At 72.9% G+C, this 57,671-nt stretch carries 43 protein-coding genes and 1 pseudogene (2 of these 44 cut by a window edge); 29 read left to right on the top strand and 15 right to left on the bottom strand.

Annotated elements, in window-relative coordinates; all coding sequences use genetic code 11:
* Both ACF07S_RS20155 and ACF07S_RS20150 read left to right on the top strand, forming a co-directional pair.
* A protein-coding gene (locus tag ACF07S_RS20155) for an ABC transporter permease (protein ID WP_391974715.1) crosses the window boundary here: on the top strand, positions 1–1,029 show its 3' portion. Its footprint begins 573 nt before the window's first position; 1,029 of the gene's 1,602 nt are visible here — the last part of the coding sequence; the start codon falls outside the window, past its left edge; the stop codon is at positions 1,027–1,029.
* Entirely contained in the window at positions 1,030–2,049 is a 1,020-nt protein-coding gene (locus ACF07S_RS20150) for an ABC transporter ATP-binding protein (RefSeq protein WP_391965485.1), read from the top strand. It begins immediately after the preceding gene.
* A 139-nt stretch (positions 2,050–2,188) separates the two neighbouring features.
* Here ACF07S_RS20150 and ACF07S_RS20145 read toward each other — a convergent pair whose 3' ends face one another.
* The 7 genes from ACF07S_RS20145 to ACF07S_RS20115 form a co-directional block, all read right to left on the bottom strand.
* Positions 2,189–2,890 carry an LAETG motif-containing sortase-dependent surface protein gene (locus ACF07S_RS20145; protein ID WP_391974714.1) on the bottom strand — a complete coding sequence of 234 codons (702 nt, stop codon included), beginning with the start codon at positions 2,888–2,890 and terminating at the stop codon, positions 2,189–2,191.
* 148 nt (positions 2,891–3,038) lie between these two features.
* Positions 3,039–4,160, bottom strand: a complete 1,122-nt coding sequence (locus tag ACF07S_RS20140; protein WP_391974713.1) for an LOG family protein — start codon at positions 4,158–4,160, stop codon at positions 3,039–3,041.
* A 45-nt stretch (positions 4,161–4,205) separates the two neighbouring features.
* The gene (locus ACF07S_RS20135; RefSeq protein ID WP_391974712.1) at positions 4,206–4,613 is read right to left on the bottom strand and encodes a VOC family protein; all 408 of its coding nucleotides are present in this window, start codon (positions 4,611–4,613) and stop codon (positions 4,206–4,208) included.
* 110 nt (positions 4,614–4,723) lie between these two features.
* Positions 4,724–6,052: a hypothetical protein gene (locus ACF07S_RS20130; protein WP_391974711.1), complete on the bottom strand. Its 1,329-nt coding sequence runs from the start codon at positions 6,050–6,052 to the stop codon at positions 4,724–4,726.
* Positions 6,034–6,783, bottom strand: a complete 750-nt coding sequence (locus ACF07S_RS20125; protein ID WP_391974710.1) for an ABC transporter ATP-binding protein — start codon at positions 6,781–6,783, stop codon at positions 6,034–6,036. The genes ACF07S_RS20130 and ACF07S_RS20125 overlap by 19 nt, the downstream gene beginning before the upstream one ends.
* 216 nt (positions 6,784–6,999) lie before the next feature.
* Entirely contained in the window at positions 7,000–8,373 is a 1,374-nt protein-coding gene (locus ACF07S_RS20120; protein WP_391965491.1) for an aspartate aminotransferase family protein, read from the bottom strand.
* A gap of 2 nt (positions 8,374–8,375) precedes the next feature.
* Positions 8,376–8,894 carry an Lrp/AsnC family transcriptional regulator gene (locus ACF07S_RS20115; protein ID WP_391965492.1) on the bottom strand — a complete coding sequence of 173 codons (519 nt, stop codon included), beginning with the start codon at positions 8,892–8,894 and terminating at the stop codon, positions 8,376–8,378.
* Positions 8,895–9,144: 250 nt separating this feature from the next.
* Here ACF07S_RS20115 and ACF07S_RS20110 point away from each other — a divergent pair, with 250 nt between their 5' ends.
* The 3 genes and pseudogenes from ACF07S_RS20110 (at position 9,145) to ACF07S_RS20100 (ending at position 11,967) form a co-directional block, all read left to right on the top strand.
* Complete coding sequence (locus ACF07S_RS20110; RefSeq protein ID WP_391974709.1) at positions 9,145–10,584, top strand: gamma-aminobutyraldehyde dehydrogenase; 1,440 nt, start codon at positions 9,145–9,147, stop codon at positions 10,582–10,584.
* A 109-nt stretch (positions 10,585–10,693) separates the two neighbouring features.
* A pseudogene (locus ACF07S_RS20105) lies at positions 10,694–11,200 on the top strand (hypothetical protein); the annotation flags it as partial.
* Between the two features lie 146 nt (positions 11,201–11,346).
* Positions 11,347–11,967 (top strand): hypothetical protein, encoded by a 621-nt coding sequence (locus ACF07S_RS20100; protein WP_391974708.1) that lies wholly within the window; start codon positions 11,347–11,349, stop codon positions 11,965–11,967.
* A gap of 125 nt (positions 11,968–12,092) precedes the next feature.
* On the opposite strand, the gene ACF07S_RS20095 is transcribed toward ACF07S_RS20100, so the two are convergent.
* Positions 12,093–14,096, bottom strand: a complete 2,004-nt coding sequence (locus ACF07S_RS20095) for a BTAD domain-containing putative transcriptional regulator (RefSeq protein WP_391974773.1) — start codon at positions 14,094–14,096, stop codon at positions 12,093–12,095.
* Between the two features lie 140 nt (positions 14,097–14,236).
* Between ACF07S_RS20095 and ACF07S_RS20090 the strand changes: the two genes are divergently transcribed.
* Positions 14,237–15,121, top strand: a complete 885-nt coding sequence (locus tag ACF07S_RS20090) for an alpha/beta fold hydrolase (protein WP_391965495.1) — start codon at positions 14,237–14,239, stop codon at positions 15,119–15,121.
* On the opposite strand, the gene ACF07S_RS20085 is transcribed toward ACF07S_RS20090, so the two are convergent.
* Complete coding sequence (locus tag ACF07S_RS20085) at positions 15,112–15,816, bottom strand: glycerophosphodiester phosphodiesterase (protein ID WP_391965496.1); 705 nt, start codon at positions 15,814–15,816, stop codon at positions 15,112–15,114. The genes ACF07S_RS20090 and ACF07S_RS20085 overlap by 10 nt on opposite strands.
* A gap of 20 nt (positions 15,817–15,836) precedes the next feature.
* The gene (locus tag ACF07S_RS20080; protein ID WP_391965497.1) at positions 15,837–17,000 is read right to left on the bottom strand and encodes an adenosine deaminase; all 1,164 of its coding nucleotides are present in this window, start codon (positions 16,998–17,000) and stop codon (positions 15,837–15,839) included.
* A gap of 23 nt (positions 17,001–17,023) precedes the next feature.
* Between ACF07S_RS20080 and ACF07S_RS20075 the strand changes: the two genes are divergently transcribed.
* Positions 17,024–17,884: a hypothetical protein gene (locus ACF07S_RS20075; RefSeq protein WP_391974707.1), complete on the top strand. Its 861-nt coding sequence runs from the start codon at positions 17,024–17,026 to the stop codon at positions 17,882–17,884.
* Between the two features lie 161 nt (positions 17,885–18,045).
* On the opposite strand, the gene ACF07S_RS20070 is transcribed toward ACF07S_RS20075, so the two are convergent.
* Positions 18,046–18,693 (bottom strand): NADAR family protein, encoded by a 648-nt coding sequence (locus ACF07S_RS20070; RefSeq protein WP_391974706.1) that lies wholly within the window; start codon positions 18,691–18,693, stop codon positions 18,046–18,048.
* A 223-nt stretch (positions 18,694–18,916) separates the two neighbouring features.
* On the opposite strand from ACF07S_RS20070, the gene ACF07S_RS20065 reads away from it, so the two are divergent.
* From ACF07S_RS20065 to ACF07S_RS20040, 6 genes are read left to right on the top strand one after another with little or no spacing between them, the layout of a single operon-like run.
* A complete protein-coding gene (locus ACF07S_RS20065) occupies positions 18,917–20,452 on the top strand; it encodes a gamma-aminobutyraldehyde dehydrogenase (protein ID WP_391974705.1) in 1,536 nt (511 codons plus the stop codon).
* Positions 20,453–20,502: 50 nt separating this feature from the next.
* Complete coding sequence (locus ACF07S_RS20060; protein WP_391965501.1) at positions 20,503–21,750, top strand: spermidine/putrescine ABC transporter substrate-binding protein; 1,248 nt, start codon at positions 20,503–20,505, stop codon at positions 21,748–21,750.
* Positions 21,751–21,754: 4 nt separating this feature from the next.
* A complete protein-coding gene (locus ACF07S_RS20055; protein WP_391965502.1) occupies positions 21,755–22,921 on the top strand; it encodes an ABC transporter ATP-binding protein in 1,167 nt (388 codons plus the stop codon).
* Positions 22,921–23,847 carry an ABC transporter permease gene (locus ACF07S_RS20050; protein WP_391965503.1) on the top strand — a complete coding sequence of 309 codons (927 nt, stop codon included), beginning with the start codon at positions 22,921–22,923 and terminating at the stop codon, positions 23,845–23,847. The genes ACF07S_RS20055 and ACF07S_RS20050 overlap by 1 nt, the downstream gene beginning before the upstream one ends.
* The gene (locus ACF07S_RS20045; RefSeq protein ID WP_391965504.1) at positions 23,848–24,648 is read left to right on the top strand and encodes an ABC transporter permease; all 801 of its coding nucleotides are present in this window, start codon (positions 23,848–23,850) and stop codon (positions 24,646–24,648) included.
* A gap of 36 nt (positions 24,649–24,684) precedes the next feature.
* Positions 24,685–26,103, top strand: coding sequence for an NAD(P)/FAD-dependent oxidoreductase (locus ACF07S_RS20040; RefSeq protein ID WP_391974704.1), 1,419 nt, complete (start codon positions 24,685–24,687; stop codon positions 26,101–26,103).
* Between the two features lie 4 nt (positions 26,104–26,107).
* Here the strand turns inward: ACF07S_RS20040 and ACF07S_RS20035 are convergent, their stop codons facing one another.
* Complete coding sequence (locus ACF07S_RS20035) at positions 26,108–26,734, bottom strand: phosphatase PAP2 family protein (protein ID WP_391974703.1); 627 nt, start codon at positions 26,732–26,734, stop codon at positions 26,108–26,110.
* Between the two features lie 429 nt (positions 26,735–27,163).
* Entirely contained in the window at positions 27,164–28,498 is a 1,335-nt protein-coding gene (gabT, locus tag ACF07S_RS20030) for a 4-aminobutyrate--2-oxoglutarate transaminase (RefSeq protein WP_391974702.1), read from the bottom strand.
* Positions 28,499–28,761: 263 nt separating this feature from the next.
* Between gabT and ACF07S_RS20025 the strand changes: the two genes are divergently transcribed.
* The 3 genes from ACF07S_RS20025 to ACF07S_RS20015 all read left to right on the top strand — a co-directional run bounded on the left by ACF07S_RS20025 (position 28,762) and on the right by ACF07S_RS20015 (position 34,763).
* A complete protein-coding gene (locus tag ACF07S_RS20025; RefSeq protein WP_391974701.1) occupies positions 28,762–31,179 on the top strand; it encodes an ATP/GTP-binding protein in 2,418 nt (805 codons plus the stop codon).
* A gap of 148 nt (positions 31,180–31,327) precedes the next feature.
* The gene (locus tag ACF07S_RS20020) at positions 31,328–32,911 is read left to right on the top strand and encodes a PucR family transcriptional regulator (RefSeq protein ID WP_391974700.1); all 1,584 of its coding nucleotides are present in this window, start codon (positions 31,328–31,330) and stop codon (positions 32,909–32,911) included.
* A gap of 406 nt (positions 32,912–33,317) precedes the next feature.
* Positions 33,318–34,763: an aldehyde dehydrogenase family protein gene (locus ACF07S_RS20015; protein WP_391974699.1), complete on the top strand. Its 1,446-nt coding sequence runs from the start codon at positions 33,318–33,320 to the stop codon at positions 34,761–34,763.
* 95 nt (positions 34,764–34,858) lie between these two features.
* Here ACF07S_RS20015 and ACF07S_RS20010 read toward each other — a convergent pair whose 3' ends face one another.
* Positions 34,859–37,702 carry a glycoside hydrolase family 3 C-terminal domain-containing protein gene (locus tag ACF07S_RS20010; protein WP_391974698.1) on the bottom strand — a complete coding sequence of 948 codons (2,844 nt, stop codon included), beginning with the start codon at positions 37,700–37,702 and terminating at the stop codon, positions 34,859–34,861.
* A gap of 357 nt (positions 37,703–38,059) precedes the next feature.
* Here ACF07S_RS20010 and ACF07S_RS20005 point away from each other — a divergent pair, with 357 nt between their 5' ends.
* The 7 genes from ACF07S_RS20005 (at position 38,060) to ACF07S_RS19975 (ending at position 48,977) form a co-directional block, all read left to right on the top strand.
* On the top strand, positions 38,060–39,754 hold the full coding sequence (locus ACF07S_RS20005) for an extracellular solute-binding protein (protein ID WP_391965512.1): 1,695 nt from the start codon (positions 38,060–38,062) through the stop codon (positions 39,752–39,754).
* Positions 39,755–39,781: 27 nt separating this feature from the next.
* Positions 39,782–40,816, top strand: a complete 1,035-nt coding sequence (locus tag ACF07S_RS20000; RefSeq protein ID WP_391965513.1) for an ABC transporter permease — start codon at positions 39,782–39,784, stop codon at positions 40,814–40,816.
* The gene (locus tag ACF07S_RS19995) at positions 40,813–41,748 is read left to right on the top strand and encodes a carbohydrate ABC transporter permease (protein WP_391965514.1); all 936 of its coding nucleotides are present in this window, start codon (positions 40,813–40,815) and stop codon (positions 41,746–41,748) included. Before ACF07S_RS20000 ends, ACF07S_RS19995 begins: the two co-directional genes overlap by 4 nt.
* A gap of 119 nt (positions 41,749–41,867) precedes the next feature.
* Positions 41,868–44,051, top strand: a complete 2,184-nt coding sequence (locus tag ACF07S_RS19990; protein ID WP_391965515.1) for a 1,4-beta-glucanase — start codon at positions 41,868–41,870, stop codon at positions 44,049–44,051.
* Positions 44,051–46,021 (top strand): beta-galactosidase, encoded by a 1,971-nt coding sequence (locus ACF07S_RS19985; RefSeq protein ID WP_391974697.1) that lies wholly within the window; start codon positions 44,051–44,053, stop codon positions 46,019–46,021. Before ACF07S_RS19990 ends, ACF07S_RS19985 begins: the two co-directional genes overlap by 1 nt.
* Entirely contained in the window at positions 46,018–48,228 is a 2,211-nt protein-coding gene (locus tag ACF07S_RS19980) for a glycoside hydrolase N-terminal domain-containing protein (protein ID WP_391974696.1), read from the top strand. The genes ACF07S_RS19985 and ACF07S_RS19980 overlap by 4 nt, the downstream gene beginning before the upstream one ends.
* A gap of 35 nt (positions 48,229–48,263) precedes the next feature.
* A complete protein-coding gene (locus ACF07S_RS19975; RefSeq protein WP_391965518.1) occupies positions 48,264–48,977 on the top strand; it encodes a hypothetical protein in 714 nt (237 codons plus the stop codon).
* Positions 48,978–49,113: 136 nt separating this feature from the next.
* Here ACF07S_RS19975 and ACF07S_RS19970 read toward each other — a convergent pair whose 3' ends face one another.
* Entirely contained in the window at positions 49,114–50,124 is a 1,011-nt protein-coding gene (locus ACF07S_RS19970; protein ID WP_391965519.1) for a LacI family DNA-binding transcriptional regulator, read from the bottom strand.
* Positions 50,125–50,463: 339 nt separating this feature from the next.
* Here ACF07S_RS19970 and ACF07S_RS19965 point away from each other — a divergent pair, with 339 nt between their 5' ends.
* The 6 genes from ACF07S_RS19965 to ACF07S_RS19940 form a co-directional block, all read left to right on the top strand.
* Positions 50,464–52,404 carry an acyl-CoA dehydrogenase family protein gene (locus ACF07S_RS19965; RefSeq protein ID WP_391974695.1) on the top strand — a complete coding sequence of 647 codons (1,941 nt, stop codon included), beginning with the start codon at positions 50,464–50,466 and terminating at the stop codon, positions 52,402–52,404.
* A 113-nt stretch (positions 52,405–52,517) separates the two neighbouring features.
* The gene (gene dxr, locus ACF07S_RS19960) at positions 52,518–53,780 is read left to right on the top strand and encodes a 1-deoxy-D-xylulose-5-phosphate reductoisomerase (RefSeq protein ID WP_391974694.1); all 1,263 of its coding nucleotides are present in this window, start codon (positions 52,518–52,520) and stop codon (positions 53,778–53,780) included.
* Positions 53,781–53,788: 8 nt separating this feature from the next.
* Positions 53,789–55,081, top strand: a complete 1,293-nt coding sequence (locus tag ACF07S_RS19955; RefSeq protein ID WP_391965577.1) for a M50 family metallopeptidase — start codon at positions 53,789–53,791, stop codon at positions 55,079–55,081.
* Between the two features lie 348 nt (positions 55,082–55,429).
* Entirely contained in the window at positions 55,430–56,587 is a 1,158-nt protein-coding gene (gene ispG, locus ACF07S_RS19950) for a flavodoxin-dependent (E)-4-hydroxy-3-methylbut-2-enyl-diphosphate synthase (RefSeq protein WP_391965522.1), read from the top strand.
* A gap of 143 nt (positions 56,588–56,730) precedes the next feature.
* Entirely contained in the window at positions 56,731–57,579 is an 849-nt protein-coding gene (locus tag ACF07S_RS19945; RefSeq protein WP_391965523.1) for a GNAT family N-acetyltransferase, read from the top strand.
* A 26-nt stretch (positions 57,580–57,605) separates the two neighbouring features.
* Positions 57,606–57,671 carry the beginning of a GNAT family N-acetyltransferase gene (locus tag ACF07S_RS19940; RefSeq protein ID WP_391974693.1) on the top strand. 501 nt of this gene lie beyond the right edge of the window, so the window shows 66 of its 567 coding nt (coding positions 1–66); the start codon lies at positions 57,606–57,608; the stop codon falls past the right edge of the window.

Genomic DNA, 57,671 nt, shown 5'->3' with positions numbered 1-57,671 from the left:
TTCACCTTCACCAGCTTCGGAGTGGTGCAGATCCTGGGCGGGCCCACCTTCTCCACCCTCGAGGTGGAGATCTACCGGCAGACCGCCGAGATCTTCGACCTGTCCACGGCCGCCGTCCTGACGATGATCCAGTTCGTCGCCGTGGCCGCGGTCCTCGCCCTGCACGCCTGGACCGTACGGCGGCGGGAGACCGCGCTGCGGCTGGTGGACGCCTCGGTGACCGCGCGCAGGCCGCGCGGCGCCGGGCAGTGGGCGCTGCTGGCCGGCGTCGTGGCCACCGTCGCCGTCCTGCTCCTGCTGCCGCTCGCGGTGCTGGTGGAACGGTCCTTCGCCGACGCCGGCCTCGGCTACTACCGGGCGCTGACCCGGGACGACGGGGGAGTGTTCCTGGTCGCGCCGGTCGAGGCGGTCGGCAACTCGCTGCGGTACGCCCTCGCCGCCACCGCCATCGCCGTGCTGGTCGGTTCCCTCGCCTCCGTCGCGCTGACCCGGCGGGACGCGGGCCGGCTGGTGCGCGGCTTCGACGCGCTGCTGATGCTGCCGCTCGGGGTGTCCGCGGTGACGGTCGGCTTCGGCTTCCTGATCGCCCTCGACGAGCCGCCGCTGGACCTCAGGGCCTCCTGGATCCTGGTCCCGCTCGCGCAGGCGCTGGTCGGCGTGCCCTTCGTCGTGCGGATCATGCTGCCGGTGCTGCGGGCCGTGGACGTACGGCTGCGGGAGGCGGCGGCGGTGCTCGGGGCGTCGCCGTGGCGGGCGTGGCGGGAGGTGGACCTGCCGATGGTGCGGCGGGCGCTGCTGATCGCGGCGGGGTTCGCCTTCGCGGTGTCGCTGGGGGAGTTCGGGGCGACCGTGTTCATCGCGCGGCCGGACAACCCGACGCTGCCGGTGGCCGTGGCACGGCTGCTGGGCCGGCCCGGGGACCTCAACTACGGCCAGGCGATGGCCTTGTCGACGATTCTGATGATCGTGTGCGCGGTGGCGCTGCTCGTGCTGGAGCGGCTGCGGACCGACCGGACCGGGGAGTTCTAGATGCTGCTGAGCCTGGAGGACGCGACCGTCCGCTTCGGGGGACGGGCGGTGCTGGACGCCGTCGGTCTGCAGGTCGCCGAGCACGAGATCGTGTGCGTGCTGGGGCCCAGCGGCAGCGGGAAGTCCACGCTGCTGCGGGCGGTGGCCGGGCTGCAGCCCCTCGACTCCGGGCGGATCCGGATCGACGGACACGACCGGACGGATGCGCCCGCGCACCGGCGCGGGGTGGGACTGATGTTCCAGGACCACCAGCTCTTCCCCCAGCGGGACGTGGGCGGGAACGTCGCCTTCGGGCTGCGCATGCACGGGGCAACGCGCACGGAACAGGCGGCTCGTGTACGGGAGTTGCTGGAGCTGGTGGGACTGCCGGGGGCGGCCGGGCGGGCCGTCGCCGCGCTGTCCGGCGGTGAGCAGCAGCGGGTGGCGCTGGCCCGTGCGCTCGCCCCGAGCCCCCGGCTGCTGATGCTCGACGAGCCGCTCGGCCAGCTCGACCGCTCGCTCCGGGAACGCCTCGTCGTCGAACTACGGGAGCTGTTCGGCCGGCTGGGCACCACCGTGCTCGCCGTGACCCATGACCAGGGGGAGGCGTTCGCGCTGGCCGACCGGGTGGTGGTGATGCGGGACGGGCGGATCGCCCAGTCCGGAACGCCCCTGGAGGTGTGGCAGCGGCCGGCCGACGCCTTCGTGGCGCGCTTCCTCGGCTTCGAGAACGTGGTCGAGGCCACGGTGGGCGACGCGCTCGCCGTGACCCCCTGGGGCAAGGTCCCCGTGCCGGAGGACGCCCCGCACGGCGGTCGGACGCTGCTGATACGTCCCGCCGGAGTGCGTCTGGTCCCGGCCGGCGAGGGCCTGCGCTGCACGGTCGCCGCACGCACCTTCCGCGGCACCCATGTCGCCGTCCGCCTCCGGCCCGAGGACGCGCCCCACCTGGAGGCGGCCTGCGCGCTCAGGACCGCGCCGGAGGTCGGGGACGAGGTCGGGGTGGAGTTCGACGCGGCGGAGATCGTCGTACTGGGCTGACGCCCCGCGTGGGGCGGCGCCCCGTGTGGGCCGGTGTCTCCACGTGTGCCGGTGCCCCCGCCGGACGCGGTCCGCAACGCAGGTGGCCCGCCCCCGGACGGGGACGGGCCACCGGAGTCACCGCGGTGTCCGCGAGACGTCAGCTTCCGCTGTTGTTCGCCCCACGGCGGCGCATGCCGAAGAAGACCGCGCCACCGCCGACCACGACCAGCGCGCCCGCGACACCGGCGATGAGACCGGTGTTGGAGTTGGCGCCGGTCTCGGCGAGGTTCGACTCACCGGCCGGGGACGGCGCGTTGCTCGCCGTGTCCGCCGGAGGGGTGCTCTCGCTCTCGGACGCCGACGGGGTCGGCGTGCCGGGCTCCTCGGCGGGGGCGGAGGGCGTCTCCTCCTCCGGGGTGCTGGGCGTCGGAGCCGGGGTCTCCTCCTCCGCCTTCTTGCAGGCCGTCGCCGGCGTGACCAGGTTCGGCTTGATGTCCTCGTCGACGTAGGGCTTCGCCTCGACGTGGATGCGGTACTCGGCGTTCGGCTTCCAGTCCTCCTCGAAGGTGATGGTGGTGCCCTCGCGGGTGCCCTTGACCACCTGCTCGCCGATCTTTGTCTCACCGGCACCGCTGTTCTGGAACACGGTGACGGTGGCGGGAACCCCGGCCGGGTCCACGTCGGTGACGGTGATGACGCCCTTGTCACCGGCACACTTGGCCTCGGCCGAGAACTCGTTGATGTTGCAGGCCACGGCGTTGCCGACGACACCGAGCGCGAGCGCGGCGGAGGCGGAGACGACACCGAGGGCACGCAACGTGCGCGAGGCCGTGCGGCGGGATACGGACAGAACTGCCACGTTTGTCCTTTACATGGGTACGCAAATGCGGGGGGTTGAGGGAGTGTTGACGAAGCATCAGCACTCCCATGTGAAACCCAGGTCTATAAGCGTTGCATAAGTAGTGTCAACGCATATGCTTACTACGGGGGCGAGTTTTGCCTTTTTATTAACCACCCAGACGTTTCAACGCCTCGGGTGCCTCCTCGATCCGGTCCACCAGGGCGATCCGCGCCTCCATCGAGCGCTCCCGGGCGAGCGAGCGGAGCAGCGGCCAGGCAGGCAGCCTCTCCGTCCAGTGGGCCCGGTTCACCAGCACCATGGGTGTGGGCTCACCGCGCGACTCGTAGTAGTTCGGCGTCGCGTTGTCGAAGACCTCCTGCACGGTACCGGCGGCACCCGGCAGGAACACCACGCCCGCGTTGCAGCGGGCCAGCAGGCCGTCCTCGCGGGTGGCGTTGGCGAAGTACTTCGCGATGCGGGAGGCGAAGGCGTTGGGCGGCTCGTGGCCGTAGAACCAGGTGGGGATGCCGATCGAGTGGTTGCCCTCCGGCCAGCGGGTGCGCACCTCGAAGGAGGCGCGCGCCCAGTCGGTGACCGACGGCGTGAACGAGGGCGCGGCGGCGAGGAGCCGGCAGGCCTCGTCCAGCATGGCGTCGTCGTACGGGGCCGCGTAGGCGCCGAGGTTCGCGGCCTCCATCGCGCCCGGACCGCCACCGGTCGCCACCGTGAAACCGGCGTGGGTCAGCGCCCGTCCGAGCCGGGCGGCCCCCCGGAACCCCTCGGTGCCGCGGGCCGTCGCATGACCGCCCATCACGCCCACGACCCGCGCCCCGCGCAGGAGTTCGTCGAGGGCGTCGGACATGGAGTCGTCGTGGACCGCGCGCAGCATGGAGGCGAAGACGTCGCCGTCCGCCCTGGTCCGCTGGAACCAGGCGTAGGACAGCGCGTCCGGGGTCGCCTCGTAGCCCTCGTCGAGCGAGGCGAACAGCTCACCGGGCGTGTAGAGATGCCCCCGGTAGGGGTCGAAGGGGAGACCGGGGACGGGCGGGAGGAGCAGAGCGCCGTCGGCGCGCAGCTTGTCCGCCGCGTCCGGACGCATCCGGCAGCCGAGGAAGACGGCCCCGGCGGTGTCGGTGGTGAGCAACTCCCGTGTCCGGTCCGTCAGATCGACGGCCTGGACACGGAATCCGGAGAGGGCTCCGCGGGCGGAGACGATCGCGTCGAACTTCTGGAGCGTCTCTATCTCGCGGTCCCCGTGATCGAGGGCATGGGCGGGGCTCGTCTGCACCCGCCCATGCTAGGGCTTGTCGGGTCCCGGGCCCCCGGCGGTCCCTCAGCCCTCCACCGCGGCCGGGTCCATCCACACGACCTCCCAGGTGTGGCCGTCGAGGTCGTCGAAGGCGCGGCCGTACATGAAACCGTGGTCCTGGGTCTCGCCGGTGACCGAACCGCCCGCCGCGACGGCCTTCTCCACCAGCTCGTCGACCTTCTCGCGGCTCTCGGCGCTCAGCGCGAGCAGCACCTCGCTGCTCCTGGTGGCGTCCACGATCTCCTTCTTGGTGAACTCCGCGTACTTCGGCCGGGTGAGCAGCATCGCGACGATCGTGTCACTGATCTCGACCGACGCGGCGGTCTCGTCGCTGAACTGCGCGTTGATCGAGTAGCCGAGCTCCGTGAAGAACTTCTTCGAGGCGTCGAGGTCGTTGACGGGCAGGTTCACGAAAATCATCTGCTGGTACATGGCGGGGCCTCTCCCGTTCGGTTCCGTGGCGTTCGTGGGGTAGACCGCAGCCCCGCGCGGAACTCATCGGCCCGTGCGGCTTTTTCACGGACCGGTTCTCCGTGGGGGCCTCAGCGGGCCAGCGGCCATGCCGACAGCTCGGCCACGGCCAGGGTCAGCGGCCCGAACAGGGCGAGCAGCGCACCCGCACGGAGCGCGGCCGCCCCGCGGAGCGTCGCCGCGGGCGCCCCCAGGCGCCGCAGCGCGGCGGTGGTGCCGGCGCGGGCCTGCCTGGCCTCGACCGCGGCCGTCAGCAGGGTCGCCACCGTGCAGCCGGTCACCAGCAGCACCCCGAGCGTGACGAGCGGGCCGGGGGACGCCTCCGGCCCGTCCTGCACCGAGGCCATCGCGTACGCGGCCGACAGCACCGCGCAGACCACGCCCAGCGGACGGCCGATACGCGTGGCCTCCGTCATGAGGATCCGCCCGCCGAGCAGCCGCAGGGCACCGGGGCGGACCGTCTGGAGCAGCCGTCCGCACAGATGGGTGAGACCGGGACCGGCCAGGGCGAGACCGGCCGCGGTCAGGGCCAGCCCGAGCAGCGCGGCCGGCCGGCCGCCCGGCGCACCGCCGCCGGTACGGCTCGTGAGGGCCTCCACGGCCAGCCCCACCGCCAGCACCGCGATGCCCCAGGGGAGCCCGGAGGGCGGTGTGTGCGCGGTGGCGGGCGGATCGCCGGCGACGCTCCCGGGACCGTTTCCGGGACCGTCCTGAGGACCGCCCGCCGCACCCTCCTGCTGCGGCGTCGTGACAGCCGTACGCCGGCCGCGCGCCGCCCCCAGTTGCCTGCCGAATCGTCCGTACGCCCCGAAGGACTCCCGGACCGCCGTGCGCCGGTACGCGCCGAACCGGCCGTAGGACCGTGCCGCGCGGCCCGTGCCCGCCCCCGGCTCGCGCGGCCGCAGCGCGACCGCCACCGTCGCCGACGCGCTCAGCGGCACCAGGGCCAGCAGGGTCGGCGTCGCCGGGAGCGGCAGCGGCCGGCCGGCGGCGAGGAAGTCCGTCGCGGCACCGTCGAAGGGCATGCCGGTCAGGTCGCCGCGCAGATGGAGGAAGACGAGCAGGGCCAGCACCGAGCCCAGGGCGCAGGACAGGGCGGTGGTGGCCGCGGAGATCGCCATGAGGCGGGCGGGCCCGAGACCGACCGCCGACAGACCGGGCCGGGGCCGGGCGCCCGGATCGGTGCGGGCGACCGCGACCGCGAAGTGGACCGTGGCCACCAGCGGGGCCGCGCACCAGGCCAGCCGGGACACCGAGGAGGACGACGGGTCCGGGTCGGCCAGTGCGTGGCCGAGGGCGCACAGCAGCAGGAAGCCCGTGCCGGCCGAGGCCGCCGTGACCAGGAGGCGGCGCAGCTGGACGGCGGGCCGGGCGGCTCGGGTCAGGCGGAGAGCGAGCACGCCGCCCGGCCTTCCGTCTCGGCCGCCCCGGAGGCCGGGGGCAGGTGCACGGTGCGGACCCGCCGCCCGTCGAGCAGCGGCACCGTGCGGTCGGCGAGGGCCGCGGTCCCCGCGTCGTGGGTCGCGAGGACCACGGTGATGCCGTGCGAGCGGGCCGCGGTGGTGAGCGTGCGCAGGACGTGTGCGCGCTCGACGCGGTGCAGCGGGGCGGTCGGCTCGTCGGCGAACAGCACCGTGGGCGCCGGGGCGAGGGCGCGGGCGATGCACACCCGCTGCCGCTCCGCCTGCACCAGTTCCCCGGGGCGCCTGCGGGCCTTGTCCCCGATGTCGAGACGCTCCAGCCACTCCAGGGCCGCCGTCTTGGCGCGGCGCCGGCCGGTGCCGCGCAGCATCAGCGGCAGGGCGGCGTTCTCCCAGGCGTTCAGCTCGGGGACGAGCACCGGGGCCGGGTCGATCCAGCCGAAGCGGTCCTGGCGCAGCCGCTCGCGGGCCACGGGGCTCATGGTGTGCACGGGCAGGCTGTTGAACCAGACCTCGCCGCTGCGGGCGGGCAGCAGACCGGCCAGGCAGCGCAGCAGTGTCGTTTTGCCACTGCCGCGCGGGCCGCCGACGGCGAGGATCTCGCCCTCCCGGACGCCGAGCGAGACCCCGCTCAGCCCGGGTGAGCCGTCGTCGTACCGGAAGTGCAGGGCTCGTGCCCAGAGCACGTCGTTGTCCGGTGGGGCCACCATGGCGTACACCTCGGTTCGGATCGGAAATGCCGTGCGCTATTCGTGAATTCCCCCGTCCGGGGGAACGAAGGCAGGGCCGATCGGTCACTGGCACGCTAGGCAGGCGGCGGCGCCGTGCCGGACAGCACGCGGCCCCGGGCCGCCGTTTCTCACTCGAACGGGCGGCACGGGGGCCGGTGTTGATCATCCAGAAGGAAGATCTGAACCTCGGACGGCCTACAGCCTGGTCCAGGCCTCCGACAGCGTCGCGCGCAGGATCTGCTCGATCTCGTCGAAGGTCTCCTGGTGGGAGATCAGCGGCGGGGCGAGCTGGACGACCGGGTCGCCGCGGTCGTCGGCACGGCAGTACAGGCCGTTCTCGAAGAGCTTCTTCGACAGGAAGCCGTACAGGACCCGCTCGGTCTCGTCGGCGTCGAAGGACTCCTTGGTGGTCTTGTCCTTGACCAGCTCGATGCCGTAGAAGAAGCCGTTGCCGCGGACGTCGCCGACGATCGGCAGGTCGTGCAGCTTCTCCAGGGTCGCGCGGAAGGCGTCCTCGTTGTCCAGCACGTGCTGGTTCAGGCCCTCGCGCTCGAACAGGTCGAGGTTGGCGAGGCCCACCGCGGCCGACACCGGGTGACCGCCGAAGGTGTAGCCGTGCAGGAAGGTGTTGTCGCCCTCGTAGAACGGCTCGGCGAGGCGGTCGGAGACGATGCACGCGCCTATCGGGGAGTAGCCCGAGGTCATGCCCTTGGCGCAGGTGATCATGTCCGGGACGTAGCCGAACCTGTCGCAGGCGAACGTGGTGCCGAGCCGGCCGAAGGCGCAGATGACCTCGTCGGAGACGAGCAGCACGTCGTGCCGGTCGCAGATCTCGCGGACCCGCTGGAAGTAGCCGGGCGGGGGCGGGAAGCAGCCGCCGGCGTTCTGCACCGGCTCCAGGAAGACGGCCGCGACCGTGTCCGGGCCCTCGAAGAGGATCTGCTGCTCGATCTGGTCGGCGGCCCAGCGGCCGAACGCCTCCGGGTCGTCGCCGTGGATCGGCGCCCGGTAGAAGTTCGTGTTCGGCACCTTGCGCGCGCCCGGCACCAGCGGCTCGAACGGGGCCTTCAGGGCCGGCAGCCCGGTGATGGAGAGGGCGCCCTGCGGGGTGCCGTGGTAGGCGACCGCGCGGGAGATGACCTTGTACTTGGTCGGCTTGCCGGTCAGCTTGAAGTACTGCTTGGCGAGCTTCCAGGCGGTCTCGACCGCCTCGCCGCCGCCGGTGGTGAAGAAGACCTTGTTCAGGTCGCCCGGAGCCTCGTGGGCCAGCCGCTCGGCCAGCTCCACGGCCTTGGGGTGGGCGTAGGACCACACCGGGAAGAAGGCCAGCTCCTGCGCCTGCCTGGCGGCGGCCTCCGCGAGTTCCGTACGGCCGTGCCCCGCCTGCACCACGAACAGGCCGGCGAGACCGTCGAGGTAGCGCTTGCCCTTGTCGTCGAAGATGTGGGTGCCCTCGCCCCGGACGATGGTGGGGACGGGGGAGTTCTCGTACGAGGACATGCGGGTGAAGTGCATCCACAGGTGGTCGTACGCGGACTTGCTGAGGTCCTTGGGGCGGTCGGTGCTCACGATTATCGGGTTCCCCACATGTAGGTCTGCTTCTTGAGCTTGAGGTAGACGAAGCTCTCGGTGGAGCGCACGCCCGGTACGGCCCGGATGCGTTTGCTGATGACCTCCAGAAGGTGGTCGTCGTCCTCGCAGACGATCTCGACCATCAGGTCGAAGGAGCCCGCGGTCATCACCACGTACTCGCACTCGGCCATGGCGGTCAGCGCGTCGGCCACGGACTCGACGTCGCCCTCGACGTTGACGCCGACCATCGCCTGGCGGCGGAAGCCCACGGTGAGCGGATCCGTGACGGCGACGATCTGCATCACGCCCTGGTCGAGCAGTTTCTGGACGCGCTGGCGCACGGCCGCCTCGGACAGGCCGACGGCCTTGCCGATGGCGGCGTACGGCCGGCGGCCGTCCTCCTGGAGCTGCTCGATGATGGCGAGGGAGACGGCGTCCACCTGGGGACCGCCGCCGTTCTTGGACTCGCGGGAGTCCCTCGGGTCTGCGCTTCGACTGGCCACGGGGTCACTGTGCACGACGTATCGACGGTTTCGCAAGGATCGATTGATGAAATTCGTTGTCTGCAGTGCTTGTGCTTGCGGATTTCGCAGGAGTGAGCCGGGTGGGGGTGTTGAAAACGTCAGCCGTCGGTTTAGGGTGGGTGTCTCAGAGGATGGACACCCGACGCCCGTCGCCACCACTCGTCACCACTCGTCACCACTCGACACCTGGCGACACCTCTGGACATCTCGGACACACCCACAAGGAACACCAGGAGGGCCTGCAGTGAGCACCGAGCTGCGTCGTCTGCGCAACTACATCGGCGGGGAGTTCCGGGACGCCGCCGACGGACGGACCACCGAGGTGGTCAACCCCGCGACCGGTGAGGCGTACGCCACCGCTCCGCTGTCCGGGCAGGCGGACGTGGACGCCGCGATGGCGGCCGCCGCCGAGGCGTTCCCCGGCTGGCGCGACACCACCCCGGCAGAGCGGCAGAAGGCCCTGCTGAAGATCGCGGACGCCTTCGAGGAGCGCGCCGAGGAACTCATCGCGGCCGAGGTGGAGAACACGGGCAAGCCCACCGGGCTGACCCGCACCGAGGAGATCCCGCCCATGGTGGACCAGATCCGCTTCTTCGCGGGCGCGGCGCGGATGCTCGAGGGCCGCTCGGCCGGCGAGTACATGGAGGGCCTGACCTCCATCGTGCGCCGCGAGCCGGTCGGCGTCTGCGCGCAGGTCGCGCCCTGGAACTACCCGATGATGATGGCCGTGTGGAAGTTCGCCCCGGCGATCGCCGCGGGCAACACGGTCGTCCTGAAGCCCTCGGACACCACCCCGGCCTCCACCGTGCTGCTCGCCGAGATCCTCGGCTCGATCCTGCCCAAGGGCGTGTTCAACGTCATCTGCGGGGACCGCGACACCGGCCGCCTGATGGTCGAGCACCCCACCCCGGCGATGGCGTCCATCACCGGTTCGGTCCGCGCCGGCATGTCGGTCGCCGAGTCCGCGTCCAGGGACCTCAAGCGCGTCCACCTGGAACTGGGCGGCAAGGCCCCGGTCGTGGTCTTCGAGGACACCGACATCGCCAAGGCCGTCGAGGACATCTCCGTCGCGGGCTTCTTCAACGCCGGCCAGGACTGCACGGCCGCCACGCGCGTCCTCGTCCACGAGTCCATCCACGACGAGTTCGTCTCCGCGCTCGCCCGGGCCGCCGCCGGCACCAGGACCGGCATGCCCGACGACGAGGACGTCCTCTTCGGCCCGCTCAACAACCCCAACCAGCTGGCGCAGGTCGAGGGCTTCATCGAGCGGCTGCCGGCGCACGCGCGCGTGGAGGCCGGCGGCAAGCGCGTCGGCGAGCGGGGCTTCTTCTACGCGCCGACCGTCGTCTCGGGCCTGAACCAGGACGACGAGATCGTGCAGAAGGAGGTCTTCGGCCCGGTCATCACCGTCCAGCGCTTCACCGACGAGGACCAGGCCGTCGAGTACGCCAACGGCGTCGAGTACGCGCTGGCCTCCTCGGTGTGGACCAAGGACCACTCCCGCGCGATGCGCATGTCCAAGAAGCTCGACTTCGGCTGTGTGTGGATCAACACCCACATCCCGCTGGTCGCGGAGATGCCGCACGGCGGCTTCAAGAAGTCCGGCTACGGCAAGGACCTCTCGGCCTACGGCTTCGACGACTACACCCGCATCAAGCACGTGATGACGTCGCTGGACGCGTAGGCGCGCGGCTCGGCCCGGCCCCGGACGGTGAACCACCGTCCGGGGCCGGGGCGTTCCCGCACCCGGACCGCTTTTCGAACATGTTCGGTTCCGGGCGTGCGCCGCCCTCGTGAGCGACGGAGCCGCCCTGCTGAAGGGCAGTCGCGCCTGGCTGGTCCTCTTCGTCGTGTGCCTGGTGCTCAGCGGCGCCACGGCCTTCCCCCTGGTCCACGAACTGCGCTGGAGCGAGGACCTGCTCCGCTCGCTGTCCGCGCCGGAGCACCTGCCCGCCCTCATGGACCGGACCGAGCGCGTACGCCGGGGCCTCGACACCGCCGACGCCGACTACCCGTTCCTCCTCCACGGCACCGACTGGCTCGCCTTCGCCCACCTGGTGAGCGCGGTCGCCTTCCTGGGCCCCTACCGCGATCCCGTCCGCAACGTCCGGGTCGTGGAGTTCGGCATGATCGCCTGCGCGGGCATCGTCCCGCTCGCCCTGATCTGCGGCCCGATCCGCGGCATCCCCTTCTGGTGGACCGTCGTCGACATGGCGTTCGGGGTGTTCGGCGTGATCCCGCTGTACCTCGTACGGCAGAAGACCAAGCGGCTGGCGGCGCTCACCCCGAACGCCGTGCCCGTACCGCCGCTTGACGGCGTCCGCCCCTGCCTCACCCCTTCGCGCGGGTCCGGTGGCCGGGTCCGGAGAGCTCTGGGAGCGTGGCGGACGTGTGCCCGTCGCGGCACCGAGCGGGGACTGCTCCTGAGCCGAAGGGACCTTGGAGAATGACGGAACGCAATACGGTGCTGCGCAGTCTGCACGACGTGGGGCTGGCGGCCTGGTTCGGGGGATCGCTGATGGGCGCGGTCGGCCTCAACGGTGCCGCCCGCGCGCAGGGCGGGACGGAACAGACGCGCCGGCGCATCGAGAGCGCGGGCTGGGCCATGTGGACACCGGTCAACGCCGTGGCGATCGCCGCACACCTGGTGGGCAGCGTCGGCCTGCTGGAGGTGAACGCCGCCCGGGTGGCGCGGCAGAAGGGCGTCGGCTCCTCGACGCTGGCCAAGACCGTGGTGACGGGTGCGGCGATGGCCGTGACCGCCTACAGCCGCGTGCTGGGCAAGAAGGTGGAGAAGGCTTCCCCGGAGGCCTGGCAGGGTGACGCGGTCCAGGGCGGGGCGGACTCGCAGGACTCGCAGATCCTGCGGGACTCGCAGGATCTGCAGGACTCGCAGGACCTGCAGGATGCGAAGGAGGCGCAGGCGGCTCGGCGACAGCTGACGGTCCTGCAGTGGGCCGTTCCCGCTCTGACCGGCGGGCTGCTGGTGCTCAACGCGCTCCATGGTGAACAGCAGCGTCCCTGGGAGCAGGTCCGCGGCATGCTGCAGCGCTCCATGGGGCGCTGAGCCGGACGGGCGCCGGGCGCGGGTGGGCCGGCGTCACGGGCCCGCCCGCGGCCGGGCCGGTCCGGCCGCACCCCGGGGCGATCGCTCCCCGGGTGATCCGCTCCGGCCGCCCCGGGGACATGACGTCAGCGGCTCCCGAGGTGGCCGCCCCGTTCCAGTGCCGTGGTGAGGGTCCCCAGGTGGTCGGTCACCGGGCCCAGGGTCAGCAGGCCGCTGCCCGCCGCCTGTTCCCCGGCGGCGGGCAGGAGCTGGGCGTGGGCGCGGAGCATCGTGGCCGGGTCGTCCACGGTGACGGCGGCGCGGGCGACCAGGCACCACAGGACCTCGGACAGGAGGTCACGGGGCGGCGCGGGCAGGCCCCGCAGTGCCGCGCGGGCTTCCCGGTGACGGTCCCCGGCCGCCAGGAGGAGCGGGCGCACCCAGGGCTCGTAGGGGCCCCAGTCGGTGTGCCGGCCGGCGGGGAGCGGTTCGCCGTGCCGTACCGCCACGCTCAGCCGGGCCAGGGGGAGCAGGCCCTCGCGCAGCCCGGGCATGCCGGAGCCGTGGAGGCGGTCGGCGGCCCGGTCGTAGGCGGTCAGGGCGGCGGCCGGGGGAGCGGTCAGGGCGGTGCGCAGGGCGCGGAACCACGTCGTGAAGACCGCGACCAGCGGGAGGCCGTGGCGGGCGGCCAGCGCGTCGGCGGCCCGCGCGTGCCGGCCGGCGCCCGTGAGGTCGCCCAGGGCACAGCGTGACTGGACGCGGACGAGGTGGCCGAGCACCTCGTACCGGGGGAGGCCGTTGCGCGCCGCGAGGGAGACGATCTCCGCGCCGATCGCGTCCCGCCGGGCCGCGAGCCCCGTGCGGTGGAAGGTCTGCATGAACGTGCCGTTCAGGGCGAACGCCAGGAGCGAGGCGTCGTCCAGCCGCCGGGCGGTCTCCTCCGCCTGACGCGCCGCCCGGAGGGGGCGGGCCGACTCCCCGGTGGCCGGCCGGTCGGTGGGGAGGATCCCGCGTGACTCCACGGCGATCGTCGCCAGGAGACGGCAGCGGGCCGCGTCGTGGCCGTCGGGCGGCAGGTGCCGCAGGGTGCGCTCCGCGGCGGCCACCAGCCGGCGGGCCTGTTCCGGGTCGTCGCAGCGGGTCCAGACCGCCGGGACGTCGTACACGCCGATGACGCGTGCCGTCAGCTCCGGGTCGCCGAGCTGCTCCGCGGCGGTGACGGCCGCCGCCCGGTGCCGCCGCGCCGCCTCCAGACCGCCGCCGCCGGTCACGGCCAGGTCCCGCATTAGGCCCGCGGCCGACTCCAGCCGGGCCCCCGCCCGCGACGGCACCGCCACGTCGTAGGCGGCCGTCGCCCGTTCCCACACCCGGTCCGCCGTCCCCCCGGCGTCGGGGTCGAGGTGGGCGGCCTGCCGCAGGACGTCCTCCTCCAGCCGGCGCAGCCGGGGACCGGGGTCCACCCCCAGGTGCTCGCCGAGCATGCCGCGGGCCCGCCGCAGCACCGACAGGGCGTCGGCCTGCCGCCCGGACCGGTACAGCGCCAGCGCGAGCAGCCGCCAGGCGTCCTCCCGCCACGGGTGCTCGGCGACGTGCGCGTCCAGCTCGGGCACCGCCTGCCCGGCCGCTCCCGACGCGAGCTGCGCCTCGGCCCGCCGCTCGACGGCGTGCAGCCGCAGCTCCGTCAGCCGGGAGCGCTCCGCGCGCAGCCAGTGCGCGTCGCCGAAGTCCGCGAAGGCCGGCCCGCGCCACCAGTCCAGCGCCTCGGTCAGCAGCGACACCACCCGGGAGGGGGGAGCGTCGCCGGGCGTGGACACCGCCCGTTCGAAGCGCCAGGCGTCGACCTCCTCCGCGGCCGCCCGCAGCGCGTAGCCCGGCCCCTCGGTGACCAGCAGCCGGGGCGGGGTCCGGGGCGGCCGGTCCGGTTCCAGCGCCCGGCGCAGCCCGCCGACGAAGGTCCGTACCGTGCCCACGGCGTTGTCCGGCGGCTCGTCCCACAGGTCCGCCACGAGCCGGGCCACCGGCACCACCCGGCGGCGCGCGACCACGAGCCGGGCCAGGACCGCGCGGTGCTTCGGCCCGCGCAGCGGGAGCGCGTCACCCGCCTCGTCCCAGGCCGTCACCGCGCCCAGCACCCCGAACGTCACCTGCACGACGGACTCCGTCCCTCCCGTCCGGTCCACGGCGACCACCGTAGACGTTCATCGGTTGCTGATCCGCGCCACGGAGGCTGGGGACACCGCCCCGGGTCACGTCGGACCCGGTCCGCCGGCCCGAGCAGGAGAGATCAGCCATGGCCCACCCCACCCTTCCCGGCTTCACGTACCAGCGCGTCCCCGTGGACGAGGAGGTCGCGCTCAACGTCGCCGTCGGCGGCTCCGGCTCCCCGGTCGTCCTGCTGCACGGCTTCCCGCAGACCCACCTGATGTGGCGGCACGTCGCCGCCGACCTCGCCGCCGACCACACCGTCATCTGCCCCGACCTGCGCGGGTACGGCGACAGTGACAAGCCGCGCGAGGCGGGACCGGACACCTACGCCAAGCGGACCATGGCCCGCGACGTCGTCACGCTGGCCCGCGCCCTCGGCCACGAGCGCTTCGCCCTCGCCGGCCACGACCGCGGTGCCCTCGTCGCCTTCCGGGCCGGGCTCGACCACCCGGCCGCGGTCAGCCACCTGGCCTGCCTGGACGTCCTGCCCACCGTGGACATGTGGGAGGCGCTGCACGGCACCACCGCCGCCGTCGGTTTCCACCTCTACCTGATGGCGCAACCGCCCGGCCTGCCCGAACGGATGATCGAGGCGAGCGCCGACGTCTTCTTCGCCCACTTCCTGGACCTCTGGGCCAACGACCCCGGCGCGCTGCCCGCCGACGTCCGGGACGCCTACCTCGCCGCCTGCCGCGCCGCCGTCCCGTCGATCGTGGCCGACTACCGCGCCTCGGCCGGCGTCGACGTGGAGCACGACAAGGCCGACCGGGCGGCCGGCCACCGCCTCGCCATGCCCGTCCGCGTCCTCCAGCAGGACTGGGGCGCGGCCCTCGGCTACGAGGCCGCCGCCCTCTGGGGCGCCTGGGCCACCGACCTGCGGCACTCCACGGTGTCCTGGGGCCACTTCATGGCCGAGGAGGCGCCGCGGGACGTCGCCGGGGCGCTGCGGGAGCTGATGGCTCAGGGCTGACGCGACGCTCCGCGGTGGTCGCGCAGCGCGCACAGCACGTCGACGCGGTTGGTGGTGATCGAGTCGACGCCCGCGTCCAGCAGGCGGCGCATGGAGCGGCGGGTGTCCGGGGTCCAGACCGAGAGCAGGCAGCCGTCGCGGTGCACCCGGTCGGCGAGGGCGCGGTCCACCAGGCCGAAGCGGTAGTTCAGCCAGCGGGGGCGGACCGCGGCCAGCAGGCCGGCGCGCGGCGGGGCGAGGGTCGTCCAGGTGAGGGCGATCTCGGCGGACGGGTCCGCCGCGCGTACGGCGAGCATGGCGGGGGCGCCCCCGCAGTAGTAGACGCGGTCCTCGGCGCCCTGCTCGCGCACGGTGTCCACGACCCGGCGCGCGGCGCGGACGTCCGGCGTCCCGGGCAGGTCGATCATCACCCGGCCGCCGTCCGTCGCCGCCAGGGCGTCGGAGAGGGCGGGCACCCCGCCGTCCGTCACCCCGCGCACCTCCTCCCGCGACAGGGACGGCAGCGGACGGTCGTGCCCCCAGAGCCGCTTCAGCGTGTCGTCGTGCAGCAGCACGGGGACGCCGTCCCGGGTGAGGCGTACGTCGATCTCCACCGCGTCCGCGCCCCGCCGCAGCGCGGAACGCAGCGAGGCGAGCGTGTTCTCGCGGAGGCGGTAGGGGTCGCCGCGGTGGGCCACGGCGGTCACGTTCTGCATGGCGGCCCTTCGCGGGGTGGTCAGGAGGCGAGCCAGGACGCGGTGTAGGCGTCGATCCCGGCCGCCAGCTCCGCCTTGCCGGACGGGTCCATGAACGACGCCTCGACCGCGTTCTTCGCCAGGTCGGCCAGGCCCCGCTCGTCGAGTTCGAGGAGCCGCGCGGCGATCGCGTACTCGTTGTTGAGGTCGGTGCCGAACATCGGCGGGTCGTCGGAGTTGATCGTCACCAGGACGCCGGCCCGCGTGAACTCCTTGAGGGGGTGCTCGTCGAAGGTGGCGACCGCGCGGGTGGCGATGTTGGAGGTGGGGCACACCTCCAGCGGGATGCGCCGCTCGGCCAGGTGCCGGAGCAGCTCGGGGTCCCGGGCGGAACTGGTGCCGTGCCCGATGCGCTCGGCGCCCAGCTCGTCGAGCGCGTCCCACACCGTCCGGGGGCCGGTGGTCTCGCCGGCGTGCGGCACGGAGTGCAGTCCGGCGGCGATGGCGCGGTCGAAGTACGGCTTGAACTGCGGGCGGGGCACGCCGATCTCGGGTCCGCCGAGGCCGAAGGAGACCAGGCCCTCCGGGCGCAGCCGGTCGTCGGTGGCCAGCCGCACGGTCTCCTCGGCGGACTCCACCCCGGCCTCGCCGGGGATGTCGAAGCACCAGCGCAGCACGGTCCCGAACTCGGACTCGGCCGCCTTGCGGGCGTCCTCGATCGCGTCCATGAAGGCACGCTCGTCGATCCCGCGACGGGTGGAGGAGAACGGGGTGACGGTCAGTTCGGCGTACCGCACCTGCTGCCGGGCCAGTTCGCGGCCCACCTCGTACGTCAGCAGCCGGACGTCCTCGGGGGTGCGGACGAGGTCGACGACGGACAGGTACAAGTCGATGAAGTGGGCGAAGTCGGTGAAGGTGAAGTAGTCGGCCAGGGCCTCGGGGTCGGTGGGCACCTTGGAGTCGGGGTGGCGGGCGGCCAGCTCCGAGACGATGCGGGGGGAGGCGGAGCCGACGTGGTGCACGTGGAGTTCGGCCTTGGGCAGTCCGGCGATGAAGGCGTGCAGGTCGCGGCCCTGTCCGGTGCCGGCCGTGGCGAGCTGGTCGGTCAATGTCCCTCCCCGGGAACGGCGTCTCCGGCCGGTGCGCGGCGGGACGCGGGTGATCGGCTGATCGGCGGTACGGGGATCATCGTAGGACGGGCACACGGGAGGCGCGCAGGGGCCGTAGCATGACGGGACGTCCGACGGAGGGGGCCCAGCGCATGTCCGACGAGGCGCAGACGCCGAAGGCGCGGGAGCACACCGCGGGCGGTCCGCCGCCGAGTGACCCGCACGCCGGTGATGTGTGGCCGGCACCGGCCGACGGCGGTGCGGACACGGAGCCGCAGGACGGTTCCCTGGTGGACCTGGGGACCACCGTCACCTCGGCTGCCACGGGCACGCCCGACCCCTGGGAGCCGCCGGGGGTCCGCGCACCGGCGCCGGAGAGCACCGGCGACGGCTGGAGAGCCGGCGGACGGAACGACACCTTCGTGGCCGACGGCTCCCGGCCGTGGTCCGTCCCCTCCGTGCCCACGACCCCTTCCGTGCACGACCAGCAGACGGTGACGTCCTTCCCCGCGATGGGCGACCCCGCCCCGCCCGCGCACCCCGCCCAGCCGTGGGCCGGCCCGTCGGTCCCGCCGGTCCCGCCGCCGGATCCGTTCGCGTCCCCGGTGGGGGGCGGGCCCGTTCCGCCGCCGCCCGTCGGCCCCGAGGGGCCCGGTCAGGTCCCGTACGGCTATCCGGGCGGGTACGCCGCCGCGCCGGCGCAGGGCTACTACGGCGGCTGGTCCGGCATGACGCCGGCACCGAGCAACGGACCGGGTGTCACCGCGCTCGTGCTCGGCATCATCTCGGCCGCCGTCTTCTGCGTCTGGCCGCTGGCCGTCCTCCTGGGCGTGCTGGCCATGATCTTCGGCGGGGTCGGCCGCGCCAGGGCCGGCCGGGGCGAGGCCACGAACGCGGGCCAGGCCCTGGCCGGGATCATCTGCGGAGCGGTCGGCAGCGCCCTGGGAGTCGGCTTCGGCATCCTCGTCCTGGTCACCTAGCGGAAGCCGGAACCGGGACTGGAACCGGAGCGGGAGTTGAACCCGGGGCCTGAGCGGGAGCCGGACGCGGACCCGGGCCCCGAGCGGAAGCCGGAGCCGGGGCCTGAGCGGGTGGCGGAACGGATACCGGCGGTTCGGGTCCGGGCCGCGCGGGACGGCTCTCAGCCCTCCGCCGCGGACCCGTCCGCCGCGCCCCGATGCGCTCCGCCCCCGTCCGGCCCGTCCCCGTCCGGCCCGTCCCCGGCGGCCCGGAGCCGTGCGCGGGCCTCCATCAGGGCGAAGCCCAGCAGGTTCGGGCCCCGCCACCGCTCCGGGTCCGCCGCCCCCTCGTCGTACGCCGCGAGCCCGATGCCCCACACCCGGTCCACCGGACTCGCCTCCACCAGGATGCGCTCGCCCGTGTTCAGCAGGAAGGTCCGCAGCTCCCGGTGCGCCGCGAACTTGTGCACGCTGCCCTCGACGACGATGCCGAACCGCTCCCGCCGCCATACCGCCTCGTCGAAGCCCCGCACCAGCCGCCCCGCCTTCTTCGCCAGCGAGGGGTGCTCCGCGGCCAGCGCCCGCCGCTCGGCCTCCGCGTCCTCGAACAGCCGGGCCTTGGCCGCCATCATCCAGTGCTCGGCGGTCGCGTACCGGACACCGTCCACGGTGAACGGTGACGGCCACCACTGGCTCAGACAGCTCGCCCCGACCCGGCCGTCGGCCGCCGGCCGGTGCCCCCAGAAGTGCAGGTACTTCACCCTCGTCCCGGCCCGCAGCGCCTCGATCAGCGCCTCCCTGGAACCGATCGCCCCCGTCTTCCCGCTCACCGCCACCCCCGTGATCCCTTATTCCTGCACGCGAGTCTGGCAGGAACCACGGACACCCCGTCCTGCCTTTTCCGTGGCCACTCGACACCTGGTCGACAGATTTCGTCGCGTAACCAAAAGGCAACAACGGAATCACTTGTTGGAGTGCCGCCCCTCTGTCAGGATCGGCACTCAAATCGAACTGGAGCCACGCCGCCCTCTCGGGGACACGGAGGAGAGCGACATGCACAAGCCGGGCACCGCCACCCCGGAACGATTCCCGGCCCGGGAACGATTCGCGCAGGGGGCGCAGTTCATCGCCGGACGTCCGGCCGAGGGCACCTCGGGCCGTTCCCACACCGTGGTCGACCCGGCCACCGGGGAGGGCGTGCACACCTACGGACTCGCCGGCACCGACGACGTCGACGCGGCCGTCGCCGCCGCGCGGAAGGCGTTCCCGGCGTGGGCCGGCGCCACCCCCGGCGAGCGCTCCGAGGCCCTGCACCGGTTCGCGGCCGTCGTCGCGGACCGCGCGGAGGACTTCGCCCGCGCCGAATCACTGCAGTGCGGCAAGCCCCTGAAACTGAGCCGCGCGTTCGACGTCCCGGGCACGGTCGACAACATCTCCTTCTTCGCCGGCGCCGCCCGCCACCTGACGGGCCGGTCGGCCGGCGAGTACTCCGGCGACCACACCTCCTACGTCCGCCGCGAGCCGATCGGTGTCGTCGGCTCCATCGCCCCCTGGAACTACCCGCTCCAGATGGCCGCCTGGAAGATCCTCCCGGCGATCGCCGCGGGCAACACCATCGTGCTCAAGCCCGCCGAGCTCACCCCCCTGACCTCACTGCTCCTCGCGCGGGCCGCGACCGACGCCGGCCTCCCGGACGGTGTGATCAACATCGTCACCGGTACCGGCGGGGAGGCGGGCGAGCACCTCGTCGGCCATCCCGACGTGGCCATGACCTCCTTCACCGGGTCCACCGCCGTCGGCAGGCGGGTCGCCGGGATCGCCACCGCCACCGTCAAACGCCTCCACCTGGAACTCGGCGGCAAGGCACCCTTCCTCGTCTTCGACGACGCCGACCTCGACGCCGCCGTCAACGGCGCGGTCGCGGGCGCGCTCATCAACACCGGGCAGGACTGCACCGCGGCCACCCGCGCGTATGTGCAGCGCCCCCTGTACGAGGCGTTCGTCGAGCGCACCGCCGCCCTGATGGAGACCGTCCGGCTCGGCGACCCCTTCGCCCCCGGGACCGACCTCGGCCCGCTGGTCTCGCACGCCCAGCGCGACCGGGTGGCCGGTTTCGTCGACCGGGCGCGTGCCTACGCGCGCGTGGTGACCGGCGGCGAGGCCCCGCAGGGGGAGTTGGGGAACGGCGCGTACTACCGCCCGACCCTCATCGCCGACGCCCCGCAGGACAGCGAGGTCGTGCGGTCCGAGATTTTCGGCCCGGTGCTGGTCGTCCTGCCCTTCGGCACCGACGACGAGGGCATCGCGCTGGCCAACGACACCCCCTACGGGCTCGCCGCCTCCGCGTGGAGCCGGGACGTGTACCGCACGGGCCGCGCCACGCGCGAGCTCAGGGCCGGGTGCGTGTGGATCAACGACCACATCCCGATCGTCAGCGAGATGCCGCACGGCGGCTACCAGGAGTCCGGCTTCGGCAAGGACATGTCCGCGTACTCGTTCGAGGAATACACCCAGATCAAGCACGTCATGTTCGACAACACGGCGGTGGTCCGCAAGGACTGGCACCGCACCGTCTTCGGGGACCGATAGCAGCCAGGCCGCCCGACCCGCGGCCATCCTCCCGAAAGGGCACCACGCGCATGGAGCAGTACGAGCCCGACCGCCTCTCCGCGGCCCAGGTGGCCGCCATGCGGCGCAGTCTCCGCAACGGCAGGGCGTCGCTGACACGCCGTTCCCTGCTGCGCGCCTCCGCGGGCGGCGCGCTCGCGGCCGGCGGAGGCGGCGTGCTGAGCGGCTGCGGCATCCCCGCGGCCGGCAGCACCCGGGGCGGCGTCCCGGCGGAGGACCGCTCGAAGAAGGAGAGGACCGTCAGCTTCTCCAACTGGACCGAGTACATGGACGTCGACGAGAGCGGGCGGAGACACCCCACGCTGGAGGCGTTCACGCAGCGGACCGGCATCAGGGTCGAGTACACCGAGGACATCAACGACAACACCGAGTTCTTCGGCAAGATCAAGCCGCAGCTGGCCGCCGGCCAGGACACCGGCCGGGACATCGTCGTCCTCACCGACTGGCTCGCCGCCCGCCTGATCCGCCTCGGCTGGGTGCAGAAGCTGGACCCGGCCAACCTGCCGAACGCCTTCACCAACCTGTCCGCCCAGTTCCGCAACCCCGACTGGGACCCGGGCCGCGCCTACTCCTACCCCTGGCAGGGCATCTCCACCGTCATCGCCTACAACAAGAAGGCACTCGACGGCGTCGAGGTGAAGACCCTCTCCGACCTGCTCGACAACGCGGAACTCAAGGGCCGCGTCGGCCTGCTCACCGAGCTGCGCGACACCGTGGGCATGACGCTGCTCGACATGGACAAGGACCCCGCGAAGTTCGCCGCCGACGACTACGACGCGGCGATCGCCCGGCTCCAGAGGGCCGTCGACAAGGGGCAGATCCGCCGCTTCACCGGCAACGACTACACCGCCGACCTCACCAAGGGCGACTTCGCCGCCTGTCTGGCCTGGGCCGGGGACGTCGTCCAGCTCAAGGCGGACAACCCGGACATCGACTTCCTGATCCCGGACAGCGGCTACGTGACGTCCAGCGACGTCCTGCTCATCCCCAACAAGGCCCGGCACAAGACGAACGCCGAGCGGCTCATCGACTACTACTTCCAGCCGCGGCCGGCCGCCGAACTCGCCGCCTACATCAACTTCGTCTGCCCGGTCGACGGGGTGAGGGACGAACTCGCGAAGATCGACGAGGACGCGGCGAACAACCCGCTGATCCTCCCCGACGAGGCCATGCAGGCCAAGTCCCGTGCCTTCCGCTCCCTGAGCTCCGAGGAAGAGACGGCATACGAAGAGAAGTTCGCGAAGCTCACGGGGGCGTGACGAGATGAAGACCACGAACGGCACCACGACGGGCGGCGGCGACGTCCGCCTCACCGGCATCGGCAAGACGTACGGCTCCTTCACCGCCGTACACCCCCTCGACCTGACCGTGCCGCAGGGCTCCTTCTTCGCCCTGCTCGGCGCGTCCGGCTGCGGCAAGACCACGACCCTGCGGATGATCGCCGGCCTGGAGGAGCCGACGTCGGGCACCGTCCACCTCGGCGACCAGGACGTCACCGCGCTCCCGCCCTACAAGCGGCCGGTGAACACGGTCTTCCAGTCCTACGCCCTCTTCCCGCACCTCGACATCTTCGAGAACGTCGCCTTCGGCCTGCGCCGGCGCGGCATCAAGTCCGTGAAGAAGCAGGTCGGGGAGATGCTGGAGCTGGTCCAGCTCGGCGAGCAGGCGCGCAAGAAGCCGCACCAGCTCTCCGGCGGCCAGCAGCAGCGCGTCGCGGTGGCCCGCGCGCTCATCAACCACCCCAGGGTGCTGCTGCTCGACGAACCGCTCGGCGCCCTCGACCTGAAGCTGCGCCGCCAGATGCAGCTGGAGCTCAAGCGCATCCAGACCGAGGTGGGCATCACCTTCGTGCACGTCACGCACGACCAGGAGGAGGCCATGACCATGGCCGACACGGTCGCCGTGATGAACGCCGGCCGGGTCGAGCAACTCGGCCCGCCCACCGAGCTGTACGAGAACCCGCGCACCACCTTCGTCGCCAACTTCCTCGGCACCTCCAACTTCATCGAGGCCGAGGTCGACACCGCGTCCGGCGACGAGATCGTGCTGAGGGCGGGCGGCGGCAGGCTGGTGCTCCCCGGGACCCGCAACAGCGCGCCCACCACGGCCGGCGGCAAGGTCCTGGTCGGCGTACGGCCCGAGAAGATCTCCCTCACCCACGCCGACGACGCCGGCGGGATACCCGACGGCCGCAACCGGATCACCGGGCGGATAGCCGCCTCCAGCTTCATCGGCGTCTCCACGCAGTTCGTCGTCGACAGCCCCGTCTGCTCCGGCTTCGAGGTCTACGTCCAGAACGTCGACCGCGACGCCCGGCTGGTGCCCGGCGCCGAGGTCGTCCTGCACTGGAACCCGGCGCACACCTTCGGTCTCGACGCCGCCCAGGACATCGACGCGGGCGTCGGGACCGTCGAGGAAGGGGCCGCCTGATGGCCGCGGTCACCGGGGCGCCGCCCCTGGCTCCCGCCCCGCCCGGGACGGAGCCACCGCGCAGGCGGGGGCGCCGGACACCGTACCTGCTCCTGCTGCCCGGCCTGCTGTGGCTGTTGGTGTTCTTCGCGCTGCCGGTGATCTACCAGGCCTCCACGTCCGTGCAGACGGGCTCCCTGGAGGAGGGCTACGAGGTCACCTGGCACTTCGCCACCTACTGGGACGCGCTGTCCGAGTACTGGCCGCAGTTCGTCCGCTCGGTGCTCTACGCGGCCTCCGCGACCGTGCTGTGCCTGCTGCTCGGCTACCCGCTGGCGTACCTGATCGCCTTCCGCGCGGGACGCTGGCGGAACCTGATCATGATCCTGGTGATCGCGCCGTTCTTCACCAGTTTCCTGATCCGCACCCTCGCCTGGAAGACGATCCTCGCCGACGGCGGACCGGTGGTCGGCGCCCTGGACGCCCTCCATGTCCTGGACGTCACCGGCTGGCTCGGCTGGACCGCAGGCGACCGGGTGCTCGCCACCCCGCTCGCGGTGATCTGCGGCCTGACCTACAACTTCCTGCCGTTCATGATCCTGCCGCTCTACACCTCGCTGGAGCGCATCGACCCCCGGCTGCACGAGGCCGCCGACGACCTGTACGCCGGGCCGTCGACGACCTTCCGCAAGGTCACCCTCCCGCTGTCGATGCCGGGCGTGGTCTCCGGCACGCTGCTGACCTTCATCCCGGCCACCGGCGACTACGTCAACGCGGACCTGCTCGGCTCCACCGACACCCGGATGGCCGGCAACGTCATCCAGTCGCAGTTCCTGCGCGTCCTGGACTACCCGACGGCCGCGGCGCTCTCGTTCATCCTGATGGCCGCGATCCTCTTCGTGGTCACGTTCCACATCCGCAAGTCCGGCACGGAGGATCTGGTGTAAATGGCCTTCGTCAACTGGCTCAGGCGCCGTCTCGTCGTCATCGCGGGACTGCTGACGCTCGCGTACCTCCTCCTGCCGAACGTCGTGGTCACCGTCTTCTCCTTCAACAATCCGCGGGGGCGCTTCAACTACGAGTGGCAGGAGTTCTCGACGGCGGCCTGGAAGGATCCCTGCGGGGTCCCCGGGCTGTGCGACTCGCTGACGCTCAGTCTCCGGCTCGCGCTGTGGGCGACGCTCGGCGCCACGCTGCTCGGCACGATGATCGCCTTCGCGCTGGCCCGCTACCGCTTCCGCGCCCGCGGCGCCGTGAACTCGCTGATCTTCCTGCCGATGGCGATGCCCGAGGTCGTCATGGCGGCCTCGCTGCTCACCCTGTTCCTCAACATGGGCGCCCGGCTCGGCTTCTGGACCGTCCTGATCGCCCACATCATGTTCTGCCTCAGCTTCGTGGTGGTCGCCGTCAAGGCGCGCGTGATGTCGATGGACCCCCGCCTCGAACAGGCCGCGCAGGACCTGTACGCCGGCCCGGTCCAGACGTTCCTGCGGGTCACGCTGCCGATCGCCGCCCCCGGTATCGCGGCGGGCGCGCTGCTCGCCTTCGCGCTCTCCTTCGACGACTTCATCATCACCAATTTCAACGCCGGCTCGACCGTCACCTTCCCGATGTTCGTCTGGGGCTCCGCCCAGCGCGGAACCCCCGTGCAGGTCAACGTCATCGGCACGGCCATGTTCGTGATCGCCGTCGCGCTGGTGCTGGTCTCCATGGCCGTGGGCCGCCGCCGTGACCGGCAGCAGGCGTAGCAGACATTCCGCAGTCCCCCGTAGGGAGTTGAGATCATGGCCCCGAGCGCCATGAGCCGTTGGACGCGATCCCTCTCCGAAGCCCGGCCGGTGGCCTACTGGCTGGACGACCCCGGCAGGCCCGACCCCGAACCCGCCCTCACCGGCGCGGAGACCTGCGACCTGCTGGTCGTCGGCGGCGGTTACAGCGGGCTGTGGACCGCGCTGATCGCCAAGGAACGCGACCCCGCCCGGGACGTCGTGCTGGTGGAGGGCCGCGAGGTGGGCTGGGCCGCCTCCGGCCGCAACGGCGGATTCTGCGCCGCCTCCCTCACCCACGGCCTGCCCAACGGGCTGGCCCGCTGGCCGCGGGAGATCCACCGGCTCGAGGAGCTGGGCGCCCGCAACCTCGACGCCATCGAGGAGGCGGTCGCCCGCCACCGCATCGACTGCGACTTCGAACGCACCGGTGAGATCGACGTCGCCACCGAGGCCCACCAGGCACGGGAACTGCGCGAGTGGTACCGGGAGATCGAACGCGAGGGCCTCGCCGGGGGCATCGAACTCCTGGACGCCGACGCGGTACGGGACCAGGTGGACTCCCCGACCTTCCGGGCCGGTCTGTACGACCGCCGGGGCGTGGCGATGCTCCACCCGGCCAAGCTGGCCTGGGGACTGAAGCGGGCCTGCCGCGCGCTCGGCGTGCGTGTCCACGAGCACACCCCCGCCCTCACCCTCAGGCCGTACGGCGCCGGCATGACCGTGGGCACGCCGTACGGGGTGATCCGCGCCCGTGCGGTGGCGCTCGGCACCAACGTCTTCCCCAACCTGGTCCGCCGGGTCCGCTCGTACACCGTGCCGGTGTACGACTACGCCCTGATGACGGAACCGCTCACGGCCGGCCGGCTGGCCTCGATCGGCTGGCGGAACCGCCAGGGCCTCGGCGACAGCGCCAACCAGTTCCACTACTTCCGGCTCTCCGCGGACAACCGGATCCTGTGGGGCGGCTACGACGCGGTCTACCCGTACGGCGGCCGGGTGCGCGCCGAGTACGACGACCGGCCCGAGACCTACGCCAAGCTCGCCGGGCACTTCTTCGCCTGCTTCCCGCAGCTGGAGGGCGTCCGCTTCACCCACGCCTGGGGCGGCGCGATCGACACCTGCTCCCGCTTCTCGGCGTTCTTCGGCACGGCACACGCGGGGAGGGTGGCGTACGCCGCCGGCTACACGGGGCTCGGTGTCGGCGCCACCCGCTTCGGCGCCGAGGTGATGCTGGACCTGCTGGCGGGGGAGCGGACCGAGCGCACGGAGCTGGAGATGGTGCGCAAGAAGCCTCTGCCGTTCCCGCCGGAACCGTTCGCCTGGACCGGCATCGCGCTCACCAAGTGGTCACTGGCCCGCGCCGACGCCCACGGCGGCCGGCGCAACCTGTGGCTGCGCACGATGGACAGGCTGGGCCTCGGCTTCGACAGCTGACGCGTCACTGGACGACCGGCGTTCCGGCGGACCTGCGGCGGCCGCTCCGGCGGACCAGTGACGTCAGGCAGATCAGCAGGACGGCCCCCAGGCACCAACTGGCCGCCACGTCCAGCGGCCAGTGGTAGCCGCGGCGCACCAGCCCGTAGGAGGCACCGGCGACGAGCACGCCGCACGCCACCACGAGCGCGCGGCGGACGGCCGGTGAACGCAGCAGCGGCAGGAGGAGCAGCGTCGCCGCGCCGTACGCCACGACGGCGGTGGCGGTGTGGCCGGAGGGGTAGTAGCCGACCGCCGGGGGCACGGCCGGGGTGCCGGGGCGGTCGGTCCACTCCTTCAGGGGCGCGACCAGCACCGGCACCAGGACCATCGCCCCGGCCCCCGCGGCGGGCGGCAGCCACCAGCGGTCCCGGCCCCCGGCGCGCCCGCGCCGGGCGGCATACGCCAGCGCGGTCACCAGGACGGGCAGGGCCACCTGCGCGTTGCCCAGGTCGGCGAGGAGTTCGGAGGCCCGGTCCGGTCGGATCAGGGCCCTGCTCAGCCGCTCGTCGAGGCCCACCAGCGGACCGTCGACGACGACCTGCCAGGTGATCAGAGCGAAGAGGAGGACGGGCGGTCCGAGCAGCAGCATGGTGCACAGCTTCGCAGGTGAGGTCCCCGGCACGCCGAAGGGCCGGCGCAAGGGGGGGTGTGCGCCGGCCCTTCGGGGAACGGCTTGCCGTGGAGGTGCCCGGGCTGCCGTCCGGACCGGAACGTCGCGCGCCCCGGGGGGTTTGGGGCGGGCGACCGTCCGATCATGAGGAGACCCGAAGCCCGCGGGCCCCGGTTCGTGTGCGCGAGGGCACGACCAGGTCGAAGCTGGGGAGGCCCCGGCCTGAACCGCCCACAGTCGCCTGCGGGCGGGGTGTATCTCTCATCCGGGGAGAAACCTACGGCAGGCGATGGCCCCGCGACAGGGCCGGCGGACTCCTCCCATCCACCTCGCACACGTTCTTCACACGCTCTGCCGCTCGCCGGTTCCGGAGGGCCCAATGGGCGGCTCACCTGCACCGATGTCGGCTCAGATGCGCGTGAAGGCCTGCTCGAGGATGTCCAGGCCCTCGTTCAGCAGGTCCTCGCCGATGACCAGCGGGGGCAGGAAGCGCAGCACGTTGCCGTAGGTGCCACAGGTCAGGACCAGCAGGCCCTCCTGGTGGCACGCCTTGGCCAGGGCGGCGGTCGTCTCCGGGTCCGGCTCCTTGGTCGCGCGGTCCTTGACCAGCTCGATGGCGATCATGGCGCCCCGGCCGCGGACGTCGCCGATGAGGTCGAACTTCTCCGCCATGGCGGTCAGACGGGCCTTCATCACCGTCTCGATGCTCTTCGCCCTGGCGTTGAGGTCCAGCTCCTTCATCGTCTCGATGGCGCCGAGCGCGCCCGCGCAGGCCACCGGGTTGCCGCCGTAGGTGCCGCCCAGGCCGCCCGCGTGCGCGGCGTCCATGATCTCGGCGCGGCCGGTGACGGCGGCCAGCGGCAGACCGCCCGCGATGCCCTTCGCCGTGGTGATCAGGTCCGGGACGACGCCCTCGTCCTCGCAGGCGAACCACTGGCCGGTGCGGCAGAAGCCGGACTGGATCTCGTCGGCGACGAAGACGATGCCGTTGTCCTCGGCGAACTTGCTGATCGCGGGCAGGAAGCCCTTGGCCGGCTCGATGAAGCCGCCCTCGCCGAGCACCGGCTCGATGATGATGGCGGCCACGTTCTCGGCCCCGACCTGCTTGGAGATCTGGTCGACGGCCTGCGCGGCGGCCTCCGGACCGGCGTTGCGGGCACCGGTCGGCCAGCGGTAGCCGTAGGCCACCGGCACGCGGTAGACCTCGGGCGCGAACGGGCCGAAGCCGTGCTTGTACGGCATGTTCTTCGCGGTCAGCGCCATCGTGAGGTTGGTGCGGCCGTGGTAGCCGTGGTCGAACACCACGACCGCCTGCCGCCCGGTGTACGCGCGGGCGATCTTGACGGCGTTCTCGACCGCTTCGGCGCCGCTGTTGAACAGCGCCGACTTCTTGGCGTGGTCGCCCGGGGTCAGCTCGGCGAGCGCCTCGGCGACGGCCACGTAGCCCTCGTACGGCGTGACCATGAAGCAGGTGTGGGTGAAGTCGGCGAGCTGGGCGGAGGCCCGGCGGACGACGGCCTCGGCGGAGGCGCCGACGGAGGTCACGGCGATGCCCGAGCCGAAGTCGATCAGCCGGTTGCCGTCGACGTCCTCGATGATGCCGCCGCCCGCGCGGGTGGTGAACACGGGCAGCACGGAGCCCACGCCCCGCGCGACCGCGGCGGTGCGGCGGGCCTGCAGCTGCTGCGACTTCGGGCCGGGGATGGCGGTGACGACGCGGCGCTCCTGCGGAAGTGCGGTCATGCGGGGCTCCTGGGGGGTGTTCCGGACACGTGCGTTCCTTTCTCGCAGGCTAGGGCGGGGAGCGGGGGCTGGGCATGCTCCATGTGGGCGTTGTCCGGGGACCCGGGTTGTCCGCGGTGGACATGGCGCCGGTGACGCTTCGGGGCGGGGGCGACGACCGCGCGGTGGCCGGTCCCGGCCGCGTGTGCGGTGGAACCGGCCTGCCGGGGCGTTAGATTGACTCGCTGATGGCGGATGGAGCGGCAGGTCAGGGGGCAAGGGTGATGGACAGCGACGGGACCCGGGACACGCGGGGTACGCAGGCGGATCCCGTACCGCGCCCGGCGGGGCCACCGGAGGTGCCGGCGGTGCCGCCCCGGCCGAGCAGGGCACCGGGCGCACCGCCGGCGCCCGGGCGGGCCCCCGGCCCCTCCTCCACCGTCGCCGACTGGCTCGACGCGGCGCGGCCGGCCGCCCGGCCCGGCATCTGGCGGTACGGCCACCGCCCGCCGAAGCCGGCCCCGGCGAGGCTCGCCCCGGTGACGCTCGCCGGCATGCTGGTCCCGCTCGTCCTGGCGACCGGGGTGTGGTCGTTCTGGCAGCGCGGCTACTTCCCCTACAAGGGCGCCCTGCTGCGGATGTTCACACCGGACGACTGGTGGTGGGGCGGCTCGGTGGTCTCGCCCAAGCCGGTCGAGGGACGGACGGTGACGCTCCCGGGGTGGGACGCCCTGCTGGTCTACGACGGCGTCTTCTTCGTCGCGCTCGTTCTCGCGGTGGCCGCGCTCGGCAGCTGGCGCGCCATCGTCCGCCACTACGTGAGCCGTCTGCGCCGGCCGGTGCGCGCCCTGGTCGCCGCCCTCCTCGCCCTCCTCGCCCTCAGCTTCGTCTTCCCCGACGCCTTCCCCGTCGGCTGGTCCCCGGTGCCGGTCGTCGATCCGCTGCTCTCGCTGACCGTGCTGCTCACGGACGACTACGGCCTGGTGTCCTCCCCGCTCTACACGAACACGCTCTACACGGCCCTCACGCTGCTCGTGGTGTGGCCGTTCGCCCGCCTCGGCGCCTGGCTGCCGTACGGGAAGGAGCTGCTCGCCGCCCGCCGCGCGAGCACCCAGGACCCCGGCGCGCCCGCGCCCGTCCGCCCCCGCTCCCAGTGGCCCGCCCTGCGCGAGGCCGGCCAGCACGAGACCGCCGACCTGCTCACCGCCGAGGTCGCCGGCGGCCGTATGAACGACGTCGACTGCGCCCGCGTGGAGCAGGCCTTCGACGCCGCCCGGCGCGGTGCCACGCTGGACGCCTTCCGCGACACCGTCGTGCGCCGGGGCGGCGCGGCCTGGACGCACCCCTCCGGTGCCCGGGACCTGCCGCGCCGCACCGCCCGCCACGACCTGCTCGCCGGTCAGGTGCGCATCGGCCGCTGGGCGGCGGGCGACCGCGCCCCGCAGCCGTACCGCGACGCCGGTGCGGCCCTCGGCCCGGACGTGCTCGGCACCTCGCTGCTCGCCGTCGGCCCCTCCGGCTCCGGCAAGACCCGCACCCTGGTGGAGCCGGTGACCGAGGCACTCGCGCTGCAGGCGCTCACCGGGCGCTGCGCCGTCGTCGCCGTGTCCGCCGCCGGCCGGCCGCTCGGCGCGGACGACGCCTTCGACGTGATCGTGCGGATCGGCGATCCCTCCTCGGTGCACGACCTCGACCCCTACGCCGAGTCCGACGACCCGGACGAGGCGGCCGCGATCCTCGCCGAGGCGCTGGTGGGCGACCTCGACACGGTCGGCGTGCAGAGCGCCGCCACCGCGCTGGCGCAGCTGCTCGGCCCCTTCCGCGCGGTGCACGGCCGTTTCCCCGCCCTGCCGGAGCTGCGTGAGCTGCTGGAGGGCGAGGAAAGCGCCCTGACCCCGCTGCGGGAGGCGCTCGCCGCGGGCGGCGACGATCTGATGCGCCGCGAACTCGACGCGCGCGTCCGTCAGACGGGCACGCCGGGGGACGCGGGCCGCAGCCTGGCCGACCGGCTGGCGCTGCTGAGCCGGCCGGTGTTCGCGGACTTCTTCGGCGGCGGCGGCCCGCACCGGCCGTTCTCCCTGCGCGCGATCGCCCACCACCCCCTGCGGGTACGCGTCGACCTGCCCGAGCGCGGTCACGAGGAGGCCGGGCGGCTGATCACCCGCCTGGTCCTCGCGCAGTTCGACGCCGCGGTCGGGGAGAGCCGGCGCGCGCACTTCGCCTGCCTGGTCCTGGACGACGCGACGGGCACGGTCACCGCCGGGTCGGTGCGCCGCATCCAGCGGCTGCGGTCGCGCAACGCCGGCGTGCTGCTCGCCCTGCGCACCATCGGCGACGTGCCCGAGGCGCTGCACGGTCCGCTCTACGGAGCGGTGGGGTGCCGTATGGCCTTCTGCGGCGTCACCACCTGGGACGGCAGCCGGTTCGCGCAGACCTGGGGCACCGAGTGGGTGGAGACGACGGAGGTCGCCAAGCACACGGTCTTCGCCGACCAGCCGATGACCCGGGCGTTCCACGCGCTGCGCAAGCTGATGACGGGCAAGGTGGTGACGACGGACGCGGTGACCGTGCGGGAGGTCGAGCGCGAGCGGTGGTCGGCGTCGGAACTGGCGCACGCGGTGCCGCCGGGTCACGCGGTGCTGTCGCTGACGACCGTCGAGGGCGAGCACACACCGCCGCTGCTGGTGGACCTGAGGGACTGAGCGGCCGGGCCGGGCATCGCGGACATACGGTGACGCGGTGACCGTACGGTGAGGCAGAATCGGTACGGGCCGTTCATACGCGGCGGCCAAGAGATCGCCGTGTTCACCGGACCGCCCCCTCCGTCGACCTCCCCGACCTGAAGGCCCCATGCCCCCGACGCTCGCCTCGCTCGTCCACCACTCCGCGCTCAAACTGACCGTGCGCGCGGGCGGGGACCGCCTCGACGTGCCCGTGCGCTGGGCGCACGCCAGCGAGCTCGCCGACCCCGTGCCCTACATGGAGGGCGGGGAACTGCTGCTGATCACCGCGCTCAAGCTCGACGCGGAGGACCGGGAGGTGATGCGCCGCTATGTGAAGCGCCTGGCGGGGGCGGGGGTCGTCGGCCTCGGATTCGCCGTCGGGGTCCACTACGACGACATCCCCGACGCCCTGGTCGAGGCCGCGCGCGAGGAAGGGCTGCCGCTGCTGGAGGTGCCGCGCCGCACCCCGTTCCTCGCGATCAGCAAGGCCGTGTCCGCGGCCATCGCCGCCGACCAGTACCGCGCGGTGACCGCGGGTTTCGCCGCCCAGCGGGAACTGACCAGGCAGACGCTGACGGACGGGCCCGAAGGGCTGCTGGCCGCGCTCGCCGCCCAGGTCGACGGGTGGGCCGCGCTCTACGACGCCTCGGGCGCCGTCGTCGCCGCGGCACCGGAGTGGGCGGGCCGGCGTGCCGCGCGGTGCGTCCCGGACGTGACCCGGCTGCGGGAGCGGTCCGCGCCCGCCTCCTCGGTGGTGGCCGGGCCGGAGCACGAGGACCGGGTCGAGCTGCACTCCCTGGGCACCGGCCGGCGGCCCCGCGCGGCGCTCGCCGTCGGCACGGCCGCGGCCCTCGGCACCGCCGAGCGGTACGCCGTCCACTCCGCCATCGCCCTGCTCACCCTGACCACCGAACGCTCCCGGTCCCTGCACGCGGCCGAGCAGCGCATCGGCGCCGCCGTGCTGCGCATGCTGCTCGCGGGGGAGCCGGACCACGCCCGCGCGGTGGCCGGGGACCTGTACGGGGAGCTCCTCGACGCGCCCTTCCGGATCATCGTCGCCGAGACCGCGGCGGCACCCGCCCACCGGGACCGGGGCGAGCAGCACGGCGACGCCCTCGGAGCCCTGACCGAGGTGGTGGAGTCCGCCGCCGCCCGCTCCGGTGAGGCGGTGCTGGTGGTGCCCGAGGGGGAGCGGCTGGTCGTCCTGGCCGCCGACACGGGAGCCGTGGTGGCCGCCTGCTGCGACCACGCCGCCGCGCGGGAGTCGGCCCGCAAGTCCGACCAGGACGAAGTGGTCGCCGGACTGTCCGCACCGGCCGGGCCGATCACCGCGTCCGCCGCCTACAAGCAGGCCGAGCAGGCGCTCTCGGTGGCCCGGCGGCGGGGCCGGGTGCTGGTGGAGCACGAGCGGATGGCCGCCGGGTCCGTCCTGCCGCTGCTCGCCGACGACGCGGTCAGGGCGTTCGCCGACGGGCTGCTGCGCGCGCTGCACGACCACGACGCGACCGGACGCGGCGACCTGGTCGCCTCGCTGCGCGCCTGGCTCTCCCGCCACGGCCAGTGGGACGCCGCCGCGGCCGACCTGGGCGTCCACCGCCACACCCTGCGCTACCGCATGCGCCGGGTGGAGGAGATACTCGGCCGCTCCCTCGACGACCCGGACGTCCGCATGGAACTGTGGCTGGCCCTCAAGGCGACCACGTCGGCGTAGCCCCTGCGCGTCAGCCCGTCCGACGCTCGAGGACGAGGCCCGTCCAGGGCCGAAGGGGCGCCCCGGTGCACGGTCCCGGATACGGGACGGGAGGGAGCGGGAGAGGCGTGAGGGGTGACGACCGACGTCCCGCACCCGGCCCCCACCCGATCGGGACATCGCCCCGCCGGACCGTCGCCCCGTCATCCGGCCGGACCGTGGCGCCGCCACCCGCCGGACCGTGGCTCCGTCATCCGGCCGGAACACCGCCCCCACCCCGCCGGGCCGTCGCCCCTCCACCCCGCCAAAAGGTCGAACCCCCACCCCCCACCACTACGCCCCGGACAAACCTCCCGCCGCCACCCCGCACCTACCGTGGACCCCACGACCACCCACTCACCCCCACCGCGGAAGGGCCGGAACGCACATGACTTCCACCCACGCCTTCTGGCTCGCCGGCCGCCAGGCCACCGGCGAGACCGCCTTCGACGTCACCTCCCCCTGGGACGGCCGGCTCGTCGGCACCGTGAGCGTGCCGACCGACGCCCAGACCGAGGAGGCCGTGGCCGCCGCGTACGCCGTACGGGACGAGTTCGCCGCCACTCCCGCCCACGTCCGCGCCGCCGCCCTGGACCACGTCAGCCGGGGGCTGGCCGAGCGCGCCGAGGAGATCGCCCGGCTGATCTCCGCCGAGAACGGCAAGCCCATGAAGTGGGCCCGCGGTGAGGTCGGCCGCGCCGTCTCCGTCTTCCGCTTCGCGTCCGAGGAGGCCCGCCGGTTCAACGGCGGCGAGGCCCAGCGGCTCGACACCGACGCCGGCGGCCAGGGCCGGCTCGCCTTCACGCGCCGCTTCCCCAAGGGTGTCGTCCTCGGCATCGCGCCGTTCAACTTCCCGCTGAACCTGTGCGCCCACAAGATCGCCCCGGCGATCGCCGCCGGCGTCCCGATCATCCTGAAGCCGGCGCCCGCCACGCCCCTGTCCGGACTGCTCATCGGCGAACTGCTCGCCGGGACCGGGCTGCCCGCCGGTTCCTGGAGCATCCTCCCGGTCCCCAACGACCGCATGCCCGCCCTCGTCCAGGACGAGCGGCTGCCGGTGATCTCCTTCACCGGTTCCGAGAAGGTCGGCTACGCGATCATGGACTCGGTACCGCGCAAGCACTGCACCCTGGAGCTGGGCGGCAACGGAGCGGCCGTCGTCCTCGCCGACTGGGCGAGCGAGGAGGACCTGGACCGGGCCGCGCAGCGCATCGCGACCTTCTCCAACTACCAGGGCGGCCAGTCCTGCATCTCCGTGCAGCGCGTGATCGCCGACGCCTCCGTGTACGACCGGCTGCTGCCGCGCATCGTCGCCGCCGTCGAGGCGCAGGTCACCGGTGACCCGGCCGACGACGCGACCGACGTCGGCCCGCTGGTCAGCGAGGACGCCGCGCAGCGCGTCGAGGCGTGGGTACAGGAGGCCGTCGGGGCCGGTGCCACGCTGCTCACCGGGGGCAAGCGCGACGGCGCCTCCTACGCGCCGACCGTGCTCGCCGACGTACCGGCCGAGGTGACGATCTCCTGCGAGGAGGTCTTCGGTCCCGTCCTGACCGTGCACAGGGCCGACGGCGAGGCGGCGGCCCTCGCCGCCGTCAACGACTCCAAGTACGGTCTCCAGGCGGGCGTGTTCACCCATGACCTGCAGGCCGCCTTCCGGGCCCACCGCGCCCTGGAGGTCGGCGGCGTGGTGATCGGCGACGTGCCCTCCTACCGCGCCGACCAGATGCCGTACGGCGGCGCCAAGCAGTCCGGCGTGGGCCGCGAGGGCGTGAGGTTCGCGATGGAGGACTACACCTACGAGCGTGTGATGGTCCTCACCGGCCTCGATCTCTAGTTCCCGGGAGCCGTTTCCCTCCAGGCTCGCGCAGGGGCCGGCACCGATGCCTTCCGGTGCCGGCCCCCTTCCCGGTGCCGGCCGCGTCCGGACTCTCAGCCGGCGAAGCCGGCCCGTGCGAGCCGCAGCGGACCGCGCAGCCGCAGCCGCACGTCGTGCACGCCGTGCACGGCGGCGGTGACGGGCGCGGTGAGCGTGACGTAGTCGTACGGGCCCGCCGTGGGCGCCCCCGGGGACAGCGCGGCGAGCACCGGCCCGCCGTCGAGGGACAGCTCGACCGTGCCCCCGCCGGACACCGCCACGCTCACCGCCGTCACCCCCCGGCCGAAGTCGCAGCGCCGGAAGAGGAGTTCGCCGTCCTTCCCGGCCACGGCGGTGACCGCGTCGCCCGCCTCCCTGGTCAGGTCGACGATCTCGGTGCCGCTCTGCTCGTCGAAGTCCGCGGCGTTCAGACCGCGTTCCAGGACCGGTCGCGCGACGGCGGGCTCACCGGCCGGGGTGACGGTGGTCCGCGCCCGCACGTCCTCGCTGGAGGCCCCGGCCAGCAGCTCGTACGCGCCCGGCTCCACGCGCCACCGGCCGAGCGCGACGTCGAAGAACGCGAAGGCGGACAACGGCAGCGTGAAGGACAGCTCGGCCGTCTCCCCGGGCGCCAGCGTGACCCGCCGGTGCGCCAGCAGCTCGCGGCGCGGACGCGGGACCGAGGCGTCCACGGCCCGGCCGTAGAGCTGGGGCACCTCGTCCGCGGTGACGCCGCCGGTGTTGGTGACGCTGAAGGAGACCCGCACCGCCGCGTCGACGACCCGGGCGGTCAGCTCCCCGTAGGAGAAGGCCGCGTACGACCTGCCGTGCCCGAACGGGAACAGCGGTGTGCCCTCGAAGTACAGGTAGGTCTGGCGGCTGCCGATCACGTCGTAGTCGAGGAGGTCCGGCAGGTCGGCGTCGTCGGCGTACCAGGTCTGCGGCAGCCGGCCGGCGGGGGAGACGTCACCGGCGAGCACCCGGGCCAGGGCGGTGCCCGCGGCCTGCCCGCCGTGCGCGGTCCAGAGCATCGCCGGGAGGTCCGCCGGATCCACCGCGTACGGATAGGCGCAGACCAGGGCCAGCACCGTGTCCGGGTTCGCGGCGCGGGCCGCGCGCAGCAGCAGTTCCTGCTGGGCGGGCAGCCGCAGCGTCGTACGGTCCTCGGTCTCGCGCCCGTTGATGTGCGGATCGTTGCCCGCGACCACCACGACCACGTCCGCCCGGGCCGCGGCGCGCGTCACCGCGTCCTCCCCGCGCTCGGTCACGACCAGCTCGAAGACCGCGGGATCCTCCTCGGCAACCTTCACGCCGTCGGCGGCGACCTGCACATGGCGTCCCGTCCCCACGTGCCTGAGGAGGTGACCGTCCCCGTGCGGTTCCAGCCGGAACGTCTCCTGCACGACCCAGCCGCCCGGCTGGTCGGCGGAGGCGCGGACGTACCCGTCCCCGGCGACCGACAGGTAGCGGCCGTCGGGGGCCCGCAGGGTCAGCACGCCCCCGCCCCAGTCGGCCAGGGCGAATTCGGTCCCGGCCGCCTCGGCGGTGAGCGGCGGAAGGTCGGTGCGGCCCGCGAGCAGCGCCGGGTCGAGGGCGCCCTCGGCGCCGCGCGCGGCCTCGGGGGCCTCGGGCGCGGGCGGGACGTGCAGGAACGTACCGGCGGCGGTCTTCAGCAGCACGCGGTCCACCCCCTCGGCGAACTCCACGCGCTCGGCGCCGAACCGCTCGTAGAGGCCCTCCAGCGGGGTGGAGCGGTGGATGAGGGTGCCGCTGTACCAGTCGAGCTTGCACTCGTCGGCGAGCAGCCCGACGACCGCGATGCGGGTGTCCGGGGCGAGCGGCAGCAGGTCGTCGTTCTTGAGCAGGACGATCGCCTGCTCGGCCGCCTCCTGCGCGAGCGCCCGGTGCTCCGGGGTGTCGAAGGCCCGCTCCCCGGCGTACGGGTCCGCGCCCGGGTCGAACTCGCCGAGCCGGAAGCGCACCGAGAGCTGGCGGCGGACGGCCGTGTCGATGTCGGCCTCCGTGAGCAGGCCCTGCTCCAGCGCCCGCTCGACCCGTCCGACGATCTGCGAGCTGTCCGTGCCGTGGTCGGTGAAACTGTCCACACCGGCGCGCAGGGCCGCCGCGGTGGCCTCCTCGTGGGTGTCGAAGTAGTGCTCGGAGTCGACCAGGTTGGACGGCGCGCCCGCGTCCGAGCACACCAGCAGTTCCTCGTCGGTCCAGGCCCGCAGGTGCTCGCGCAGATGGGGCGAGACGTGGTTCGGGCGGCCGTTGACCAGGTTGTACGCCGGCATCACCCCGGCCGTCGCGCCCGCCTCCACGGTGTCGCGGAAGGCGCGCAGATCGTATTCGTGCAGCACGCGCGGGCGCACCGGGCTCGAGGAGGTGTCGCGGTCCGTCTCGTTGTTGTGCGCCAGCCAGTGCTTGAGGACGGGCGCGGTGCGCCAGTAGAGCGGATGGTCGCCGCGCAGCCCCCGGGTGTAGGCGGTGGCGATCGCCGAGGTGAGCTTCGGGTCCTCCGAGTAACCCTCCTCGTTGCGGCCCCACAGGGGATGGCGCAGCAGGTTCACGGTCGGGGCCCAGACGTTGAGGCCGACGCGCCCGTCCCGGGCGCGCATCGCGCGGGTCTCCCGGGACACCGCCTCGCCCACCCGGCGCACCAGCTCCTCGTTCCAGGTGGCGCCCAGGCCGACGGCCTGGGGGAACACCGTCGCCGGTCCCATCCACGCGACACCGTGCAGCGCCTCCTGGCCGGTGCGGAAGGCGGCGATGCCCAGACGCTCGACGGCCGGCCCGAACTGGTGCAGAAATCCGATCTTCTCGTCGAGGGTGAGCCGCGACAGAAGGTCGTCGATGCGCTTCGCGAACGGCAGGTCCGGGTCGCGGAAAGGCGGCGTAGGCGGCGTTTGTGCGGTCACGTGGAGTCCCCTCGGGATGGAGCGACGAGGCGCTTTCGAAGCGCTTCGATGCTCATTCGGGGCGGGGGCGGGTGTCAAGGGACACGAGCGCATCGGATCGGACACATCGCGTGCGGGACGACAGGTCTGGGCCTGTCGCGGGAGGCGATACATCCGAGGAATCTTGGATCCGACCCTTGTGTGCCCCTGGGTGTTCACTTAACCTCGCAGCAACATCGAAGCGCTTCGACTGTGAGGCCCGCCCTGCGGCGACGCTCCCTCCGCCGAACGACCGCTTCGGCTCAGCCAGTTCCACTGAAGACACCGCAGCCGACGGCCACCGCCGGGTGTCCTGGTGCGCCATGAAGGGTTGACGCAATGACGCCGAACGCCGCCTCCACCTCCTCCGGACCGAGCCGGAGGAGCTTCCTCGCCTCGACGGCGGTCGCCACCGCAGCGGTGGCCGGGGGGATGCCGTTGCTCGCCGCGTGCGGTGGATCCGAGGGGGGTTCGCGGGACGGCACCACATCGGGCAAGGCCGCCGAGAAGCTGCTGCCGGCGTTCGTGGGCAGCAACGTGGTCACGCCCGACATCCCCAGCAAGAACGGCTCCGCGGTCGGCTTCACCAGCAAGCTCGACCTCGCGGACCTGAAGACGTCGGTGCCCGAGAAGCTCGGCAAGGGCGGCAGGGTCACCGTCATGTCGCCGTTCTGGGGCTCCCCGCCCAAGGCCGGCAACGCCTACTACCGGGCGATGAACGACCTCGTCGGCGTCGACGTGGTCTGGCAGAACCAGGACGGCAACACCTACGACCAGAAACTCGGCGCGGTCCTCGCCTCCAGCAGCGTGCCCGACGTGGTGGTCGTGCCCGGCTGGAACATGACGGGCAAGATCCCCAGCGCCATCATCGGCAAGTTCGCCGACCTCGGCCCGTATCTGTCCGGCGACGCGGTCAAGGACTACCCGAACCTCGCGGCCATCCCCACCGACGCCTGGCAGCGGTCCATCTTCGGCGGCAAACTGCGCGGCCTGCCCATGCCGTCCTCGTACGTCACCGGCATCGTGCCGCTCTACCGCCAGGACATCTTCGAGAAGGAGGGCTACGAGGTCCCCCGTTCGTGCGACGAGTTCATGGCGCTGGCCAAGGACGCCACCAACGCCAGGGCGAAGCGCTGGGCCTGCCTGGACATGAAGTGGACCGCCTTCAACGCCTTCGGCGTGCTGTCCGGCAACGAGAAGTCGCTCGGCTGGAACCAGGTCGACGGCAAGCTGGTCCACCGCATCGAGACCGACGAGTACCTCGAGGCCCTGGAGTGGACGCGCAAGCTGTTCGCCGCCGGTGTCGTGCACCCCGACGCCGAGCTGGGCAAGAGCAACGCCACCGACCCGGGGCCGAAGTTCGCCGCCGGCGAGTTCCTGATCTACAACCAGGACTCCTCCCAGTGGTGGAGCCGCACCGCCGAACAGGCCACCCAGAACCCCGAGTTCAAGATCTGGGGCATGGACATCTTCGGTCACGACGGCGGCGACCCCACGCTGTGGGCGCAGAACCCGGCCGGCATCTTCGCCTTCGTCAACAAGAAGGCCTCGGAGGCCGTGATCCGCGACGTGCTGGCCCTGGCCAACGTCACCGCCGCGCCGTACGGCACCAAGGAGTACATGGCCACCAACTACGGCGTGGAGGGCACCCACTACACCGTCGAGGACGGTGTGCCCACCAAGACCGACCAGGGCAACATCGACGTGATGAACGCCTACGTGATGATCGCGAGCCCCGCCCCGACCATCGCCCACCCCGACTTCCCCGAGGTCGCCAAGGGCCAGGTGGAGTGGCAGCAGCGGATGGGTGCCTTCACCAGGAAGCCCGCGTTCTACGGCATGCAGATCACCGAGCCCGCCCGCTACACCAACCTCGCCAACGACTTCGAGCAGCTGGAGGACGACGTCGTCCGCGGCCGCAGGAAGATCGGCGACATGCAGCGGGCCGTCTCCGACTGGAAGAGCAAGGGCGGGGACGAGCTCCGCGACTGGTACCGGAAGATCCTCGACGAGAACGGTTCGGCGGCCGGCTGACCGGGTACCGAGGCAAGGAGAAACGCCGTGTCCCACCGCACGGTGCCTCGGACCGACACCGAGGCAGAAGCGAAGGAGAACCCCACGGCGGCGCACGACGCCGCCGCCGGGGCCCCGAAGGGACGACCCGCCGGGAAGCTCGGCCTGCGGGCGCGGTTCCGACGCGACCGCGTACTGCTGCTGATGACGCTGCCGGCCGTGCTGCTGGTCCTGCTCTTCAACTACGTGCCGATCCTCGGCAACGTCGTCGCGTTCCAGGAGTACGACCCCTACATCAGTGACAACGGGGTCGTCTCCATCCTGCACAGCCCCTGGGTGGGGCTGGAGAACTTCCAGCGGATCTTCGAGGACTCCGCCTTCTGGAACTCCGTGCGGAACACACTGGTGCTGTTCGTCCTCCAGCTGGTGCTGTACTTCCCGATCCCCGTCCTGCTCGCGCTGCTCATCAACAGCGTGGTCAGACCCCGGGTGCGGGCGATCTCGCAGGCCGTCCTCTACCTGCCGCACTTCTTCTCGTGGGTGCTGGTCATCGCCGTCTTCCAGCAGCTCTTCGGCGGCGCCGGACTCCTGTCCCAGCTGCTGCGGGCGCACGGGTACGACGGGCTCGACCTCATGACCGACCCCGAGACCTTCAAGATCCTGGTCACCGCGCAGAGCGTGTGGAAGGACGCGGGCTGGGGCATCATCGTCTTCCTCGCCGCGCTGGCCTCGGTCAGCCCCGACCTGTACGAGGCCGCCGCGATGGACGGCGCCGGACGCTGGCGCCGGATGTGGCACGTCACGCTGCCCGCGCTGCGCCCGGTGATCGCCCTGCTGCTGGTGCTGCGGGTCGGTGACGCGCTGACCGTCGGCTTCGAACAGATCCTGCTGCAACGGGACGCCGTGGGTCCGGGGGCCGCCGAGGTGCTGGACACCTTCGTGTGGTGGAACGGCGTACGCAACCAGGACTTCGGTTACGCGGCCGCCGCGGGACTCGTCAAGGGCGTCATCAGCCTCGGCCTGGTCCTGGCGGCGAACAAGGTGGCCCACCTCATGGGCGAGCAGGGGGTGTACAAGAAGTGAGCACCGTGATCGACAAGTCCGCGCGCACCTCCGGCCGGTGGGCGGCTCCGCCCCGGCCGGCGTGGGAGGAACCGCCCAGCCGGGCCGGACTCGCCGGCAAGGGACTGGTGCTGTTCCTCGCCTGCCTGGGGATCCTCTTCCCCCTGTGGATCGTCGTCGTCACCAGCCTGTCCTCGCGCAGGACCATCGACGAGGCCGGCGGGCTGGTGATGATCCCGAAGGACATCACCTTCGTCGCCTACCAGGAACTGCTCAGCGGCGGCCAGGTCACCCGCGCCGCGGTCATCAGCATCCTCGTCACCGCCGTCGGCACGCTGTTCTCCATGGCGGTGTCGGTGCTGTGCGCCTACGGCCTGTCCCGCAGCGGCTCCCTCGGCCACCGCTGGATCCTGATGGTGCTCCTGGCCACCATGTTCTTCAGCGCCGGTCTCATCCCCACCTACCTGCTGGTGCAGTCGCTGGGCCTGACGGACAGCTACCTGGCGCTGATCCTGCCCAGCGCGATCAGCGTCTTCAACATCCTGGTCCTGCGCGGCTTCTTCATGAACATCTCGCAGGAACTGGTCGACAGCGCCCGCATCGACGGGGCCGGGGACGTCCGGATCCTGTGGCAGATCGTCATGCCGCTGTCCCGGGCGGTGATCGCGGTGATCACGCTGTTCTACGCCGTCGGGTACTGGAGCGCCTGGTTCAACGCCTCGCTGTACCTCAACGACCAGGACATGCTGCCGCTGCAGAACGTCATGATCCAGCTGGTGCAGAAGCAGGAGGCTCCGGTCGGGCTCGGCCAGGCCATCAAGACCGGGCAGCTGTCTGGGCTGGCCGTGCAGATGGCCGTCATGGTGATGGCACTGCTGCCGGTGGCCGTGCTGTCGCCCTTCGTCCAGAAGCACTTCAAGAAGGGGATGCTCACGGGGGCCGTCAAGGGCTGACGCCCTCCGTGTCCGGAGCACCCGCGTGGTCATGCGGCCGCAGGCCGATGGCGATCGGCCGCGCGGGTCCCCGCGCCCCCTCCCGTCCCCCCGTCCTCCCTTGCGAACGAGGTACTGTCATGTACGCGTCCTCTCCTGGTCGGCGTGCCGTACTCGCCGGGGCCGCGGCCCTCGCCGCGCTCGCCGGTGTGCCGGCCCTCGCCGGGACCGCCCGTGCCGCCCGGCCCTCCCCATACCGCTGGCGCAACGTCGTCATCGGCGGCACCGGGTTCATCACCGGCGTGCTGTTCCACCCCGCCGTGCGCGGGCTCGCCTACGCCCGGACCGACATCGGCGGCGCCTACCGGTGGGACGACCGGGCCGGGCGCTGGATCCCGCTGCTGGACCACATCGGCTGGGACGACTGGAACCTGCTCGGCGTCGAGGCCGTGGCCGTCGACCCCGCCCACCCCGACCGGCTCTACCTGGCCTGCGGCACCTACGCCCAGTCGTGGGCGGGCAACGGCGCGGTGCTGCGCTCCGACGACCGCGGCCGCACCTGGCGGCGCACCGACCTCACGGTGAAGCTCGGCGCCAACGAGGACGGCCGGGGCACCGGCGAGCGGCTGCTCGTGGACCCGCGCGACAGCGACACCCTGTGGCTGGGCACCCGGCACGACGGCCTGCTCAGGTCGGCCGACCGGGGCGCCACCTGGGCCCCCGTGAGCGGTTTCCCGGCCACCGCGTCCGCCACCGGCCAGGGCGTCACCCTCCTCGTCGCCGCCGGGCGCACGGTCTACGCCGGCTGGGGCGACGGCGGCGACGCGAACCTGTTCCGTACCGCCGACGGGACCACCTGGGAGGCGGTCCCCGGACAGCCGTCCGGTGCCGCCGCGCGCGTGCCGGTCCGCGCCGCGTACGACCGGCACGCCCGCGAGCTGTACGTGACGTACGCCGACGCGCCCGGCCCCAACGGCCAGTCCGACGGCAGCGTGCACAAGCTGCGCACCGGCGGCGGCGAGTGGAGCGACGTCACCCCGGCGAGGCCCGACGGGGCGGCCGACACCTTCGGCTACGGCGGGGTCGCGGTGGACGCCCGCCGCCCCGGCACCGTCGTCGTCTCCACCAACAACCGCTGGGCGGCCGTCGACACGCTGTACCGGTCCACCGACGGCGGCCGCACCTGGCGGTCCCTGAAGGACACCGCCGTCCTCGACGTCTCCGAGACGCCCTACCTGAAGTGGGGCGGGGAGGAGCCCAAGTTCGGCTGGTGGATCCAGGCGCTGGCCGTCGACCCGTACGACTGCGAACACATCGTGTACGGCACCGGCGCCACCCTCTACGGCACCCGGGACCTGCGCCACTGGGCGCCGTGGATCCGTGGCCTGGAGGAGGCGTCCGTGACCCAGCTGCTCTCGCCCCCGGCCGGGCGGGCGCACCTGATCAGCGGGTCGCGGGACATCGGCGTGATGTACCACGAGCGGCTCACCGCGTCCCCGGCCGACGGCATGGCGGCCAACCCCGTGTCCGGGTCGGCGACGGGCCTGGCGCAGGCGGCGCGCAGACCGGCGTACGTCGTCCGGGCCGGCTGGGGCGACCACGGCAACGGCGCCTACTCCCACGACGGCGGACGCACCTGGGCGCCCTTCGCGTCCCAGCCCCCCGTCGCCGGGGACGCGCCGGGACCGATCGCCACCAACGCCGACGGCAGCGTGCTGCTGTGGTCCTTCGTGCACTGGGACGGCACCGGGCACCCGGCCCACCGCTCGGCGGACAGCGGCACGACCTGGTCCGAGGTCCCGTCCTTCCCGAAGGGCGCCACGCCGGTCGCCGACCCGGCCGACCCGGCGCTGTTCTACGCGTACGACACCGACACGGGAACGCTGTTCGCCAGCACCGACGGCGGCCGCACCTTCACCGCCCGTGCGGGCGGACTGCCCGCGGGCGACGCCCAGTTCAAGCTGGTCGCGGCACCGCACCGGACCGGCGACCTGTGGCTGAGCACCAAGGGGAACGGGCTGTACCGATCGACCGACGGCGGCGTCGCCTTCACCAGGGTGGACAGCTGCCGGGCCTCCCACACCCTCGGCTTCGGCCGGGCCGCCGACGGCGCCGGCTACCCGGCGATCTACCAGGTCGGCTCGACCGGTGCCGTCACCGCGGTCCTCCGCTCCGACGACGAGGCGAGAACCTGGACGCGGATCAACGACGACGACCACCAGTGGGGCTGGACCGGCGAGACCGTCACCGGCGACCCGCGCGTGTACGGCCGGGTCTACCTCGCCACCAACGGGCGCGGCATCCAGTACGGGGAGCCGGTCTGATGCCGGACCTCGGCGACGCCACCCGCGGCCGCATCCTCTACGGCGGCGACTACAACCCGGAGCAGTGGCCCGAGGTGACCTGGCACGAGGACGTCCGCCTGATGAAGGAGGCCGGCGTCAACTCCGTCACCCTCGGCGTCTTCTCCTGGGCGAGACTCGAACCACGCCCCGGCGAACGGGACTTCGGCTGGCTGGACCGGCTGATGGACCTGATGCACGGGAACGGCGTCGGCGTCGTCCTCGCCACCCCGACCGCCTCGCCGCCGCCCTGGCTGGGACACCTCCACCCCGACACCCTGCCCCGCGACGAGGACGGCCGGACCGAGTGGTGGGGCGGCCGGCAGCACTTCTCGCACTCCAGCGCCACCTACCGCCGCCACGCCGCAGCCATCACGGAGGACCTCGCCGCCCGCTACGGCGGCCACCCGGCCCTCACGATGTGGCACATCAACAACGAGTACTGCACCTACGACTGGGGCGACGAGGCCGCAGCCCGCTTCCGCGCCTGGCTGCGCCACCGGTACGGCACCCTCGACGCCCTCAACACCGCCTGGGGAACCGCCTTCTGGAGCCAGGGCTACGGCGACTGGGCCGAGGTGATGCCGCCCCGCCACGCCCACTACAGGAAGAACCCCACCCAGGTGCTGGACTTCAAGCGCTTCACCTCCGACATGCTCCTGGAGTGCTACACCGCCGAGCGCGACATCGTCCGCCGGCACACCCCGCACACCCCGGTGACCACCAACTTCATGCCGCTGTGGGCGGGCCAGGACGCCTGGCGCTGGTCCGAGGAGGAGGACGTCGTCTCCGTCGACCTCTACCCCGACCCGCGCGACCCGCTCGGCGCGCAGGACGGCGCCCTGGTCCAGGACATGACCCGCTCCCAGGCACGCGGCCCCTGGATGCTGATGGAGCAGGCGGCCGGCCCGGTCAACTGGCGCGGTGTGAACCACCCCAAGCCGCGTGGCCTCAACCGCCTGTGGTCCCTCCAGGCCGTGGCCCGCGGCGCGGACGCCGTCTGCTACTTCCAGTGGCGCCAGTCCCGGCAGGGCGCGGAGAAGTTCCACTCCGCGATGCTCGGCCACGCGGGGGAGCGGGGACGGACGTTCCAGGAGGTCAAGCAGCTCGGCGCGGACCTGGAGCGGATCGCCCCGCACGTCACCGGCGGCCGGATCGCCGCCGACGTCGCCGTGCTGCACGACTGGGACTCCTGGTGGGCCGGCGACCAGGACGGCCGGCCGTCGCACGAGGTCTCCTATCCGGAGGTCCTGCGCGCCTGGCACCGCGCCCTGTGGGCCGCCCACCTCACCACCGACTTCGCCCACCCCGCACACGACCTGTCCGGCTACCGGATGGTCGTCGTGCCCCAGCTCTACCTCCTCACCGACGCGGCCGTCGACAACCTCCTGGCCTACGTGCGCGGCGGCGGCACCCTCGTCTGCGGCTTCCTGACCGGCGTCGCCGACCAGGACGACCGGGTGCGGCCCGGCGGGATGGACGCCCGGCTGCGCGCCCTCTTCGGCATCCGCACCCTGCACGAGTGGTGGCCGCTGGAGACGGGGGAGACCGCCGAGTGCGAGGGCGGCCTGCGCGGCACCCTGTGGTCGGAGGAACTGGAGGCGGACGGCACCGCCGACGAGACCGTCCCCTACCGGGGAGGGGAACTCGACGGACTGCCCGCCGTGCTGCGCAAGGGCCGCGCCTGGTACGTCTCGACGCTCCCCGAACCCGAGGCGCTGCGGGCGCTGCTGACCCGGGCCGCCACCGGCGCGGGCGTCCGGCCGGTGCTCGAGGGCCTGCCGGACGGGGTCGAGGCGGTGCGCCGGGGCGAACTGCTGTTCCTGCTGAACCACGGCCGCGAGCCGGTCACCGTCGGCCTGCACGGAACCCACCGCGACCTGCTCACGGACGCGACGGTGACCGGCCGGGTCACCCTGGGCCGCTACGGTGCGGCGGTGCTGGCGTCATGACGTCCGCACCCGTCCACGGCACCTGGGAGCCGCGGCCGGCCGCCCGCTGGGAGGACGCCTTCCCGGTCGGCAACGGTCACCACGGCGCCCTGGTGTCCGGTGATCCGGACGACGACCGGACCGTCGTCACCCACCACACCCTCGTCCGCCCGGGCGGGGGCGACGACCGGCACCGGCTGCCGCCCCGGCTGGCCGACGGACTGGCCGATCTCCAGGACCGCCTGCTCGCCGGCGACCCGACGGCCGCCGAGGGCTTCACCGACGGCCGCCCGCTGACGTGGGTGCGGCCCTTCCACCCGGCCTTCCAGGTGCGCCTGCGCCGCCCGGAGGGCGACCGGGACCGGGAGGGATACCGCCGCACGCTCGACTTCGCCCGCGGGGTCGCCGAGGCCGCCTGCGCCGACCGGACCGGCAGGGTCTTCGTCTCCCGCGCCGACGACGTGATCGTCCAGTGCGTCACCGGCCCGGCGCTCACCCTCGACGTCTCCCTGGACCACCGCCTCCCCGGCGCCCCCGCCGGCCTGGGCGTCGGCCACGGCACCGTCCTCACCCCCGAGGGGGCGCTGCTGAGCCTGCGCGCCCGCTACCCGGGCAGCGACCTGGCGTACACCGGTGTCACCCTGGTCGCCGTCACCGGCGGCCGGACGGCGCTCGCCCCTGCGGGGGTGCGTATCGAGGGCGCGCGGTCGGTGCTGCTGCTCACCCGGGTGCGGCGGCACACGGGCGAGGCGGACGTGGTCGCCGAGGGCCGCGCCCTGCGCGACCTGATCGACGGGAGCCCGCACCCGTACGACGACCTGCTCGCCCGCCATCTGCCCCTGCACCGCCCCGCCTACGAGCGCGTCACCCTCGACCTCGCCGCCGACCCGGCCGAACGCGCCCTGCCGGGCTCGGAGCTGCTGACCCGGGCGCGCGGCGCCGCGCTGCTCGAACGGCTCTTCGCGGCCGGCCGCCACCACCTGCTCGCCGCCAGCGGCCTGTTCCCGCCCCGCCTCACCGGACTGTGGACCGGCGACTGGGACACCGCCTGGTCCGGCGCCTTCACCAACGACGCCAACCTCAACCTCCAGACCGCCTCCGCCGCGGCCGCCGCGCTGCCCGAGGTCACCGAGGCCCTGGCGTCACTCGTCCACCGTCAGCTGCCCGACTGGCGGGACAACGCCCGCGCGGTCTTCGGCGCGCGGGGCGTGGTCGCGCCCGCGCACTCCGACGGCGAGTCCGGGCACACGTACCACTTCAGCCGCGAGTACCCCCTCCACCTGTGGACCGCGGGCGCCGACTGGCTGCTGAAGCCCCTCGTCGACCACGACGAGACCTACGGCCGACGAGATCCGCGCACCGCCGCGGCGCTCGCCGAAGTCGCCCTGTTCTACGAGGACTTCCTCACCCGCACCGACCCCGGGGGCCGACTGGTCGTCGTCCCCTCCTACTCGCCCGAGAACCGGCCGGCCAACGCGAGCTGGGGCACGGTCAACGCGGCCATGGACCTCTCCGCGGCCCGGCACGCCCTGCTGACCGCCGCCGCGTACCACCCCGAGCACGCCGACCGCTGGCGGGCGCTCGCCGACCGGCTGCCGCCGCACCGGGTCAACGCCGACGGCGCGCTCGCCGAATGGGCCCGGCCGGACCTGGAGGACTCCTACGACCACCGCCACCTCAGCCACCTGTACGGCGTCTGGCCGCTGGACGAGATCACCCCCTACGACACCCCGGAGCTGGCCGCCGCCGCCCACCGCGCCCTGGAACTGCGCGGCACGGAGAACGACTCCGCGCACGGCCATCTGCACCACGCGCTGATCGCGGCCCGGCTCCGCGACGGCGAACGGGTCGCCCACGCGCTCGGACAGGTCCTCGACGGCGACTTCTTCCACGCCTCCCTGATGAGCGCGCACTACCCGCGCCGCGACGTCTACAACGCCGACGCCGCCCACACCCTGCCCGCCGTGCTGATCGAGGCGCTCGTGCAGTCCACCCCCGGCCGGCTGGTCCTGCTGCCCGCGCCCCTCCCGGCGTACCCGAGCGGCCGGCTGTGCGGGATCCGCACCCGCTTCGGCGCCGGACTCGACCTCACCTGGTCCCCGGACGGCGTCACCGCCGTGCTGCGGCCGACCCGGACCCAGCGCATCGATCTGTGGACTTCCGCCGGCGCCGAACCGCTCGACCTGGTCGCCGGAGAAGACCGCGTCCTCACGCCGAGGACGCGGTGACCGGAGCACTTCCCCCCACCCATGGAAGGAACGCCATGGCACCAAGCACCATGAGCAGGATCACCAGGCTCCTGCTGGCGCCCGCCCTCGCGCTCGGCGCGACGGCCGGCCTCGCCTCCGCCCCCGCGCACGCCGCCGTCTGGAACTCCTGCGACCAGTGGGGCAACACCAGCCTGAACGGCTACACGCTCTACAACAACATCTGGGGCTCCGGCGCCGGCGCCCAGTGCGTCTGGGCCAACTCCGGCACCAACTGGGGCGTGTGGGCCGACCACCCCGACACGGGCGGCATCAAGTCCTACCCGAACTCCAAGAAGGTGATCAACAAGCCGATCACCTCCATCGGCTCGCTCACCAGCAGGTACAGCGTCACCGTCCCGTCCTCGGGCGCGTACAACACCTCGTACGACATCTGGGACACGGACTACGACTACGAGATCATGCTGTGGGTCAACCACAACGGCGCGGTGGGCCCACTCGGCACCTCCCAGGGCACGGTGAGCCTCGGCGGCCACACCTGGAACGTCTACAAGGGCGACAACGGCGCCAACGAGGTCTTCTCGTTCCTGCGCACCTCGGACTCGAACTCCGGCACCGTCGACATCCTCCCGGTCCTGAAGTGGATCAAGGACACCAAGGGCTGGATGGGCAACGAGACCATCGGGGACGTGCAGTTCGGCTTCGAGATCACCTCGTCCTCCGGCGGCCTGGACTTCCGCACCGACAACCTGACGGTCAGCAGCGGCTGATCCCCCGCACGGCACGGCGAGGGGCCGGTCCCGGGACCGGCCCCTTCGCCCACGCCGTCACCGGTGGCCGCGCCCGGCCCGCCCGCGGACAGGGCGGTGCCCGTCCGCGGGCGGGGAAACGCGGAGGGAAGCGGGGCTACCGGGCCGGCGCCGGGCCCGAACTCGCCCGCACCGTCAGCTCGGGCGCGAGCAGCGCGACCTCGTCGCCGCCCCGCCCGTCGAGCTTGGCGACCAGCTGGTCCACGGCGCGCCGGCCCATCTCCTGCGCGGGGATGGCCACGGAGGTCAGCCGCACCGAGGCCTGTACGGCGACCTGTTCCGGGCAGATCGCGACCACCGAGACGTCCTCGGGCACGGCCCGCCCCTGCTGTCGCAGCAGGGCGAGCAGCGGTTCGACCGCCGACTCGTTCTGCACGACGAACCCGGTGGTGCCGGGGCGCTCGTCGAGGATCCGGGCGAGCGTCGCGGCCATCGCGTCGTACCCGCCCTCGCACGGCCGGTGCAGCAGCCGCAGCCCGAGCTCCCGCCCCCGGGAGCGGAGCCCGTCGAGGGTGCGCTCGGCGAAGCCGGTGTGCCGTTCGTAGACGGCGGGCGCCTCGCCGATGACGGCGACGTCACGGTGCCCGCGCGCCGCGAGGTGCTCCACGCACAGTGCGCCGGTGGCCCGGAAGTCGAGGTCGACGCAGGTCAGTCCGGTGGTGTCGGCGGGCAGCCCGATCAGCACGGCCGGCCGGTCGGTCTCCCGCAGCAGCGGCAGCCGCTCGTCGTCGAGTTCGACGTCCATCAGGATCATTCCGTCGGCCAGTCCGCTCCCGGCGACGCGGCGCACCGCGTCCGGGCCCTCCTCGCCGGTGAGCAGCAGCACGTCGTACCCGTGCGTGCGGGCCGCGGTGGCCACCGCGATGGCGATCTCCATCATCACCGGCACGTACATGTCGGTGCGCAGCGGGATCATCAGCGCGATGATGTTGGACCTGCTGCTGGCCAGGGCGCGGGCCCCGGCGTTCGGGTGGTACCCGAGCTCGTGGATGCTCCGCTCGACCCGCTGGCGGGTGGTGGCGGAGATGGACCGCTTGCCGCTGAGGACATAGCTCACCGTGCTCGCCGAGACTCCGGCGTGCTGGGCGACCTCGGCGAGGGTGACCATCCAGCTCTCCAAGTTTTGTGAAGCGCTTCGACAGTGCGCGGGAACTGCGGGGCGGGTGAGGGCAGTTCGACAGTAGCCCCAGTGGATGAGGGTGTCCAGAGGGTTGTCGAAGCGCTTCGACAGCTTTCTTCGGGGTTGTCGAGACCTCCCGTGGATTCTCCCTCACCGGCGGACGGCGCGAGGGCAGGACCGAACGGCGGCACGAAGGGTGGCGGGGCCGCTGCGAATCGGGTAAATACGATCGGGTAGCACCAGTCGGTAACGAAAGCCCCCAAGGTCACACCAAGTGATCGTTCCGGAGCCGTGCCCCATCCACCGATTCGCGGCGAGGTGAGCCTCATGTCCGCAGTACCCCAGTCCCCGTCCCGGCCCTCCGTCACCGAACGCGAGGCCCGCCAGGTCGCGGAGGCCGCCCGGGAACAGGACTGGCGCAAGCCCAGCTTCGCCAAGGAACTGTTCCTCGGCCGCTTCCGGCTCGACCTCATCCACCCCCACCCGCTCCCCGCCGACGAGGACGCCCGGCGTGGTGAGGCCTTCCTCGCCAAGCTCCGCGACTTCTGCGAGACGACGGTCGACAGCGCCCTGATCGAGCGCGAGGCACGCATCCCCGACGAGGTGATCACCGGGCTCAAGGAGCTCGGTGCCTTCGGCATGAAGATCGACGTCAAGTACGGCGGCCTCGGCCTGACCCAGGTGTACTACAACAAGGCCCTCGCCCTGGTCGGCTCCGCCAGCCCCGCCGTCGGCGCGCTGCTCTCCGCCCACCAGTCGATCGGCGTCCCGCAGCCGCTGAAGCTCTTCGGCACGCGGGAGCAGAAGGAGACGTTCCTGCCGCGCTGCGCCCGCACCGACATCTCGGCGTTCCTGCTCACCGAGCCCGACGTCGGCTCCGACCCGGCACGGCTCGCGACCACCGCCGTCCCGGACGGCGACTCCTACGTCCTCGACGGCGTGAAGCTGTGGACCACCAACGGCGTGGTCGCCGACCTCCTCGTCGTCATGGCGCGCGTACCGAGGTCCGAGGGCCACCGGGGCGGCATCACCGCGTTCGTCGTGGAGGCGGCGTCCGAGGGCGTCACCGTGGAGAACCGCAACGCCTTCATGGGCCTGCGCGGCCTGGAGAACGGCGTCACCCGCTTCCACCGGGTCCGCGTCCCCGCCGCCCACCGCATCGGCGAGGAGGGCCAGGGCCTGAAGATCGCGCTCACCACGCTCAACACCGGGCGCCTGTCCCTGCCCGCGATGTGCGTGGGCTCCGGCAAGTGGTGCCTGAAGATCGCCCGCGAGTGGTCGGCGGCCCGTGAGCAGTGGGGCAAGCCGGTGGCCCTGCACGAGGCCGTCGGTTCCAAGATCGCGTTCATCGCGGCGACCACCTTCGCCCTGGAGGCGGTACTCGACCTGTCCTCCCAGATGGCGGACGAGGACCGCAACGACATCCGCATCGAGGCCGCCCTCGCCAAGCTGTACGGCTCGGAGATGGCCTGGCTGATGGCCGACGAACTGGTCCAGATCCGCGGCGGACGCGGCTTCGAGACCGCCGGGTCGCTCCGGGCGCGCGGCGAACGCGCGGTCCCCGCCGAGCAGATGCTGCGCGACCTGCGGATCAACCGCATCTTCGAGGGGTCCACGGAGATCATGCACCTGCTGATCGCCCGCGAGGCCGTCGACGCCCACCTGTCGGTCGCCGGCGATCTGATCGACCCCGACACGTCCCTCTCCGACAAGGCGAGGGCAGGCGCCAACGCGGGCGTCTTCTACGCCAAGTGGCTGCCGAAGCTGGTCGCCGGCCCCGGACAGCTCCCCGGCTCCTACGGCGAGTTCAGGCACGGCATCGACCTGTCCCCGCACCTGCGCTACGTCGAGCGCACCGCCCGCAAGCTGGCCCGTTCCACCTTCTACGCCATGTCCCGCTGGCAGGGGAGGATGGAGACCAAGCAGGGCTTCCTGGGCCGGATCGTCGACATCGGCGCCGAACTGTTCGCGATGAGCGCAGCCTGCGTCCGCGCGGAACTCCTGCGCGGACGCGGCGAGCACGGCCGCGAGGCGTACCAGCTCGCCGACGCCTTCTGCCGCCAGTCCCGCATCCGCGTCGACGAGCTCTTCGCCCGGCTGTGGACCAACACCGACGACCTCGACCGCAAGGTCGTCAGGGGTGTCCTCACCGGCACCTACGCATGGCTGGAACAGGGCATCGTCGACCCCTCGGACGACGGCCCCTGGATCGCGGACGCCACGCCGGGCCCGAGCACCCGCGTCGACGTGCACCGCCCGATCCGCTGACCCGCACCGACGTGAGGGGGCCGGCGCCCGGCCCCCTCCCCTCGCCCGGACGGGCACGCGCGGCCTGCCGGGGCGGGGCCCGGGCGGTGGGGGCGACCCGACACAATGGGTCCATGACCGACGCTCCAGCTCCCCTCGCCGATCCGCACCTGGTGTACGACCCCGTGGCGGGAGACGGCCCGAAGGACGTGGTGATCCTCGGCTCCACCGGGTCGATCGGCACCCAGGCCATCGACCTCGTGCTGCGCAACCCCGACCGCTTCCGGGTCACCGGCCTGTCCGCCCACGGCAGCCGGGTCGCCCTCCTCGCCGAGCAGGCCCACCGGCTCCGGGCGCGCACGGTCGCCGTCGCCCGCGAGGACGCCGTACCGGCGCTGCGCGAGGCGCTGTCCGCGCGCTACGGCGCGGGGGAGCCGCTGCCCGGGATCCTGGCCGGGAAGGACGCGGCCACCGAGCTCGCCGCTTCCGGCTGCCACACCGTCCTCAACGGCATCACCGGCTCCATCGGACTCGCCCCGACCCTCGCCGCCCTGGAGGCGGGCCGCACCCTCGCGCTCGCCAACAAGGAGTCGCTCATCGTCGGCGGCCCGCTGGTCAAGGCCCTCGCCGAGCCCGGTCAGATCATCCCGGTCGACTCCGAGCACGCCGCGCTCTTCCAGGCGCTGGCCGCCGGCACCCGCGCCGACGTCCGCAAACTCGTCGTCACCGCCTCCGGCGGTCCCTTCCGCGGCCGCACCAGGGAGCAGCTCGCCGACGTCACCGTCGCCGACGCCCTCGCCCACCCCACCTGGGCCATGGGCCCGGTCATCACCATCAACTCCGCGACCCTGGTCAACAAGGGCCTGGAGGTCATCGAGGCGCACCTGCTGTACGACATTCCCTTCGACCGCATCGAGGTCGTCGTGCACCCGCAGTCGTACGTCCACTCGATGGTCGAGTTCACGGACGGATCGACACTGGCCCAGGCGACGCCCCCCGACATGCGCGGGCCCATCGCCATCGGCCTCGGCTGGCCCGAACGGGTCCCCGACGCCGCCCCGGTCTTCGACTGGAGCAAGGCGTCCACCTGGGAGTTCTTCCCCCTCGACGACGAGGCGTTCCCCTCGGTGAACCTCGCCCGGCACGTGGGCGAGCTCGCGGGAACCGCCCCGGCGGTGTTCAATGCCGCGAACGAGGAGTGCGTCGAGGCGTTCCGCGCCGGAGCGCTGCCCTTCAACGGCATCATGGAGACGGTCACCCGGGTGGTCGAGGAGCACGGCACCCCGGCGACGGGAACCTCACTGACCGTGTCGGACGTCCTCGAAGCGGAGACCTGGGCCCGCGCGCGGGCCCGGGAACTGTCAGTCCGGACGGCGAGCGCGGAGGCGCGTGCATGACGACCCTGATGTTCATCCTCGGCATAGTCGTCTTCGCGGCCGGCCTGCTGTTCTCCATCGCCTGGCACGAGCTGGGCCACCTGTCCACCGCCAAGATGTTCGGCATCCGCGTGCCCCAGTACATGGTCGGATTCGGGCCGACCCTGTGGTCGCGGCACAAGGGCGAGACCGAGTACGGCGTCAAGGCGATCCCGTTCGGCGGCTACATCCGCATGATCGGCATGTTCCCGCCCGGCCCCGACGGCCGGCTGGAGGCCCGCTCCACCTCGCCGTGGCGCGGCATGATCGAGGACGCCCGCTCGGCCGCGTTCGAGGAGCTCGGGCCCGGCGACGAGAACCGCCTGTTCTACACGCGCAAGCCGTGGAAACGGGTCGTCGTGATGTTCGCGGGCCCGTTCATGAACCTGATCCTCGCGGTGGTGCTGTTCCTCATCGTGCTGATGGGCTTCGGCATCCAGCAGCAGACCACCACCGTCAGCTCCGTCTCGTCCTGCGTCATCTCCCAGAGCGAGAACCGCGACGAGTGCAGGAAGTCCGACCCCCGGTCCCCGGCCGAGGCCGCCGGCATGAGGGCCGGCGACAGGATCGTCGCCTTCGACGGCGTCCGGACCGACGACTGGGGCACCCTCTCCGACCTCATCCGCGACAGCGCCGGCCGGGCCGTGCCGATCGTCGTCGACCGCGACGGCCGGGAGGTCACCCTCCAGGCGGAGATCGCCACCAACCTGGTCGCGAAGAAGGACGGCAACGGCGCCTACGTCGAGGGCGAGTACGTCAAGGCCGGCTTCCTCGGCTTCAGCGCGGCCACCGGCGTCGTGAGACAGGACCTCGGCGAGTCGGCGGTCTGGATGACCGACCGGGTCGGCGACGCCGTGGACTCCCTCGCCGCCCTGCCGTCCAAGATCCCCGCCCTGTGGGACGCGGCCTTCGGCGACGGCCCGCGCGAACCCGACTCCCCGATGGGCGTCGTCGGCGCGGCCCGGGTCGGCGGCGAGATCGCCACCCTCGACATCCCGGCCTCGCAGCAGCTGGCCATGTTCGTGATGCTGCTCGCGGGCTTCAACCTCTCCCTGTTCCTGTTCAACATGCTCCCGCTGCTGCCGCTCGACGGCGGACACATCGCGGGCGCGCTGTGGGAGTCGCTGCGCCGCAACACCGCCAAGGTGCTGCGCCGCCCCGACCCCGGCCCGTTCGACGTGGCGAAACTGATGCCGGTGGCCTACGTGGTGGCCGGGATCTTCGTCTGCTTCACGATCCTCGTCCTGATCGCGGACGTGGTGAACCCGGTGCGGATCTCCTAGTGCCGCGCCGGCCGGGGTCCGCCCCGTCGCGACGCCCGGCACGCACTCCCACCGCACCGGACGCGAGCCCGGGTGCGTCCGGTACGAGGACCTCCGGCCGGCACGCCGGGAGCACGCACCGGACGCCGCTCCCCGAAGGGCGGACCCCGGCCGGCGCGGCACCGGCCGCGACCGCGGCACCCGCCGTTCACGACGGTCCGGAACACTCCGCGTTCCGGACCGTCGCCGTTCGGGCGCGTTCACCTGCGGGATGTGCCCCGGCGACGGCCAGTGCCGTAATCTCGGAGCCCGGAGCCCGCTGCTCACGGGGAGCCGGACCTTGATCCACGACTTGGGGTTGCACAGCAGATGACTGCGATTTCTCTCGGCATGCCGTCCGTTCCGACCAGGCTCGCCGAGCGCCGGAAGAGCCGGCGGATCCAGGTCGGGTCCGTGGCGGTGGGCGGGGACGCCCCGGTGTCGGTGCAGTCGATGACGACCACGCGCACGTCCGACATCGGTGCGACCCTGCAGCAGATCGCCGAGCTGACCGCGTCCGGCTGCCAGATCGTGCGGGTGGCCTGTCCGACGCAGGACGACGCGGACGCGCTGGCGACCATCGCCCGCAAGTCGCAGATCCCGGTGATCGCGGACATCCACTTCCAGCCGAAGTACGTGTTCGCGGCGATTGAGGCGGGCTGCGCGGCGGTCCGGGTGAACCCGGGCAACATCAAGAAGTTCGACGACCAGGTCAGGGAGATCGCCAAGGCGGCCGGCGAACACGGCACCCCGATCCGTATCGGGGTGAACGCGGGGTCGCTGGACCGGCGGCTGCTGCAGAAGTACGGCAAGGCGACCCCGGAGGCGCTGGTGGAGTCCGCGCTGTGGGAGGCGTCCCTCTTCGAGGAGCACGGCTTCCGGGACATCAAGATCTCCGTCAAGCACAACGACCCGGTCGTGATGATCGAGGCCTACCGCCAGCTCGCCGAGCAGTGCGACTACCCGCTCCACCTGGGTGTGACCGAGGCCGGCCCGGCGTTCCAGGGCACGATCAAGTCGGCGGTCGCCTTCGGCGCGCTGCTCTCCCAGGGCATCGGCGACACCATCCGGGTCTCGCTGTCGGCCCCGCCGGTGGAGGAGGTCAAGGTCGGCAACCAGATCCTGGAGTCCCTGAACCTCAAGCAGCGGGGCCTGGAGATCGTCTCCTGCCCGTCCTGCGGGCGCGCGCAGGTGGACGTCTACAAGCTCGCCGAGGAGGTCACGGCGGGCCTGACCGGCATGGAGGTCCCGCTGCGCGTCGCGGTCATGGGCTGTGTGGTGAACGGGCCGGGAGAGGCCCGGGAGGCCGACCTGGGGGTCGCCTCCGGCAACGGCAAGGGCCAGATCTTCGTGAAGGGCGAGGTCATCAAGACCGTGCCCGAGTCGAAGATCGTGGAGACGCTGATCGAGGAGGCGATGAAGATCGCCGAGGAGATGGAGAAGGACGGCGTGGCCTCCGGCGAGCCGCAGGTCTCGATCGCCGGCTGAGACGCCGGCCGGATCCACCCGGCCCGTCCCCCGCCGGTGGACGAGGCCCGCTCCGGGGCAGGAGGGGACCGGGGGCGGCAGCCCCCGGATTCCGCGGGTACAGTGCGGAAATCAGCAGACCCCAGTGTGTGAGGCCCCCGCGCGTGTTGACGCAGACCACATCCCGGGTCCTCGAACCGAGCGACCTGGACGCCGCACTCGCCGTACTCGACCGCGAGCCGGTCGCGAACGCCTTCGTGACCGCCCGGGTCCAGATCGCCGGCCTGGACCCCTGGCGGCTCGGCGGCGAGATGTGGGGCTGGTACGAGGGGGGCGTACTGACCTCCCTGTGCTACGCCGGCGCCAACCTCGTGCCCCTCTGCGCCACCCCCCGCGCCGTCCGCGCCTTCGCCGACCGCGCCCGCCGCGCAGGCCGCCGCTGCTCCTCCATCGTCGGCCCCGCCGGTCCCACCGCCGAGCTGTGGCGGCTGCTCGAACCCCAGTGGGGCCCGGCCCGCGACGTCCGCACCCGCCAGCCGCTCATGGTCGCCGACCGCATGCCCGACACCGTCGCCCCCGACCCGTCCGTGCGCCGCGTCCGCAGGGACGAGCTGGAGACGATCATGCCGGCGTGCGTGGCGATGTTCACCGAGGAGGTCGGCGTCTCCCCGCTGGCCGGCGACGGCGGCCTGCTCTACCAGGCCAGGGTCGCCGAACTCGTCGGCGCCGGCCGCTCCTTCGCCCGCTTCGACCCCGACGGCAAGGTCGTCTTCAAGGCCGAGATCGGTGCCGCGACCGACCGCGCCTGCCAGATCCAGGGCGTCTGGGTGGCCCCCGAGCACCGGGGCAGGGGCGTCGCCGCCCCCGGCATGGCGTCCGTCCTGCGCTACGCCCTGACGGACATCGCCCCCGTCGCGAGCCTCTACGTCAACGACTTCAACACCCCGGCCCGCAGGACGTACGAAAGGGTCGGCTTCCAGGAGGTCGGCGCCTTCATGAGCGTGCTCTTCTGACGGGCGCGGCCTGTAGTCTCCCCAGCATGCTGCGCTTTCCGGGCCACGGCCGTCACCAGCCCGACGACATCGTGATCGGCCCGCTCGACCTT

The organism is Streptomyces sp. NPDC016640 (assembly GCF_043076215.1).
Lineage (GTDB): Bacteria > Actinomycetota > Actinomycetes > Streptomycetales > Streptomycetaceae > Streptomyces.
Note: the sequence above shows the minus strand (reverse complement) of the source record. Positions and strands in the feature narration are given on the sequence as shown.

Coding starts and splice junctions, on each gene's coding strand:
- gabT (WP_391974702.1), bottom strand. CDS start 28,498: ATGACCGCACTTCCGCAGGAGCGCCGCGTCGTCACCGCCATCCCCGGC.
- ACF07S_RS20025 (WP_391974701.1), top strand. CDS start 28,762: ATGGACAGCGACGGGACCCGGGACACGCGGGGTACGCAGGCGGATCCC.
- ACF07S_RS20090 (WP_391965495.1), top strand. CDS start 14,237: ATGGCCCACCCCACCCTTCCCGGCTTCACGTACCAGCGCGTCCCCGTG.
- ACF07S_RS20085 (WP_391965496.1), bottom strand. CDS start 15,816: ATGCAGAACGTGACCGCCGTGGCCCACCGCGGCGACCCCTACCGCCTC.
- ACF07S_RS20045 (WP_391965504.1), top strand. CDS start 23,848: ATGGCCTTCGTCAACTGGCTCAGGCGCCGTCTCGTCGTCATCGCGGGA.
- ACF07S_RS20100 (WP_391974708.1), top strand. CDS start 11,347: ATGACGGAACGCAATACGGTGCTGCGCAGTCTGCACGACGTGGGGCTG.
- ACF07S_RS20055 (WP_391965502.1), top strand. CDS start 21,755: ATGAAGACCACGAACGGCACCACGACGGGCGGCGGCGACGTCCGCCTC.
- ACF07S_RS19955 (WP_391965577.1), top strand. CDS start 53,789: ATGTTCATCCTCGGCATAGTCGTCTTCGCGGCCGGCCTGCTGTTCTCC.
- dxr (WP_391974694.1), top strand. CDS start 52,518: ATGACCGACGCTCCAGCTCCCCTCGCCGATCCGCACCTGGTGTACGAC.
- ACF07S_RS20065 (WP_391974705.1), top strand. CDS start 18,917: ATGCACAAGCCGGGCACCGCCACCCCGGAACGATTCCCGGCCCGGGAA.
- ACF07S_RS19970 (WP_391965519.1), bottom strand. CDS start 50,124: ATGGTCACCCTCGCCGAGGTCGCCCAGCACGCCGGAGTCTCGGCGAGC.
- ACF07S_RS20005 (WP_391965512.1), top strand. CDS start 38,060: ATGACGCCGAACGCCGCCTCCACCTCCTCCGGACCGAGCCGGAGGAGC.
- ACF07S_RS20015 (WP_391974699.1), top strand. CDS start 33,318: ATGACTTCCACCCACGCCTTCTGGCTCGCCGGCCGCCAGGCCACCGGC.
- ACF07S_RS20060 (WP_391965501.1), top strand. CDS start 20,503: ATGGAGCAGTACGAGCCCGACCGCCTCTCCGCGGCCCAGGTGGCCGCC.
- ACF07S_RS20150 (WP_391965485.1), top strand. CDS start 1,030: ATGCTGCTGAGCCTGGAGGACGCGACCGTCCGCTTCGGGGGACGGGCG.
- ACF07S_RS19965 (WP_391974695.1), top strand. CDS start 50,464: ATGTCCGCAGTACCCCAGTCCCCGTCCCGGCCCTCCGTCACCGAACGC.
- ispG (WP_391965522.1), top strand. CDS start 55,430: ATGACTGCGATTTCTCTCGGCATGCCGTCCGTTCCGACCAGGCTCGCC.
- ACF07S_RS20020 (WP_391974700.1), top strand. CDS start 31,328: ATGCCCCCGACGCTCGCCTCGCTCGTCCACCACTCCGCGCTCAAACTG.
- ACF07S_RS20040 (WP_391974704.1), top strand. CDS start 24,685: ATGGCCCCGAGCGCCATGAGCCGTTGGACGCGATCCCTCTCCGAAGCC.
- ACF07S_RS19980 (WP_391974696.1), top strand. CDS start 46,018: ATGACGTCCGCACCCGTCCACGGCACCTGGGAGCCGCGGCCGGCCGCC.
- ACF07S_RS19985 (WP_391974697.1), top strand. CDS start 44,051: ATGCCGGACCTCGGCGACGCCACCCGCGGCCGCATCCTCTACGGCGGC.
- ACF07S_RS19975 (WP_391965518.1), top strand. CDS start 48,264: ATGGCACCAAGCACCATGAGCAGGATCACCAGGCTCCTGCTGGCGCCC.
- ACF07S_RS20135 (WP_391974712.1), bottom strand. CDS start 4,613: ATGTACCAGCAGATGATTTTCGTGAACCTGCCCGTCAACGACCTCGAC.
- ACF07S_RS19990 (WP_391965515.1), top strand. CDS start 41,868: ATGTACGCGTCCTCTCCTGGTCGGCGTGCCGTACTCGCCGGGGCCGCG.
- ACF07S_RS20075 (WP_391974707.1), top strand. CDS start 17,024: ATGACGGGACGTCCGACGGAGGGGGCCCAGCGCATGTCCGACGAGGCG.
- ACF07S_RS20050 (WP_391965503.1), top strand. CDS start 22,921: ATGGCCGCGGTCACCGGGGCGCCGCCCCTGGCTCCCGCCCCGCCCGGG.
- ACF07S_RS20125 (WP_391974710.1), bottom strand. CDS start 6,783: ATGGTGGCCCCACCGGACAACGACGTGCTCTGGGCACGAGCCCTGCAC.
- ACF07S_RS20035 (WP_391974703.1), bottom strand. CDS start 26,734: ATGCTGCTGCTCGGACCGCCCGTCCTCCTCTTCGCTCTGATCACCTGG.